43 protein-coding genes and 1 pseudogene (2 of these 44 running past the window's edge) are annotated in these 57671 nt (G+C 73.1%); 21 read left to right on the top strand and 23 right to left on the bottom strand.

Annotation, left to right across the window (positions count from 1 at the left end; all coding sequences use genetic code 11):
• The 3 genes from ACTG9Q_RS14635 to ACTG9Q_RS14625 all read right to left on the bottom strand — a co-directional run.
• On the bottom strand, positions 1 to 202 hold the beginning of the coding sequence (locus ACTG9Q_RS14635; protein WP_455573303.1) for a Fur family transcriptional regulator. The gene continues 251 nt to the left of window position 1, outside the view; only the first 202 of its 453 coding nucleotides appear in the window; it begins with the start codon at positions 200 to 202; its stop codon lies beyond the left edge, outside the window.
• Between the two features lie 94 nt (positions 203 to 296).
• Positions 297 to 2213 (bottom strand): ricin-type beta-trefoil lectin domain protein, encoded by a 1917-nt coding sequence (locus tag ACTG9Q_RS14630; protein WP_455573552.1) that lies wholly within the window; start codon positions 2211 to 2213, stop codon positions 297 to 299.
• Positions 2214 to 2410: 197 nt separating this feature from the next.
• A complete protein-coding gene (locus ACTG9Q_RS14625; protein WP_455573302.1) occupies positions 2411 to 3442 on the bottom strand; it encodes a LacI family DNA-binding transcriptional regulator in 1032 nt (343 codons plus the stop codon).
• 173 nt (positions 3443 to 3615) lie between these two features.
• Here ACTG9Q_RS14625 and ACTG9Q_RS14620 point away from each other — a divergent pair, with 173 nt between their 5' ends.
• On the top strand, positions 3616 to 4536 hold the full coding sequence (locus tag ACTG9Q_RS14620) for a universal stress protein (protein WP_455573301.1): 921 nt from the start codon (positions 3616 to 3618) through the stop codon (positions 4534 to 4536).
• Between the two features lie 3 nt (positions 4537 to 4539).
• Entirely contained in the window at positions 4540 to 4827 is a 288-nt protein-coding gene (locus ACTG9Q_RS14615; RefSeq protein ID WP_455573300.1) for a DUF3040 domain-containing protein, read from the top strand.
• A gap of 61 nt (positions 4828 to 4888) precedes the next feature.
• Here the strand turns inward: ACTG9Q_RS14615 and ACTG9Q_RS14610 are convergent, their stop codons facing one another.
• Positions 4889 to 5986: a winged helix DNA-binding domain-containing protein gene (locus ACTG9Q_RS14610; protein WP_455573299.1), complete on the bottom strand. Its 1098-nt coding sequence runs from the start codon at positions 5984 to 5986 to the stop codon at positions 4889 to 4891.
• Between the two features lie 145 nt (positions 5987 to 6131).
• Entirely contained in the window at positions 6132 to 7001 is an 870-nt protein-coding gene (locus tag ACTG9Q_RS14605; protein ID WP_455573298.1) for an AraC family transcriptional regulator, read from the bottom strand.
• A 557-nt stretch (positions 7002 to 7558) separates the two neighbouring features.
• On the opposite strand from ACTG9Q_RS14605, the gene ACTG9Q_RS14600 reads away from it, so the two are divergent.
• Complete coding sequence (locus ACTG9Q_RS14600) at positions 7559 to 8797, top strand: extracellular catalytic domain type 1 short-chain-length polyhydroxyalkanoate depolymerase (protein ID WP_455573297.1); 1239 nt, start codon at positions 7559 to 7561, stop codon at positions 8795 to 8797.
• A 157-nt stretch (positions 8798 to 8954) separates the two neighbouring features.
• On the opposite strand, the gene ACTG9Q_RS14595 is transcribed toward ACTG9Q_RS14600, so the two are convergent.
• Both ACTG9Q_RS14595 and ACTG9Q_RS14590 read right to left on the bottom strand, forming a co-directional pair.
• Positions 8955 to 10040, bottom strand: coding sequence for a glycoside hydrolase family 43 protein (locus ACTG9Q_RS14595; protein ID WP_455573296.1), 1086 nt, complete (start codon positions 10038 to 10040; stop codon positions 8955 to 8957).
• Positions 10041 to 10159: 119 nt separating this feature from the next.
• Positions 10160 to 10477, bottom strand: a complete 318-nt coding sequence (locus ACTG9Q_RS14590) for an MmcQ/YjbR family DNA-binding protein (protein ID WP_455573551.1) — start codon at positions 10475 to 10477, stop codon at positions 10160 to 10162.
• A 161-nt stretch (positions 10478 to 10638) separates the two neighbouring features.
• Here ACTG9Q_RS14590 and ACTG9Q_RS14585 point away from each other — a divergent pair, with 161 nt between their 5' ends.
• Positions 10639 to 11199: an AAA family ATPase gene (locus ACTG9Q_RS14585; protein WP_455573295.1), complete on the top strand. Its 561-nt coding sequence runs from the start codon at positions 10639 to 10641 to the stop codon at positions 11197 to 11199.
• Between the two features lie 56 nt (positions 11200 to 11255).
• On the opposite strand, the gene ACTG9Q_RS14580 is transcribed toward ACTG9Q_RS14585, so the two are convergent.
• From ACTG9Q_RS14580 to ACTG9Q_RS14570, 3 genes are all read right to left on the bottom strand, one after another.
• Entirely contained in the window at positions 11256 to 11933 is a 678-nt protein-coding gene (locus ACTG9Q_RS14580; RefSeq protein ID WP_455573294.1) for a dienelactone hydrolase family protein, read from the bottom strand.
• Positions 11934 to 12052: 119 nt separating this feature from the next.
• A complete protein-coding gene (locus tag ACTG9Q_RS14575; protein WP_455573293.1) occupies positions 12053 to 12772 on the bottom strand; it encodes an ABC transporter permease in 720 nt (239 codons plus the stop codon).
• Positions 12769 to 13689, bottom strand: coding sequence for an ABC transporter ATP-binding protein (locus ACTG9Q_RS14570; RefSeq protein WP_455573292.1), 921 nt, complete (start codon positions 13687 to 13689; stop codon positions 12769 to 12771). Before ACTG9Q_RS14570 ends, ACTG9Q_RS14575 begins: the two co-directional genes overlap by 4 nt.
• A gap of 145 nt (positions 13690 to 13834) precedes the next feature.
• Here ACTG9Q_RS14570 and ACTG9Q_RS14565 point away from each other — a divergent pair, with 145 nt between their 5' ends.
• Both ACTG9Q_RS14565 and ACTG9Q_RS14560 read left to right on the top strand, forming a co-directional pair.
• A complete protein-coding gene (locus tag ACTG9Q_RS14565) occupies positions 13835 to 14977 on the top strand; it encodes a sensor histidine kinase (protein ID WP_455573291.1) in 1143 nt (380 codons plus the stop codon).
• Positions 14974 to 15570 carry a response regulator transcription factor gene (locus tag ACTG9Q_RS14560; protein ID WP_455573290.1) on the top strand — a complete coding sequence of 199 codons (597 nt, stop codon included), beginning with the start codon at positions 14974 to 14976 and terminating at the stop codon, positions 15568 to 15570. Before ACTG9Q_RS14565 ends, ACTG9Q_RS14560 begins: the two co-directional genes overlap by 4 nt.
• Positions 15571 to 15682: 112 nt before the next feature.
• Here ACTG9Q_RS14560 and ACTG9Q_RS14555 read toward each other — a convergent pair whose 3' ends face one another.
• Together ACTG9Q_RS14555 and wsfD are read right to left on the bottom strand one after the other, a co-directional pair.
• The gene (locus ACTG9Q_RS14555) at positions 15683 to 17122 is read right to left on the bottom strand and encodes a D-glucuronyl C5-epimerase family protein (protein WP_455573289.1); all 1440 of its coding nucleotides are present in this window, start codon (positions 17120 to 17122) and stop codon (positions 15683 to 15685) included.
• Positions 17123 to 17567: 445 nt separating this feature from the next.
• Positions 17568 to 19058, bottom strand: coding sequence for a glycan biosynthesis hexose transferase WsfD (wsfD, locus tag ACTG9Q_RS14550; RefSeq protein ID WP_455573288.1), 1491 nt, complete (start codon positions 19056 to 19058; stop codon positions 17568 to 17570).
• Between the two features lie 151 nt (positions 19059 to 19209).
• Between wsfD and ACTG9Q_RS14545 the strand changes: the two are divergent.
• Both ACTG9Q_RS14545 and ACTG9Q_RS14540 read left to right on the top strand, forming a co-directional pair.
• Positions 19210 to 19415: pseudogene (locus ACTG9Q_RS14545) on the top strand (ABC transporter ATP-binding protein); the annotation flags it as partial.
• A gap of 106 nt (positions 19416 to 19521) precedes the next feature.
• Entirely contained in the window at positions 19522 to 20055 is a 534-nt protein-coding gene (locus ACTG9Q_RS14540) for an endonuclease V (protein WP_455573287.1), read from the top strand.
• 43 nt (positions 20056 to 20098) lie between these two features.
• Here the strand turns inward: ACTG9Q_RS14540 and ACTG9Q_RS14535 are convergent, their stop codons facing one another.
• A complete protein-coding gene (locus ACTG9Q_RS14535) occupies positions 20099 to 20836 on the bottom strand; it encodes a maleylpyruvate isomerase family mycothiol-dependent enzyme (protein ID WP_455573286.1) in 738 nt (245 codons plus the stop codon).
• Between the two features lie 44 nt (positions 20837 to 20880).
• On the opposite strand from ACTG9Q_RS14535, the gene ACTG9Q_RS14530 reads away from it, so the two are divergent.
• The 4 genes from ACTG9Q_RS14530 to ACTG9Q_RS14515 all read left to right on the top strand — a co-directional run bounded on the left by ACTG9Q_RS14530 (position 20881) and on the right by ACTG9Q_RS14515 (position 25007).
• Positions 20881 to 21786 carry a MerR family transcriptional regulator gene (locus tag ACTG9Q_RS14530; RefSeq protein WP_455573285.1) on the top strand — a complete coding sequence of 302 codons (906 nt, stop codon included), beginning with the start codon at positions 20881 to 20883 and terminating at the stop codon, positions 21784 to 21786.
• A gap of 128 nt (positions 21787 to 21914) precedes the next feature.
• Positions 21915 to 23198: an extracellular solute-binding protein gene (locus ACTG9Q_RS14525; protein WP_455573284.1), complete on the top strand. Its 1284-nt coding sequence runs from the start codon at positions 21915 to 21917 to the stop codon at positions 23196 to 23198.
• Positions 23199 to 23280: 82 nt separating this feature from the next.
• Positions 23281 to 24162, top strand: a complete 882-nt coding sequence (locus ACTG9Q_RS14520; RefSeq protein ID WP_455573283.1) for a carbohydrate ABC transporter permease — start codon at positions 23281 to 23283, stop codon at positions 24160 to 24162.
• An 11-nt stretch (positions 24163 to 24173) separates the two neighbouring features.
• Positions 24174 to 25007, top strand: coding sequence for a carbohydrate ABC transporter permease (locus ACTG9Q_RS14515; RefSeq protein WP_455573282.1), 834 nt, complete (start codon positions 24174 to 24176; stop codon positions 25005 to 25007).
• Between the two features lie 8 nt (positions 25008 to 25015).
• Here ACTG9Q_RS14515 and ACTG9Q_RS14510 read toward each other — a convergent pair whose 3' ends face one another.
• From ACTG9Q_RS14510 to ACTG9Q_RS14480, 7 genes are read right to left on the bottom strand one after another with little or no spacing between them, the layout of a single operon-like run.
• On the bottom strand, positions 25016 to 26410 hold the full coding sequence (locus ACTG9Q_RS14510; protein ID WP_455573281.1) for a salicylate synthase: 1395 nt from the start codon (positions 26408 to 26410) through the stop codon (positions 25016 to 25018).
• 18 nt (positions 26411 to 26428) lie between these two features.
• On the bottom strand, positions 26429 to 28036 hold the full coding sequence (locus tag ACTG9Q_RS14505) for a (2,3-dihydroxybenzoyl)adenylate synthase (protein ID WP_455573280.1): 1608 nt from the start codon (positions 28034 to 28036) through the stop codon (positions 26429 to 26431).
• On the bottom strand, positions 28033 to 29430 hold the full coding sequence (locus ACTG9Q_RS14500; protein WP_455573279.1) for a cytochrome P450: 1398 nt from the start codon (positions 29428 to 29430) through the stop codon (positions 28033 to 28035). The genes ACTG9Q_RS14505 and ACTG9Q_RS14500 overlap by 4 nt, the downstream gene beginning before the upstream one ends.
• On the bottom strand, positions 29427 to 30569 hold the full coding sequence (locus ACTG9Q_RS14495; protein WP_455573278.1) for a Gfo/Idh/MocA family oxidoreductase: 1143 nt from the start codon (positions 30567 to 30569) through the stop codon (positions 29427 to 29429). The genes ACTG9Q_RS14500 and ACTG9Q_RS14495 overlap by 4 nt, the downstream gene beginning before the upstream one ends.
• On the bottom strand, positions 30566 to 31681 hold the full coding sequence (locus ACTG9Q_RS14490; RefSeq protein ID WP_455573277.1) for a saccharopine dehydrogenase NADP-binding domain-containing protein: 1116 nt from the start codon (positions 31679 to 31681) through the stop codon (positions 30566 to 30568). The genes ACTG9Q_RS14495 and ACTG9Q_RS14490 overlap by 4 nt, the downstream gene beginning before the upstream one ends.
• On the bottom strand, positions 31678 to 37215 hold the full coding sequence (locus ACTG9Q_RS14485) for an amino acid adenylation domain-containing protein (RefSeq protein ID WP_455573276.1): 5538 nt from the start codon (positions 37213 to 37215) through the stop codon (positions 31678 to 31680). The genes ACTG9Q_RS14490 and ACTG9Q_RS14485 overlap by 4 nt, the downstream gene beginning before the upstream one ends.
• On the bottom strand, positions 37212 to 45401 hold the full coding sequence (locus ACTG9Q_RS14480; protein ID WP_455573275.1) for an amino acid adenylation domain-containing protein: 8190 nt from the start codon (positions 45399 to 45401) through the stop codon (positions 37212 to 37214). Before ACTG9Q_RS14480 ends, ACTG9Q_RS14485 begins: the two co-directional genes overlap by 4 nt.
• Positions 45402 to 45911: 510 nt before the next feature.
• On the opposite strand from ACTG9Q_RS14480, the gene ACTG9Q_RS14475 reads away from it, so the two are divergent.
• Positions 45912 to 46436, top strand: coding sequence for an EF-hand domain-containing protein (locus tag ACTG9Q_RS14475; RefSeq protein WP_455573274.1), 525 nt, complete (start codon positions 45912 to 45914; stop codon positions 46434 to 46436).
• A gap of 196 nt (positions 46437 to 46632) precedes the next feature.
• Here ACTG9Q_RS14475 and ACTG9Q_RS14470 read toward each other — a convergent pair whose 3' ends face one another.
• Entirely contained in the window at positions 46633 to 47349 is a 717-nt protein-coding gene (locus tag ACTG9Q_RS14470; RefSeq protein WP_455573273.1) for a class I SAM-dependent methyltransferase, read from the bottom strand.
• Between the two features lie 92 nt (positions 47350 to 47441).
• Positions 47442 to 48899, bottom strand: coding sequence for an NAD(P)/FAD-dependent oxidoreductase (locus tag ACTG9Q_RS14465; protein ID WP_455573272.1), 1458 nt, complete (start codon positions 48897 to 48899; stop codon positions 47442 to 47444).
• 304 nt (positions 48900 to 49203) lie between these two features.
• Here ACTG9Q_RS14465 and ACTG9Q_RS14460 point away from each other — a divergent pair, with 304 nt between their 5' ends.
• The 6 genes from ACTG9Q_RS14460 to ACTG9Q_RS14435 are packed head-to-tail and all read left to right on the top strand — an operon-like array spanning position 49204 to position 56870.
• Positions 49204 to 51054, top strand: coding sequence for an ABC transporter ATP-binding protein (locus ACTG9Q_RS14460; RefSeq protein WP_455573271.1), 1851 nt, complete (start codon positions 49204 to 49206; stop codon positions 51052 to 51054).
• The gene (locus tag ACTG9Q_RS14455) at positions 51051 to 52814 is read left to right on the top strand and encodes an ABC transporter ATP-binding protein (RefSeq protein WP_455573270.1); all 1764 of its coding nucleotides are present in this window, start codon (positions 51051 to 51053) and stop codon (positions 52812 to 52814) included. The genes ACTG9Q_RS14460 and ACTG9Q_RS14455 overlap by 4 nt, the downstream gene beginning before the upstream one ends.
• A 30-nt stretch (positions 52815 to 52844) precedes the next feature.
• Positions 52845 to 53669: a class I SAM-dependent methyltransferase gene (locus tag ACTG9Q_RS14450; RefSeq protein WP_455573269.1), complete on the top strand. Its 825-nt coding sequence runs from the start codon at positions 52845 to 52847 to the stop codon at positions 53667 to 53669.
• 47 nt (positions 53670 to 53716) lie between these two features.
• A complete protein-coding gene (locus ACTG9Q_RS14445; protein ID WP_455573268.1) occupies positions 53717 to 54769 on the top strand; it encodes a methyltransferase in 1053 nt (350 codons plus the stop codon).
• Positions 54766 to 56082: a cytochrome P450 gene (locus ACTG9Q_RS14440; RefSeq protein WP_455573267.1), complete on the top strand. Its 1317-nt coding sequence runs from the start codon at positions 54766 to 54768 to the stop codon at positions 56080 to 56082. Before ACTG9Q_RS14445 ends, ACTG9Q_RS14440 begins: the two co-directional genes overlap by 4 nt.
• The gene (locus tag ACTG9Q_RS14435; protein ID WP_455573266.1) at positions 56079 to 56870 is read left to right on the top strand and encodes an alpha/beta fold hydrolase; all 792 of its coding nucleotides are present in this window, start codon (positions 56079 to 56081) and stop codon (positions 56868 to 56870) included. The genes ACTG9Q_RS14440 and ACTG9Q_RS14435 overlap by 4 nt, the downstream gene beginning before the upstream one ends.
• On the opposite strand, the gene ACTG9Q_RS14430 is transcribed toward ACTG9Q_RS14435, so the two are convergent.
• Positions 56822 to 57160 (bottom strand): hypothetical protein, encoded by a 339-nt coding sequence (locus ACTG9Q_RS14430; protein WP_455573265.1) that lies wholly within the window; start codon positions 57158 to 57160, stop codon positions 56822 to 56824. The genes ACTG9Q_RS14435 and ACTG9Q_RS14430 overlap by 49 nt on opposite strands.
• 240 nt (positions 57161 to 57400) lie before the next feature.
• On the opposite strand from ACTG9Q_RS14430, the gene ACTG9Q_RS14425 reads away from it, so the two are divergent.
• Together ACTG9Q_RS14425 and ACTG9Q_RS14420 are read left to right on the top strand one after the other, a co-directional pair.
• The gene (locus ACTG9Q_RS14425; protein WP_455573264.1) at positions 57401 to 57592 is read left to right on the top strand and encodes a hypothetical protein; all 192 of its coding nucleotides are present in this window, start codon (positions 57401 to 57403) and stop codon (positions 57590 to 57592) included.
• Positions 57589 to 57671: the 5' portion of a hypothetical protein gene (locus tag ACTG9Q_RS14420; protein ID WP_455573263.1), read on the top strand. 664 nt of this gene lie beyond the right edge of the window; 83 of the gene's 747 nt are visible here — the first part of the coding sequence; the start codon lies at positions 57589 to 57591; its stop codon lies off the right edge, out of view. The genes ACTG9Q_RS14425 and ACTG9Q_RS14420 overlap by 4 nt, the downstream gene beginning before the upstream one ends.

The raw sequence follows: 57671 nt of genomic DNA, 5'->3' as shown, positions 1-57671 counted from the left end.
GCACCAGGCCCGCGTCGGTGAGGGCGCGCAGCACGTCGTAAACCGCCTGGTGGGACACCGTGGGGTGATCGACGCGTACCAGTTCGATCACTGTCTCGGTGTCGACGTGCGGGTGCTCGCTCAGGGCGGTCAGCACGGCCAGCCGGGGTCGGGTCACGCGCAACGAGACCGCCCGCAGCTGAGCCTCGAAGTCGGACGTCACCCCACGACCTTAGAGGGCCAGTCTGGAATGAGTCAAATTAACGTCCGGCAAACGTGAGCCCCGCCGCCCTGGGGCAGCGGGGCTCACGAACCACTCAGGACACGGTCCACTTCTGGTTGGCCGCGCCCGTGCAGGCCCAGATCTGGATTCGGGTGCCATCCGCGCTGGAGTTGCCGGTGACGTCGGCGCACTTGTTCGCTGCCGGGTTCACCAGGTCCCGGCTCGCGGTGTGGGTCCACTGCTGGTTCGGCGTGCCGCCACAGGCCCAGAGCTGCAGCTGGGAGCCGTCGGTGGTGCCGTGGTTGACGACGTCCAGGCACTTGCCCAGGGCACGGACGGTGCCGTCGCCGGGGCGGGTCCACTGCTGGGCGGCGGTCCCGTTGCAGGTGTGGAGCTGCACGGCGGCGCCATCGGCGCCGCTGCCGCCCGCGACGTCGAGGCACTTGCCCGCCAGGCCGGTGATCGGCGTCCCGCCGCCGCCGGGGTTGCCGCTGCCGGGGGTGCCGGACCAGGTGAACGTGGCGGTGGTGCGGGCGGGCAGATTGTACACAAAGGACTGGTTGCCCCAGTTGACGCGCACCGACTGGGCCGAGGCGCCGCCGTTGTGGGCGATGAGCGCCTTGGAGCCGTCCGTGTTGCGCCAGGCCACGTTCTGGACCGTGCCGTTGGCGGTGGAGTCGATGCGCACCGCGCCGGGCCGGACGAACTTGGTCAGGTGGCCGGTGGTGTAGTACTCGATGGTGTAGTCCACCTGCCCCGCGCGGGCGCCGCCCTCCTGCACGGTGACCAGGCCGGTGCAGGTGCCGCAGCCGCCGTTGTGCGGGCCCATGTTCTGGTTGAGCGCCAGGCTCCACTTCACCAGGCTGCCGCTCCAGTTGCGGGCGTAGTTGACGATGTCGGCGAGGTCCTCGTTGTGCTGGTTGGAGACCCAGGTGCCGCCGGAGTGCTCGGTGCTGAACTGGCGGACGCCCGGGTACTGGTTGCGCACCTGGGTCCCGACGGCCGGGTCGCCGAAGTAGCCGTGCCAGGCGATGCCGCCGAACAGCGGGTCGTTGCGGACGCCCGCGTCGGCCAGGATCGGCGCGCCGAAGTTGGCGTAGTCGCCGTAGTTCCAGTCGTGGATGAGGACTTTGGTGCTCAGGCCCGCCGCGCGGAACGCCGGGTACACGTGGTTCTTCGTGAACTCCACCAGGCCGCCCGGGTTCCACGCCATGCCGGGGTAGTTCATCGCGGGCGGGTTGGCCGCCTGGCAGCAGTTGGGCTCGTTCTGCACCGAGATGTAGTCCACGCGCACGCCCGCGTTCTGGTAGCTCTGGACGTACTTCACCAGGTACTGGGCGTACATGGGGTAGTACTCCCACTTGAGCCAGCCCATCTGGTCCATGCGGCCGTTGTCCTTCATCCAGCCCGGCGCGCTCCACGGCACGCCCTTGACCCGCAGGGCCGGGTTGAGGGACTTGGCCTGCTGGGTCAGCAGGCGCACGTTGGTGTCGTAGCCGTTGGCGCCGAAGTCGTTGAGGTCGCAGCAGGTGTCGTCGAGGGACACGTGGCCGGGCCGGGACAGGTCGGACGCGCCGATCGGGTTGCGCACGAACGACAGGCCGATGCCGTCGGTGGGGTGGAACAGCCTGCGCATTACCTGGTCGCGGGTCGCGGCGCTGATCGGGCCGCCGCGGAAGAGGTGGGCGGTGGTGTCGGTGATCGACGCCCCGCCGCCCTCGAAGGTCTGGTACGTCGTGCCCTCGTTGACGGTGATGGTGTGGTTCGCGCTGCCGCCCGCGCCGAAGGTGAGGGAGGGCTGCTGGGCCAGGCCGCGGGTGACGACCCGGCCGCCGGAGTCGGAGGTGGTGGTGAGCCAGACGTTCACGGTCTCGTTGGCCGCGGCGGCCGTCGGGGCGAGGACCGCCCCGGTGGTCACCGCGGTGGCGGCCAGGACCAGCGCCGCCCCGAAGCCGAACGCCCGGCGGGAAGGCATGAGCCGGTGGGAAGGCATGGGCCGGTTGGGGGACATGGGCACGTGGGACTCCTTTCACGACTGTCCAGGGCCCGGGACGCGCGCGATCGGGACACCGCGTGCTCCCGACGACGCGCCGGGAGAGCGTCCGAGCCCGCAGGGTGGGACACGACGTTGTGAAACAAGCTGTAACAATTCTGCAAATTTGCCGTGATTTGAGAGAAACACCGGAGCGCACGCGATGTCAAGAGCGCTCAGGCAGGCGCTGGTCCCGTCGAGCCGCGGACGACCAGTTCGGTGGCCAGTTCCACGTGCAGGGCCTCCAGCTCGTGCCGGTCCAGGAGCCGAACCAGGAGGTTCACCGCCATCCGGCCCATCTCGGCCAGCGGCTGGCGGACGGTGGTGAGCATCGGGTGGGTCGCCCGGGCGATGTCGATGTCGTCGAACCCCGCCACCGACAGGTCCTCCGGCACCCGCAGGCCGCGCTCGGCCGCCGCGCGCAGGGCGCCCACGGCCATCTTGTCGTTGAACGCCACCAGGGCGCTCGGCCGGTCCGGCTGGTCGAGCAGGTCCGCGGCCACCCGGTGGCCGTTGTCGGTGGTCGGCTCGTGGACGTTGCGCGCCAGCGCGGGCGAGGGCAGCACGCCCACGTCGGCCAGGCACGCGGCGTAGCCCGCGGCGCGCGCGTCGTTGGCCAGCCACTCCAGCGGCCCGCCGATCACCCCGACCCTGCGGTGCCCCAGCTCCACCAGGTGCGCCATCAGGCTCCGGGCGCCCGCGAAGTGACCGGCCGAGACGGCCACGATGTCCCGGGGCAGCGGCGTCCGCGGGTCGACCACCACGAACGGGAACTGCCGGTCGCGCAGCCGGATCAGCTCCGCCTCCGGTTCCGGCGGCAGGATCAGGACCGCCCCCGCCACCTCGGCCCGGCCCGCCAGGCCCGGCAGCACCGCCACCCGCTGCGCCGCCTCCCCCGCGTTGAGCAGCACTTGGCGCCCGTGCAGCTCCAGCGTCTCGGCCAGCGACGAGACGATCAGCCCGAAGTAGTCGGTGAGCACGTACGGGCAGCGCACGACCACCGCGCCGGGCCGTGACCGCACCGCCCCGCCCGTCCTCGCCCGCGGCGCCTTCGCCCCCAGCTCGTCGACCGCGCGCAGCACCGCCTCCCGCGTGTGCGGGGCGACGTTCGCCTGCCCGTTGAGCACCCGCGACACCGTCGCGATGGACAGCCCGGTGGTCGCCGCGACGTCCCGCACCGTCGCGCGGGGCCGCCCCGGCCTAGCCATTTGTTACATCCGTTTGTTTCACCACGGCCAGCATAAGCCACCATCCGGCGTCCCTGCCCGGTCCGCCTCGGCGCACGGCCCGCCTGGCTCTCCGATCAAGGACGGCGCTTCAAGCCCGTTGATATTGGGTACCGCGACTGTGTCGGACTTGCCTGCGCGGAGGAGCGATCGGGATGACTCGAACGGACCTTGACGTTGTGGCGGGCTTCGACGGCTCGCAGCGGTCCGGGGCGGCGGTGGAGTGGGCGGCGGTGGAAGCCGCTGCACGCGGTGTTCCGCTCGTCGTCGTGCGGATGCTCGAGCCCTGGTGGCCGGTGTCGGGCTACCCGATGACCGAGGCGCGGGAGTTCGGGTTCGACATTGCCCGGCTCCGCGCCGAGGCGCAGCGCGACCTGACCGCACAGGCGGACGCGGTACGCGCGCGGCACCCCGACCTGGCCGTGACGACCCGGCTGGACGTCGGCCCGGTGGCGCAGCGGCTGGCGCAGTTCGCCGGGGAGCACGCCGGGTTGCTGGTGATCGGCTCGTCCGGGCTCGGCGGCGCGGCCGTCACGCTGCTCGGGTCGACCGCCGTGGCACTGCTGCGCTCCCCCGTCGTGCCGACGGTCCTCGTGCGCGGCGTGGCCACCGAGGGCGGCCGGGTCGTCGTCGGCGTCGACGGCTCCCCGGCGAGCGGGCAGGCGGTGAGGTTCGCGTTCCAGCACGCCGCGCGGCACCGCGCCGAGGTGGTGGTCGTGCACGCCTGGTCCGACCGCCCGGTCGAGGGCGCGGTGTCGACGCTGTTCTCGGCCATGGGCGACTACCGCCCCGCCGAGGCGGCGGAACGGCTGGTCGAGGACCAGCTGCGCGAGGCGACCCGCAAGCACCCGGGAGTCTCCGCGCACCGCGTGCACAGGCAGGACCGGCCCGCCCGCGCCCTCGTCGAAGCCGCCGAGGGCGCGTGCCTGCTGGTGGTCGGCAGCCACGGCCGCGGGGCCCTCGGCAAGCTGGCGTTCGGCTCGGTCAGCCACGCCGTGGTCCAGCAGGCCCCCTGTCCCGTGGCGGTCGTCGGCGGGCGGGGCGAGACCGTCGACCCCCACCCCCGAAGGGAATGAGACATGGACTTCCGAGGCCTGAGCCGCGACGAGCAACGCAGGCTGGACGAGATCGAGCAGCACCTCGGCCACGAGGCGCCCGAGGTCGTCTCCGCGTTCCGATCCGCCGCTGTCGCGCCCGGCGATTCGAGCGGCAGGGCTGGGCTCGTCACGACGGCCGCGCTCCTGACGCTCTTCGGCCTGCTCGCCGACGTCCCGCTGGCGGTCATCTGCGGGATGGCGGGCGCCGTCGCCGCCCTGCTCCTTCCGTACCCCGACTGGCTCCGCGCACAACGCGGCACGCCCGGCTGACGGAGACCCACCCGGCCCGGTGCCGCTCGTCTGAACGCTTCGGCGTCGAAGGGGATGCGGTTCAGGTGGGTTTGCGGACGGTCGCGGGCCGGTCCAGGAATTCGCCGTACCGTGCGGCCGCGTCGTCCAGCGCCTGCCATTCCCCGGCTGTCAGCGGGCGGTGGGGGGTCAGCTCGAACACCACCCGAGACGCGGTCACCGTGCGTTTCATCCCGGCGACCAGCTGGGCGTCGACCAGCGCCATCCCGATCGCGCTCTCCCGCTTGCGCGGGACCACGCCAGCGGCATCGAGGACCCAGCGGGAATCCTGGTAGCCGCGGTAGGTCTCGTCGAGCAGCTGCAGCAGGTGCGCGCCGGGCTCGCCCGGCCCGTCGGGAGGCTCACCGGGCGCGTGCCAGTACGTGCGCCCGTCGTGCTCGAAGGAGTCCAGCCGATCGCGCACGGCGTCCAGCCCGCGGCGCACGTCGGTGATCGTGAGCGTGGCCCAGTAGGCCAGGTCCTTCCCCGTCGCCGGGCCGTGACCGGTGAAGTAGCGCAGGGCCAGCCGGGCCAACGCCTCGTCACGGTCGAACTCCTCCGGCCCGACCCGCGGACCGACACGGTCGGCGTAGGTCGCGTAGGTGTGCTCGCCCGCGCGCGGCCTGCCGCTGCTGACCAGGCGCCGCAGCTCCAGGTGCGCCATCAGCACCATCACCATCCGGCCGGTGACCCGCCCCGCCAAGGCGGGCACCCCCTCGCGCAAGGCGACCGCCACCTCATCACGAGTGCGATCCGGCGTCCGACCAAGGATCTCCAGGACGCCATCGGCGAGCAGCCCGACGTCAGGCACGGTCAGCCCAAACTCCCCCAACAGCTGAACGTCGACAACCTTGAGCACACGCGGCCCGGTCAAGGCGAGCAGCCAGTCAACATCGGCACGCGCGACGTAATGCCACGTAGGACGCAACACGTGCGTCCGCACCACATCCCCCGACTCCAGCAGACCGGCAAGCTCCCCCGCCTCCGGCACCACGGTCCGACTGGCCACCGCCCAAGCGGACTGACTCGGATTCTCCGCCTGCACAGCCAACAACGTCCCCAACACCACCCCAACCGCCCCACCGTACGGCGCGACAAGATGCTGATTCCGCAAGCGCCACCGAGCAATCACAACGTCCATACGCGCCAGTATGACCCGTTCCCGCCCGGAGTCGTCACCGGACGAACGCGCGCCGATGTGCGGATCACACATCTCGGCACTGGCCGCCCCGCCGGTAGCGGAGGCGGCCAGTGTCCTCAATGCTGGTTTGGTGCCTAAAGGTTTGTCAGGCTGGTTCGACTGGGAGCCATAGTTCGGTGGTGGCGGTGGTGAAGTCGGCCGTGCGGTCGAGGATGGCGACGATGGAGGGGCCGGGGCGCAGGCGCCAGGGGTTGGCGGGGAACCAGTCGGTGGCGGTGGCGGACCAGGTGTTCTGCAGGGTTTGGGGGTGGGGGCCGGTGGTGTGGAACACCGCCCACCTGCCCGCGGGGACCTCGATGGCGTCGAGGTCGTCGGGGATGGGGGTGTCGTGGTGGACGGCGACGCCGTGGAGGTAGGTCAGGTCGGTGCCTTCGGTGCTGTCGGGGTCGAGGTCGTCGCAGACCTGGAGGAGGCCCGCGGGGTCGGTGTCGCTGAGGGCCTTCAACCGGAGGTGTTCCTCGGCGGGCAGGGCGCTGATGTGGCGCTGGATGTGCGGGTTGACGCCGTGGTGGATGAGCGGGACCCGGGCCGCGTGGCCGATGAGGCGGAACGCGGGGCGCTCGACTAGGCGGGTGTCCATGGGGGTGCTCCCTTCGACGGTCAGGCGGAACCTGAGCCGCGGTTGTGTGCGCAGGGGGCCTCCGTCGCGACGGACGTCGCCGGGGCCGGTGCCGTGGACGGCCCGGAACGCGCGTCCGAACGCCTCGGTCGAGCCGTACCCGTGCCGGACGGCGATGCCCAGCAGATCGTCCTGGCCCCGGACGACGTCGGCGGCGGCGACGGTCATGCGGCGCCTGCGCACGTACTCCGACAGCGGCATGCCCGCCAGCGACGAGAACATCCGGCGCAGGTGGTACTCGGTCGTGCCGAGCGCGCCTGCCAGTCCGGCGATGTCGAGCTCCCCGCCGAGGTGCTCCTCGACGAGATCCACGAGCCGGTTGAGTGCTGAGATCACCAGGCCCCCCTTTCGACGTCAACCCTGACCGAAACCACCCCCGCCGCGCCCGACCATTGCGAACCGAACCGATCGCCCGGCCACGCACCCCGCCCGGCAAGCGCCTCGCAAGACTGGCCCAGTCCCCTCGCCAAGACGGGCCGTTGCCCGGATGGGATTGTCCCACGGCCACCACCGCGCCCGGGTGGCGCGGACCGCCCGCCCGCCCATCGACGCCGCCATTGACGCGCGCGGTGATCCCGCCAAAGGACCAGCGTCACTGCCGCGAAAAGCCCCGGCCGCCGCGACCGGACGGCGCAGGGATCGAAACCCTTTACCCGGAACGATTCTTACCGTCCACTTGCGAAATGAGGCACCTTTTCACGGACCGGGAATCCGCCCGGCACAACTGCCCGACAACCCGTCGCATGCGTTGACGCCCCCTGTCGATCTCGGTAGATTCGCCCAAGTTTCAGTCAAGTAGTCATTCCTTTGGGAAATTCTATTGCCGAGCCGTCGCCAAAGGACAGTCAGCTCGGCCACTTCTCGCTGGAGTCCTCACAGGAGGCGAAGTGCGCATGAGAGCAAGAAAGAGCATCTGGCTGGCCATTGTGGCGGCGCTCGTTGTCAGTGGGTTGACGGTGACGCCCGCCCCCCGGGCCTCGGCCGCGGCCCTCACCGAGGTCCTCGCCTTCGGCAGCAACCCGAGCGGTATGCGTATGCACCTGTACGTGCCGGATCTACGCCCGACCAACCCCGGTGTCGTCGTCGCGATGCACATGTGCGGCAGTTCCGGCCCCGACTTCCACGCGAGCAGCGAGTTCGCCTCCCTCGCCGACCGGCACGGCTTCATCGTCATCTACCCCAGCGCCCAGCAGGACGTGGGCTTCGGCAAGTGTTTCGACACCTGGTCGGCCGCCTCGAAACTGCGGGGATCGGGCAGTGACCCGGTGTCGATCCTGTCGATGGTGAACCACGTCAAGCTGAACCACGCGGCCAACCCGGCGAAGATCTACGCCACCGGCTCCTCGTCGGGCGGGGTGATGACCAACCACCTGACCGCCCTCTACCCGGACGTGTTCGCCGCGGGCTCGGCCTTCATGGGCGTCCCGGTCGGCTGCTTCCTCAACGCGGCCGACTTCCTCCCCGGCACCAGCACCTGCACCAGCGGCACCGGTGCGAACCGCACCCCCCTGCAGTGGGGTGACGCGGTCCGGCAGGCCTACCCCGGCTACGGCGGTACCCGTCCGCCTATGCAGCTGTGGCACGGAACCGCCGACACCCTTCTCCCGCCCCCGCTGCTTGAGGAAAGCATCGAGCAGTGGACGAACGTGTTCGGCCTGAGCCAGACCCCGACCTCGTCCGACACCCCCCAGACCAACTGGAACCGCCGCCGGTACGGCTCCACCACCCGCGTCGAGGCGTACTCCATCCAAGGCGCCGGGCACACCCTGCCCAGCGCGGGCATGGCCGCCCACGCGCTCAAGTTCTTCGGCCTGGCCTCCTGCCAGGTCGCCAGCACCGTGACCTCCTGGAACGGCGGCCTGACCACCAGCATCACGATCACCAACACGGGCCCCACCACCGTCAACAGCTGGGACCTGGGGTTCACCCTGCCCGCGGGCCAGAACATCACCGGCGGCTGGAACGCCACCTACACGCCGTCGTCGGGCCGGGTGATCGCCCGCAACGAGAGCCACAACGCCGCCATCGGACCGGGCAGCGCCACGTCCATCGGCTTCCAGGGCACCCACACCGGCAACGCGGGCAACCCGACTTCCTTCACCATGAACGGTGTTCCCTGCACCTCCATCTGAGGCGGCACAGGGCATCCACGGTGACGTGGCCGAGGCTGTGTCGCGCGCCCGGGCGGCGGCCATCGCGCCACCGCCCGCGAGCGGGGTGAGCGACCACCACGGCCGGTCGGGGCGGCCACCGGGTCCTCGTCGGTGACGAGGACCCGGTGGCCGATGGTCACTCGAAGAACTTCAGGCCCCACCCGGTGTCCGTGGTGGGGCCGGGGACGTTGGCACGGCGGTAGGTGGTGTTGCCCCACCAGGCGAAGCTGCCGGTGTACCAATGGCGGTTCTCCCAGGTGTACGGGGTGCCCTTGGCGACGGCGTGGAACATCAGCGGGAAGCGGGGACCGGCGGGCGGGCTGGTGGCGATGTCGCCGTTGAGCAGGACGAAGGTGTGGTGGCCCGGGCCGTCCACGTGCAGGGTCGGGTCCCAGCCCGCCATCATCGTGGCGCGGTTGGAGCCGAAGAGGCAGCCGTTGGACTTGTACCAGTCCCAGACGTAGGTGGGATCGCCGCCGGGCCGCAGGCGCAGGTCGGCCAGGCAGTACTGGTTGCTCCAACTGCCGTTGGCCGAGTAGACGATGTGGAGCTGGCCGTTGGGGTCGCGGATGGCTTCCGGGCTCTCGTTGATGTACGGGTTGCCCACGACCCGCTCCCAGGACTCGCGGGGCTGGGAGATGACGTAGCGCGCGCCGGTGGGGGTGAGCGGGTCGCGCATCCGGGCGATGTAGAGGTTCTGCTCGACGTTGGTGGTGCCCGCCCAGCCGGACCAGACGAACCAGCGCTGGCCGTTGAAGGTGAACAGGGTGCCGTCGATGGCCCACCTGTCGTCGGGCAGGGCGAGCCGGTGGGCGGCGGTGTAGCCGCTGTCCGGGCTCGCCGAGCTGATCGCGTACATCCGGTGGGCGGCGCCGCGGCCCGCGGTGAAGTAGATGTAGTAGCGGCCGGAGTCGGTGGTCAGCTCCGGCGCCCACACCTCGCCCAGGTTCGCGGTGTCGGACCAGACCTGGCGGACCGGCGCCGAGGCCAGGGCGTCGGGCGATGACGCCTGGCGGACACCGATCCCGTTGCCCCAGACCTGCGCGGAGATGTAGGTGCCGCCAACCCGGATCACAGTCGGGTCCGCGGCCCGCATACCGGTGTTGCCCGCCGCGGCGGGCACGGCGGTGACGACGGGGACGGTCAAGGCGGCGGCGAGCGAGAGGACCGCGGCGACGATCCTGCGCCGGGTCGGGTGGGAGGAAGACAGAGCGGTCAGCATCGGCTGCTCCTGTGATTGGTCGCCGTCAGGCGCCGGGAACGCCCGAACTGGCACAGGGATAAACACAATCACACACTTTTCCTACAGACTGCTCAGCGTCCCCCACGGTGTCAAGACCGCTACTCCCACGGCGGCGGCGAGGCGGCCGCCAGGCTTTCCGGGGCGGAGAGCCGCCACGCCTCGTAGACCAGCTCGTGCAGCTCGTCGGATTCCACGCGGTCCAGGTGGACGACGACCCAGCCGAAGCCGCCGGAGGTGAACTGCTCCTCAAAGGCGTCGGGCCGCTCGGAGACCAGCGCCCGCTGCTCGGACAGGGTCTGCTTCAGCCCCACGGTCTGGGTGCGCGGCCAGTAGTAGCCGAACCGCTTCCCGAGGACGCTGTAGGAGGTGTAATCCGCGCTCCGGCTGATCTTGACGTCGGCGAGCGAGTCCACCATCAGCTGGAAGTCGGTGCTGGTCGCTGGCATAGCCCCTCACATCGGTTGACCGGCCGCCAGATTAGCCGGCGGGACCGACACAATCGCCACCGTGCCGGTCCCGCCGGGTTCCGACAGTCGCCCAGCACGATCGCGCGGGTGCGGAGGCCAGACTGATGCGTATGAGTGCGACGGTGTGGGTGGTGGCGGGGGCGCCGGGGGCGGGGAAGAGCACGGTGGCCGAGGCGATGCTCGGCGTGCTCGACCCCGTGCCCGCGCTGCTGGACAAGGACACCGTCTACGGCGACTTCGTGGCCGCCACGCTCGCCGCCGCCGGGCGGCCGGACGGTGAGCGCGAGGGTCGCTGGTACGACGTCCACGTCAAGGCGCACGAGTACGCGGGTCTCACCGCGCTCGCCCGGGAGATCAGCGCGCACGGGTGCCCGGTCCTGCTGTCCGGGCCGTTCACCGGGCAGGTCCGCGACCCCGGCCGCTGGGGCGCGTGGGTGCGGGAACTGGGCGGCGAGGTCCGGCTGGTCTGGGTCCGCTCGGACGCCGAGACCCTTCGCGAGCGCCTGCGGGGGCGCGGCTCTCCGCGAGACACCGGCAAGCTCGCCGAGTTCGCCGCCTTCCTCGCCCGGATGCGGCCGGACGAGCCGCCGCCCGTGCCGCACCTGGAGATCGACAACCGCGAGGGCGCGCCACCGATCCAAGCCCAAGTGCTCAGCGTCATCCCGGTCTGAACCACCGCAGGCACGCGGTACGCCCATGAAGTTCCCGCTGTCCGCCCTCGGCGGCATCAGTTCGGCGGTGGCCAGTTCGTGAAGCCGCCGAGCGGCTGGGCGCCGAGGTGGCTGGCGAACCACTCGCCCGCGAGCCCGGCCACCTGGTCGAGGGCGCCGGGCTCCTCGAACAGGTGGGTGGCCCCGGGGACGACCTCCAGGCGCTTGGTGGCCCGCAGTTTCCGCAGCGACTGGCGGTTGAGGTCGATGACCGGCTGGTCGTGCCCGCCGACGATGAGCAGCGTGGGCGCCTGCACGTGCCCCAGCCTGACACCCACCAGGTCCGGCCTGCCTCCCCGGGAGACGACGGCGCGCACGGCGGCGGGCCGCTCGGCGGCGGCGACCAGCGCCGCCGCCGCGCCCGTGCTGGCGCCGAACAGGCCCAGCGGGCTCTGGGCGGTGCGCGGTTGGCCGCCGAGCCAGTCGATGATGCCCGCGAGGCGACCCGCGAGCAGCGCGATGTCGAAGCGCGACTCCGCCGTGCGCCCCTCGTCGGCGGTGAGCAGGTCGACCAGGAGGGTGCCGAGACCGCTCTGGTGGAGCGCGGCGGCCACCTGGTTGTTCCGCGGACTGCGCCGACCGCTGCCACTGCCGTGCGCGAACACCACGATCCCGCTGTTCAGCGCGGGGATCACGAGCCTGCCGTCGAGGCAGGCGGTGTCCACCGGGACCCGGACCTCCTCGTCGACGAACACCGCACCCTCCTCCCCCACCGGTTACCCCTGGCCGCCCGCCCCATGCGCCGATCCTGTTGATCTTTACCGTGGAGCGTCGCCGATGTCCACCGGATGACCTGCCCGCGTCCGGTGGCCCGCTACCGCTTGTCCCAGCGGAAGTGGCGCAGCCCCAGCGCCCAGGCGACGGCGGTCCAGGCGAGGATGGCCAGGACGGACCACCACAGCGGGTGGTTCCCCGGTGGGGCGGACAGGCCGGTGCGGACCAGGTCGCCGAGGAGGCCGCCGGGGGCCGCCAAGTGCAGCGGGCCGACCTCGGGCGGCGGGGTGGCGAGGACCCAGATCGCCCCGCCGAAGGTGGCGAAGAAGTACGGGGCGGTGGTGAACTGCGCGGTCTCGGGGCTCCTGGTGACGGCGGCGGTGAGCAGGCCGACGGCCAGGCCGGTCGCGGTGCCGCCGACGATGGCCAGGGCCAGGGCGGCGGGATCGGCCGGGATGGGGGCGCCCGCGATCACGGCGATCACCGTCATCAGCACGCCCTGGATGACGCCGAGGACCGCGAGCGGGCCCAGCACGCCGATGAGGATCTCGGCGTCGGCGGCCTCGCCGCCGCGCAGGCGTTTGAGGGTCAGGTCCTGGCGGCGGGCGGTCAGCGTGGTCGTCGTGCTCAGGTAGACCGACAGCCCGAGGGCGGCGATCAGCTGCAGGGTCAGCGGCACCGCCCAGTCCTCGGCGTCCGCGCGGAACACCGCGAAGAACGCGCCGAACAGCAGGGGCAGGGCCAGGGCCGTTCCCGCCGCGGTGCGGTTGCGCAGCAGCAGGACGGCCTCGGCGCGGGACACGGCCAGCACGCGGTTCACGCGGGGACCTCCTGTCGGTCGCGGATTCCGTGGAACACGTCGGCCAGGGACGCGTGGTGCGCGCGCAGCTTGGCCAGGCGGACGCCCCGGGTGGACGCCCACGTCAGCACCGCCGTCAGGTCGTCCTGCAGGGCGGGCGTGCGCACCGCGACCTCACCCGTGGCGAGGGCGGCCGGGTCGACCGTGCCGCGCAGCGCGGGCAGGTCGGCGGCGGTGGTCCCGGACGGGCAGGTGAAGCTGATCCGGGCCGACTCGCGCTCCAGGACCTCGGTCAGCGCGCCGGAGACGACGATCCGGCCCTGGTGCATGATCGCCAGCCGGTCGGCCAGGTGCTCGGCTTCCTCGAGGTAGTGGGTGGTCAGCAGGACGGTCGCGCCCTCGTCGAGCAGGGAGCGGACGATCTCCCACGTGCGCAGCCGCGACTCCGGGTCCAGACCGGTGGTCGGCTCGTCGAGGAACAGGACCTCCGGGCGGTTGAGCACGGCCAGCGCCAGGTCGAGCCGCCTGCGCTCGCCGCCGGAGAGCCCGCGGAGGCGGACGTCCGCGCGGTGGGCGAGGTCGACGCGGTCCAGGACCTCCGCGATGTCGCCCGCGCGGCTGCTCAGCGCGCGCCACAGGCCCAGCGTCTCCCGCACGGTGAGGTCGGCGGGGAAGCCCGACTCCTGCGGCATCGTGCCCATGCGCGGGCGCAGGCGGGCCCGGTCGGCGACCGGGTCGAGGCCGAGCACCCTGACCTGGCCCTCGTCGGCGGCCCGCTGGCCCGCGAGCACCTCCATGGTGGTCGTCTTGCCCGCGCCGTTGGTGCCGAGCAGGGCGAACAGCTCGCCCGCCCCGACGGTGAGATCAATCCCCCGCACCGCTTCGAAATCGCCGTAGCGACAGCGCAGCGCGGCGGCGTGGACCGCTGGATTCGTCATGCGCCAAGGGTGGCGGCGGCGCTGACCGTCGCGATAGGAGGCCGAGTCAGGAATACCCGGGCGATCGGCACGACTTCACATGACATTTGTCAGGTGGACGTTCGGCGAATGCCCTGAACTCCCGGCGCGGACTAGGGTTGGCGCGGTGGCCAGGAAGTCGCGCACCCCGCTGGAGCACGTGCGCAAATACGTGTGGTGGACGACGGTCGCGGCGGCGATCGTCGTCGCGTTCCTGGCCGCGCTCGCCTTGGTCGGAGCGGGGACGGCCGCTGAGTGGGCGGTGCTCGCCCCCGCGACCGCCGTCGTGCTCGTGCTGTACATCCGGCTCACGCTCTCGGCGATGCCGGGCCTCGGGGTGCCGCGGTCGGGCCGGTGGGCCGAGGTGCTCGTCCTCGTCGTCGGCGCGGGGGTGTGGTGGTACTCGGCGGGGACGATGCTGTGGGTGTCGCTCCCCGCGATGGCCATTGCCGGTGTCGCCGCGGTCTGGGTGGGCGCGGCGCGGTGGAGCCTCGTCTGGGGCGGCACGGTCGCGCTGGTCGGGCTGGGGATGGCCGCCCAGGACTGGTCCGGGCAGGAGGTGGCCCCGGACGGCTGGCTGTTCGGCATGGTGGTGATCACCTCGGTGTTCGCCTGCAGCAACGTCCTGCAGGTCTGGCTGTGGTCGATGGTGGTCGAGATCGACCGGGCCAGGCAGCTGGCCGGCGAGCTGGCGGTGGCCAGGGAGCGGCTGCGCTTCGCCGCCGACCTGCACGACATCCAGGGCCACCACCTGCAGGCCATCGCGCTCAAGGCGGAGCTGGCCGAGCGCCTGATCGGCCAGGACGACGACGCCGCCCGGGTCAACGCCGCCGAGGCGGGCGGGCTGGCGCGCACCGCGCTGCGCGAGACGCGGGAGGTGGTGCGCGGGTACCGCAGGGCGGACCTGTCCACCGAGATCGGCAACGCCGTCGAGGTGCTGCGCGCGGCGGGCATCGATGCCCGGGTGGACGGTGACTCGGCCGCCGTGCCGCCGCCGCTGCGGACGCTGTTCGGCGCGCTCGTGCGGGAGGGGACCACCAACGTCCTGCGGCACAGCAAGGCCGCCACCTGCACGGTGACGGTCCGGGTCGAGGGCGCGCGGGTGCGGGTGACACTGGCCAACGACGGCGTCGACGCCGACCGCGAGCCCCGGGCGGACGGCAGCGGGCTCGACGGGCTGCGGGAGCGCTTCGCCACCATCGGCGGCGCTGTCCACACCAGCCTCGACGGCGGCGGGTTCCGCCTGACCGGGGAGGCGGTGGCGCCGTGATCCGGGTCGTGCTCGCCGACGACGAGGACCTCATCCGCGGCGCGCTGGCCGCGCTGCTGGAGTTGGAGCGGGACATCACCGTGGTCGCCCAGGCCAGGGACGGGAACGCGGCCGTGGCGGCCATCGCCGAGCACCGCCCCGACATCGCCGTGCTCGACCTGGAGATGCCCGGCCTGGACGGAGTGGACGTCACCGCGGCGCTGGACCGGGCGGTGCCGGTCGTGCTCGTCACCCGGCACGCGCGGCCGGGTGTGCTCAAGCGCGCCCTGGCGGCGGGCGTGCGCGGGTTCGTGCCCAAGACCACCCCCGCGTCCCGGCTGGCCGCCATCCTGCGCGACGTGCACGCGGGTGGCCGCTACGTCGACTCCGACATCGCCGCGAGCGCGCTGAGCGAGGACGCCTGCCCCCTGACCGCCCGCGAACTGGAGGTGCTGCGCCACACCCGCCGCGGCGGCTCGGTCCAAGACGTCGCCGCCGCCGTCTGCCTGGCCCACGGGACCGTCCGCAACTACCTGTCCTCCGCGATGACCAAGCTCGACGTCTCCACCCGCCACGACGCGGCCCGCGTCGCCTGGGAAGAGGGCTGGATCTAGGCGCGACAGCACAGTCCTATGTGGACATTTCAATCACTGCGCACCCCGGACAGCTCAGATGTCAACCTCTGCGAGCAGGACCGCGGCGTTCGCCCAGCTCGTCCGTTGGTGGTCACAGCAGTGTGACGCCCTGGGCGGGGAGCCAGTAGCCCGCCAGTGACCCGGCGGTCACCAGGATGTGCCAGCGGCCGTTGATGGTGGCGCTGGTGCTGAACGGCGCGCTCGTCGTCCTGGGGGGCGTGATGGTCGTCCACGCCGTGAGCGCCCCGCTGGGGCTGTACTTGTAGGCCGACCGGCTGCCCGCCGGGATCTGCACCGTGCGGGGCAGCGGGTAGGTCAGACCCACCTTGGCGCCCGCGATCCATGCCCGTTGCCAGTTCTCCGGGACGGCGTAGCCCGCGAGGGCGCCCGCGGTGATGGTCACCATGACGCCGCGGCCCCGAATCCGCTGGCGCGTGGTGGTCGGGGCGCTTGACTGCCTGCTCAGGGTGATCGTCCTGCTCGCCGTGATGGCGCCGCTCGCGCTGAACCTGTGGCCGGTGTGCGTGCCCGCCCGGAACACGACCGTGCCGGTGACCGCGGGGGGCGGGTAGTCCGCGCGCAGAAGGTCGGCGTAGCGGCTCCACAGGGCATCACCGGTGCTGGCGTGCAGCGTCAGCATCTGGCTCCAGTGGATCTCGTGGTAACTGGCAGGCTGCACCGTGGGGTGGACCAGGCAGTACCGGCTGGCGTAGTTGGGCGCGCGGAAGCCGTTGACCAGGTAGTGCCGGGTGTGGGCCAGGCTGCCGTTCCACAGGTCGCGGGCGACCGGGTCACCGGTGAGCCGGTGGTAGTCGTACAGGCCGAACGTGGCGAAGACGTGGCCGTTGAGCGTGCGGTCCGAGCTGGTCGTCGGCCATCGCGGGTACTCCTCCAGCCACAGGTACCCGGCCGAGTCGACGTTGACGGTGGACGGCAGGCCCTGCACCGGCGCGTTGCGGAAACTGGCGAACCCGGCGTCCGCCGCGTCCCGCCACCGCTGCTCGCCGGTGAGCTGGTACAGCCTGGTGTGCAGGCTCAGGGCCTGCCCCTGCGCCATCGCGCTGAACCACGGGGCACGCAGGACGAAGCCGCCCAAGCCGTGGACCGCGAAGTCGAAGGGGTACGGGTAGTACCACGCGCCGTCGGAAAGCACCCGCTTGTCGATGAGGCGCTGCGCGTTCAGCCGGGCCCGTTGCAGGTAGCGGGCCTCACCGGTGAGCCGGTGGTCGCTGAGGGCCATCAGCCCGTCCTGCGCCTGCGCCACCGGGTGGTTGTGGAGGACGTTGCCGACGGCGAACATCCGCACACCGGTCGAGTCCCGGGGGACGCCTCGATCCCAGCCGTACAGCGTCGGCGAGTTGTACGGCAGGCCGGTCCCGGTGAGCGGGCGCGGCGTGTGGTTCGCTTTGAGGTAGGCGCCGAGCGGCGGCCGGGCGACGAGGCCCGACTTGGCCTCCATGTCCGACGTCCGCCGCGCCACGTCCTCGCTGCCCGCCGCGGGTGGCCGCGCGACGCCGTCGGCCGGACCCATCACCCGATCGTCCAAGAGCACCTGACCGGCGGGAATGGGCGTCCTCGCCGGTTCCCCCGCCGCGGGAACCGACATGGCGGTGACCAGAACCGACACGGCCACGGTGAGGACGAGCGGTGTTCTCCGGTATCCCCGCTTTGGCCGGGACTTCGCGGCTATCACGTCAACCTCCCACATCAGGAATTGCGAATTCCCTGGACTCGCCGAGCAGGGGGGTGAGTCGCGCAGAGCGGGGTCGCGCGCGCCGAGGACTCACTGCTCCATCAGGCGCGGCCGACGGGGCAGGGTCGGGCCGACGCCTTGAGTTCGTCGATAGATCGATTGTGAACCGCGCAGGCGGTGACCGGTATGCGCAAGAGGCCCTACCCGGCGGGTCCTAAGCCCCGAAGCGGTCATGATCGGGACCGGTGTCGACTCGCGGTCTGTGCCGAGCGGTGGGGGTGATTCAGCCGTTCGCGTCGGAGTGCGCGGGGAGTGGTTCGCGGTCGGATTCCTGTGGGGTGTGGTCCGCGGGCTGCCTGCCGGGGGTGAGGCGGGCCGCCAGCAGCCAGACCGGGGCCAGGCTCGCGGCGAGGAGGCCGACCACGAGGTGTTTGGTGACCTCGGCGCCGTCGCCGAGCACGGCGGTGACGTACTGGACCACGGTGCAGCCGATCAGCATGACGGTGACCAGGGCGAACCCGCGGCGGGCCGTGCCGGGGTCGGAGCGGCGGGCCAGCAGGGCGGCGGCGGCCAGGCAGGCCAGCCAGTACGCCACCACGCCGGGGAAACCGCTCCACGCGAAGGCGCGGGAGACCGTGGGCAGCAGGCACAGCCTGCACTCCTGCGCGCGGGGTGGCTCACCGGCGCCCACCCCGTAGCTGCCCAGGTTGTGCGGCCGGAAGTGGAGGTAGGAGTCGGCGCCGCCCGCGAGGACCCGCGCCGTGACGCCCGGGTGGTCGAGCAGGTAGCGGGCCAGGTGGTCGCGGGTCATCAGCTTGCTGACCGAGGGCCACTCCGGGGCGGAGTGGATGGGCTGCTTGCTCCACCACCCCTGCCCGCTGAACCGGGCGAACGAGGCGGGCAGGCCGAGGTCGACGGCGACCTCGACCGGGTCCTCGCTCGCGGGCATGATCGCCTGGGTGATCTCGTTGGCCACGTTGATCCGCTCGAAGCCACCCGGCTCCGCGCCGGAAACCCACGCCACCGCCCCGCCCACGGCCGCCACTCCCACCGCGGCCAGCACGAAGGACGCCACACCGGAGCGCCAGCGCCCCAGCGGGAGCCGCCGGGAGCCGAGGAAGAGCGCGAACGGGACGGCGAGGGTGATCATGCCGACCTTGGCGCCGACCGCGAGCGCCGCACCCGCGGTCGCGATCAGGAACGCCGTGCGGCGGTGCCTGCCCGAGACCACCGCCACCCCGGCGAGCGCGACGGTGACCAGGCCGATGAACGCCGCGGGCTCACCGAACGGCGAGGCGGCGTAGCCCGCGAAGGTCGCGTCGGCGAGCACGAGGAACAGCGCGGCGGGCACCACGGCCCGCGCCCACCACCGCGCACCGCGCAGCAGCCACACCGCCGTGCCGATGGCCAGCCCGACGAGCAGGCAGTCCTGCAGGATCACCAGGCGCATGTCGATGACCCCAGGGCGGCCGAGCAGGTCGTGCACCCAGGCGGTCAACCGCAACTGGAGGAGTTGGCTGCTGGGGTAGCCGGCACACGCCGCCTCCGGCGACAGCGCGGGGAAGATGAAGTGGACGAAGTCGAAGCGCTCCGAACCCGGGGGCGGGCCGTCGGCGGTGGCGCCCAGCTGGCAGAGCAGGCGGATGCCGTCGCCGTTGTCGGCCATCCCGACGGGGGTGCCCGCGAGCAGCCGCACAGCCATCAGGACCGCGCCCAGCACCCCGGCCAACACCGCGGGCGCGATGTCCGGCCTTTGCCGAATACGCCTCAGCACTTCATCCGCGAAACCCGACCCCAGGTCGTCTTGTCAGTCACCGACATCGCGTGGGCCATTATTGCAGGCGGCGACAGTACCGGAAATCGCGCCCACCACCACTCGAAGCGACCTGAAGCCGACAATGGGGTGAAATTCGGGAGAACGGCCGCGGCAAAGACCACCCCTGCTGCGGGTGCTCGCGGGCGAGCTGCCCGTCGACCGCGGCGAGGTGCTGCTGGACGAGCCGACCAACCACCTGTCGGCCACGCTCGTCGACGAGCTGACCGCCGCGCTAGGGTCCCCGCCGTCGTGATCGCCACCCGCGACCGGCAACCGCTGTGGGACACCCGGTCCTGGCCGCGGCCCGCCCTCTGACCCTGGCCCCCGCAATGGAAACCCCACCGTGCGGAACCCGCGGCGCAACCTCCACAGTGCAAACCCCCATAGTGCGAAACCACAGTGCGAAGAAGTGGAGCCCTTCATGACCCGCCACCCGGGCAGGTACGCGGCGGTGGACGTCCACTACCCGGCGAGTGGGGGTGCCACGGCGGCGCTGGTGATCGCCGCCGATCCGGGTTTCGCGGTGGTCACCGGCGAGCGCACGGCCCGGCTGGAGTCGGTGGCCGAGTACCGGCCGGGCGCCTTCGCCACCCGCGAACTGCCCGCCCTGCGCGCCGTCCTGGCAGGCGAGCGGGTGGACCTGCTGGTGGTCGACGGGTACGTCCACCTCGACCCGGACGGCAGGCCGGGTCTGGGGGCGCACGCGCACCAGGAGTTCGGGGTGCCGGTGGTCGGTGTCGCCAAGAGCGCCTTCCGGGCGGCCACCCACGCCGTCGAGGTGCTGCGGGGAACGGCCGCCCGGCCGCTGTACGTCACCGCCGCCGGTCTGCCCGCCGAGCAGGCCGCCGACCTCGTGCGGGGGATGGCGGGCCCGTTCCGGCTGCCCGACGCCTTGCGCAGGGTCGACGCCCTCTCCCGCGCGGAGATCCGACCGGCGCTGCCACACCACACTTGAGCTGCGCCAGCCGCGGTCAGCCGGAAAGCCGCGCGGGATCAGCTCAGGCCGCCGTGTGCGCCAGCCAGTGGTCGGCCAGGGCGCGGTCACCGGTGATCGTGACCTGGCCGGGCGGCAGCCGTCGGGTGAGCACCAGCAGCAGGTCCGCCACGGGACCGGCCAGGGTCACGTCCGCGGAGCCCGTGGCCCGTGCCCACCGCACGCCGTCGGGGGTGCGGGTGATCAGCCAGCCGACGCCCGCGTCAGGGCGCAGCTGGAGGGTCTGGCCGGTCCCGCGCAGGTCGGCGAAGGCCGGTTTGACGCTCGGCGTGACCGGGTCGGACAGCACTTCGAGCCATTCGCTGACCGCGTCGGCCGCGAGGTCGGGGGCGACCTCGAACGCGGTGCCCGTGGCGAGGGCGGCGTCGGCGTGGTGCACGGTGGTGTCGTGAAGCATCCGGCGCAGCCAGAACGTCGCCCGCCGCGGGCCGAAGAACGTCCACACCGGACTCTCGCCCGCCGCCCGCACCGCGTCGGCGAGGTCGGCGGCGCCCTCGCGCAGCCAGTCGGACCACTCCCCCGGCGGGCCGGGGTCGGCGTCGAACGGGTCCGGCACCGGGGACGGCCCGGACCGGACGATGCCCGCCGCCCAGCGGTGCGCCTGGCCGACGTGCCCGACCAGCACCCGCAGCGGCCACCGCGGACACGTGGGCACCGGGATGGTGGGTTCCGCGCCTTCCACCGCCTTGGCGAACCCGGCCGTGCGCTCGTGCAGTCCCTCGGCAAGTCGTGCCATGTCCATGGACGTACCGTAGGAACTCCACCCGGCTGGAGGTTCAACCGAAAGTGACCGCGGACACACTCGGGATCGGCGACCTGGCGCGGCGGACCGGTGTGCCGGTCCGCACGATCCGCTTCTACTGCGACGAGGGGCTTCTGGAGCCCGTGCGCAGCGCGGGCGGGCACCGCCGGTTCGACGCGGCCACGGTCGACCGGCTGACCATGGTCCGACGGCTGCGCGGGCTCGGGCTGGGCCTGCGGTCGATCACCGACGTCCTCGCGGGCAGGCGTTCCCTCGCCGACGCCGTGGCCGCCGAGCGGGCCGCGCTCGACCGCGAGGTGGCGACGCTGGCCTGGCGACGCGCGCTGCTCGGCGCGGTCGAGGAGGCGGCGCCCGCCGACCGCGCGGTCCGCCTCGACCTGCTGTCCGCGGTGCAGGACGGGTTCTCCGCGCACGAAACCCTCGTCCGCCTCTGGCGCCCGATGACCGCCGGACCGATCCCGCCGGACACGGCCGCGATGTTCCTCGACGTCAGCGCGCCACCGCCGCCGGAGCTGCCGACCCCGGCGCAGGTCGTCGCGTACGCCGAGCTGGTGCTGCTCGCCTCCGACCGGGCACTGCCCGCCCACCTGCGGGCCAGCACCCTGGTCGACCACGAGCGGGTCGCCGACCTCGGCGCGCTCCACGCCGCCGTCGGGGCGGCCTGCGAGCTGGCGTTCCCCGAGGTGGCGGCCGGGGCTCCGCCTGCACGGGGGCCCGCGCTCGACCGGTTCGTCGCGGCCCACGCCGCCGCGCTCGGCGCGGGCGACACCGTGCAGTTCCGGCGCGCGCTGAACCGGCGCACCGCCGCCGACCGGCACCCGCGGCTGCGCCGCTACTGGCGCCTGGCGGGCGAGATCACCGGCGAGCCCGCACCAGTGGGCGTCACGCACACCTGGCTGCTCGACGCGCTGGACCGCTCGGTCTGCTGAGCCTGGGCGCTGTCGCCAGAATGGTTTAGACCCTTGTCGTGTGACGGCGGTACTCCTAACATCAAACCTCGTAGGTTGCTTTGGTGACAACGCTTGTTGCGCATAACGCAACACGATGGGGGTCCGTGATGCGCCTCATGCCCGTGATCGCGATGGTGGCGGCGGTCGCCGTGGCCGCGTGCGCTCCAGTGCAGTCGAACCCGCGGGACGCCGGTGGCGACGAGCGGACGGGGCAGCTCAGGGTGTGGCTGTTCGACGAGGTCAACCGGGAGGCGAAGGACGCCGTGGTGCGCGCGGCGGTGGGCGAGTTCCAGGCCGCGCACCCCGATGTCACCGTGGACGTGCAGTACATCCAGGTGCAGACCAGGGCCGAGCGGTTCAAGGCCGCGTTCAGCGACCCCAAGAGCGCCCCCGACGTGGCCGAGTTCGGCAACACCGACCTGGCCGGGTTCGTCGCGGCGGGCGGGTTCGCCGACGTGAGCGCCGAGGTCGACGCCTGGCCCGACGGGGCCGACCTGCTGCCCTCGGTGCTGGACACCGCCAAGGTCGACGGGAAGGTGTACGGGGTGCCGTGGTTCGTCGGCGTGCGGGCGCTGTACTACCGCACCGACGTCTTCGACGAGCTCAACCTCAAGCCGCCCACGACACTGGCCGGGATCGCCCCGCTGGCCCGAAAGGTCCGCGCGGCCAAACCGGACATGCTCGGCATCTCCGCGGGCGGCAAGTACGTCTACGGCGCGCTGCCGTTCGTCTGGGCCCACGGCGGCGACATCGCCGAGCGGACCGGGGACGCTTTCACCTCCACTGTGGACAGTCCGGCGGCGAAGGCGGGGTGGGCGCAGTACACCGAGTTGCTCAGCGACGACATCTGCCCGCCGGAGGTGTGCGCGGGCAACGGCGGCGACGCCAGCGTCGAGGCGTTCCGCGCGGGCAAGGCCGCCATGACGATCGGCGGCGACTTCAACCGCAAGTCCGTCGACGCGAGCGCCGCGGCGGGCAAGTACGCGGTGGTCCCGCTGCCCGGCACCACGGCGGGCTCCATCGCCCCGGCGTTCGCGGGCGGCAACCTGCTCGGCGTGCTGCGCGGCACCGAGCGGCGCACGCTGGCCGCGGAGTTCACGCAGCTGTTGGCGGGCAAGAAGTACCAGCGCGAGATGTACGGGGCCATGGGCACCCTGCCGACCTTCGCCGACGTGCAGCGCGAAGTCGCCGAGTCCGACGAGTTCCTCGCTCCCTTCATCGCCACCCTGGAGAACGGCACCCGGTTCGTGCCGGTCACCCCCGCGTGGGCGAAGATCGACGCCCAGGCCGTCCTGCCGACGCTGCTGCAGCAGGTGGCGACCGGCGCGCAGGACCTCGACACCGCGGCGGCGACCGCGGCCGAGGCGATGAACGCCGCCTTCGCGCCGTGAGGACCGGCCAGTGAGGACCGGGTCAGTGAGGATCAGGCCGTGAGGGCCGGGCAGTGAGGACTGGGCAGTGAGGACCGGGGCAGTGAAGACCGGTCAGGGCCGCACCGCTTATGCCTACCTCGCCCCAGCCCTGCTGGTGTTGATCGGCCTGCTCGGCTATCCGATCTACCAGCTGGTGCTGATCTCGTTCCACGACTACGGCCAGGAACAGGTCAGCGGCGGCGCGCCGGTCGGCTTCCTCGGCCTGGAGAACTACCGCAGGCTCCTGAACAGCGAGCAGTTCTGGACCGTGCTGACCCAGACCGTCGGTTTCGCCGCCGTGTGCGTCGTCGGCACGCTGCTGGTCGGCGCCGCGCTCGCGGTGCTGGCCACCAGGGTCCGGCCGTGGGCGCGGACGGTGCTGTTCCTGGCCGCGCTCGGCGCGTGGGCGACGCCCGCCGTGGCCGGGTCGACGATCTGGCTGTTCCTGTTCGACGCCAACTTCGGCTTCGTCAACGAATTGCTCGGCACGACCGGGTTCTCCTGGACCTACGGCCGGTGGACGGCGTTCGGCCTGGTCGCCGCGCAGGTCATCTGGTGCTCGTTCCCGTTCGTCATGATCACCCTGTACGCGGGCATCAGGGCGATCCCGGTGGAGGTGCTGGAGGCCGCCGCCCTCGACGGCGCCTCGACCCGGCGGGTCGCGCTCAGCGTGATGCTGCCGCTGCTGCGGCCGATCCTGCTGGTGGTGACCATCCAGTCGATCATCTGGGACTTCAAGGTGTTCACCCAGATCTACATCATGACCGGCGGGGGCGGGATCGCGGGCCGCAACCTCGTGCTCAACGTCTACGCCTACCAGCAGGCGTTCGCCGCCAGCGAGTACGGCCTCGGCGCCGCGATCGGAGTGGTGATGACCGCGCTGCTGCTGCTCTTCACCGTCGGCTACCTGCGGGCGCTGCGCCGGTCGGGGGAGGCGCTGTGAGAGGAGGCGCTGTGAGGCGCGGCGCCGCCGACGCGGTGGCGGTGGCCATCGCGGCCGTCGTGGCGTTCCCGCTGTACTGGATGGTGCTCAGCGCCCTGAAACCCGCCGACGAGGTGATCTCCGCCGACCCCCGGCCGTGGACGCTGCGCCCGACCCTCGACAGCTTCCTGCGCGCCCTCACCGTGCAGGACTTCGGGCGCTACCTGGCCAACAGCGTGGTCGTCGCCCTGGCGGTGGTGGCATTGAGCATGGTCATGGCGTTCCTCGCGGCGACGGCGCTGACCCGCCTGCGCTTCCGCAGCCGCACGACGCTGCTGATCATGCTCCTGGTGGTGCAGATGGTCCCGGTGGAGGCGCTCACGGTGCCGCTGTTCTTCCTGATGCGCTCGGTCGGCGACTCGGTGCCCGCGCTGGGGCTGAACCACCTGGGCTCGCTGGTGCTGGTGCACCTGGCGTTCAGCCTGCCGTTCGCGATCTGGATGCTGCGCGGCTTCGTCGCCGCCGTCCCCGACGAGCTGGAGGAGGCGGCGACCCTGGACGGCGCCAGCCGCTTCCGGTTCCTCTGGCAGGTGCTGTTCCCCTTGGTGGCGCCGGGGTTGGTCGCGACCAGCGTGCTGTCGTTCATCCACGCGTGGAACGACTTCCTGTTCGCCAAGACGTTCATCATCTCCGACGCCGACAACCAGACCCTGCCGCTGGCGCTGCAGGTGTTCCTCAAACCGGACCAGAACGACTGGGGCGCCATCATGGCGGGGTCCACCCTCATGACGGTCCCGGTCCTGGTGTTCTTCATCCTCGTCCAGCGCCGCCTGGCCGAAGGTCTCGGCGGCGCGGTGAAAGCCTGACCGAGTGATCAGAGCCGGTCATCCCCCGCTTTCCTCGCGGGCACGAGGAAGCGGGCGACGCTGTCGAGTTTGGCGCAGGTCTCCTCGAACTCCTGGTCCGGTGTGGACTGTTCCACGATCCCCGCGCCCGCCCGCAGCCAGGTGCGGGAGCCGTCGCGGTGCACGGACCGCAGGACCAGCGCGGCGTCGAGCTCACCGGAGTCGTCCACCGTCATCACCGCCCCGCCGTAGAGGCCCCGCGGCTCGGACTCGTGGCGGCGGATCGTGCAGTAGGCGGCCTCCTTCGGCACGCCGGACGCCGTCACCGCGGGGAAGACCGCGGCGAAGGCGTCCCAGCTGTCGAGGCCGCGGGCGAGCAGGCCGCCGACCTGCGAGGCGAGGTGCTGCACGCTCCCCCGCCGCTTCACGGTCATCAGCTCCCGCACGTGCACGGACCCGGGTTCGCAGACGGCCAGCAGCTCGTCGTTGCACACCTTCACGGAGATGGCGTGCTCGTACACCTCCTTGGCGTCGGAGAGCAGTTCGGCGCGGTAGTGCTCGTTGAGGGCCTCGTCGTCGGACAGCGCCCGGGTGCCCGCGAGCGGCTGGCTGATCACCTCGCCGCCCGCGCTGACCGACACCACGACCTCGGGGCTGAACCCGGCCACCTCGACGCCGCCCATGCGCAGCAGGAAGGACCGCGCGGGCGTGTTGCCCCGGCGGCCGAGCACGTAGGTGGCCGCGAGGTCGATGTCGTCGGCCAGCTCGACCACTCGCGACAGGATGGCCTTGCGCACCCGGTTGGCGTGGATGTCCCCGAGCACCCGCGCCACGGCCGCGCGGTAGCCGCGGCCGCCCCCAGCCCAAACGCCCCCAGCACGGACGTCCCTAGGCTGAGCCTCCCCAGGCCGGACATCCCCAGCCCGGACGTCAACTGGGCGCGGGCGGGACGGGCCGAGCGGGCGGGACGCGGCGATCAGCTCGGCCAGCACGTCGGCCTCGGCCGGGTCGACGGCTCGGATGCGGGCCGTGCCGCCCGCGATGCGGACCTCGCTGCGGGGCAGGATCAGGTGCGCCAGGCGCTGGCCGCCGATGCGGTCCCGGTCGCCGTCCTTGGCGTAGGCCAGTTCGAAGGCCGCCCAGCCGTAGGCCCGCCAGCCGCGCAGGGGCATCCGGGCGAGCAGCGTCCTGACCAGGTCCAGCGGCCTGCCGTCCCAGGGCAGCGCCAAGTCCGTGGACCTGGCGCCGTCGCGGTCGAGGACCACCTCGTCCAGCACCCCGCCCGCGTAGGCGAACTGCCCGCCCTTCTCGTAGACGACGTGCTCGGCGTGCGGTCCGGCCTCGGCGAGGCGCGCCACCACGTCGAGCGGATCGCCGGTCACCTCGACCGTGGTTTCGTGGTAGCAGGGAGAAGTGGTGGTCATGTCCAGCCTTTCTGATCATCAGTCCGCGGCATCGAGCAAGCGGGCCAACGCCTTCTTGTCCAGCTTCCCGACCGGCGTGCGGGGCATCTCGCCGATCAGCCGCACCTCGTCGACCGTCTTGTAGGCGGCCAGCCCGCGGTCGGACAGGTAGGCCACGAGGTCCCTGCGGGAGGGGGCCGCCGACCCGGTCGGCACGATGAAGGCGATCGAGCGCTCGCCGAGGACCGGGTCCGGCGCGGGCACCAGCGCGGCGGCCCGGATCGCGGGGTGGGCCTGCAGGTGGCCCTCCACCTCGGGTGCGGCGATCTTCTCCCCCGCCCGCTGGATCTGGTCCTTGCGGCGGCCGACCACGGCGAGGTGCCCGGACGGCAGCCGCCGCACGAGGTCGCCGGTGCGGTAGAACCCGTCGGTGAAGGCGGTCTTGTTGTGCTCGGCGGCCCGGTAGTAGCCGCGCACCGTGTACGGCCCCCTGGTGAGCAGTTCGCCGACCTCGCCGTCGGGCACGTCGACGTCGTGCTCGTCGACGACGCGCACCTCGTCGGCCGCCGAGACCGGGGTGCCCTGCGTGGTGGCGACGACCTCGGGCGGATCGTCGAGCCGGGTCAGGCACAGCAGGCCCTCCGCCATGCCGAACACCTGCTGGACAGCGCAGTCGAACGCGTCGACCACCTCCCTGGCCAGCTCCTCGGTCAGCCGCGCGCCGCCGATCTGCAGGACGCGCAGGCTCGACAGGTCCGCGCCCGTGAACCGCGCCTCGTCCGCCCACACCGGGGCGAGCAGCGGGCTGATCGCGGTGATCGTCACGCGCTCCCGCTCGACCAGGTCGAAGCAGGTGTCCGGGTCCCGGCTGTCGGTGAGCACGACGGTGCCGCCGACGCCCAGCGCGCCCAGCACACCCGGGCAGTTCCAGGTGAAGTTGAAGGCCACCGGCAGGGTCGCCAGGTACACCGTGCGCTCGTCCAGGCCGCACACCTCCGCGGCGGCCCTGCCGTTGTAGAGGAAGTCGTCGTGCGTGCGGGGGATCAGCTTCGGCTGCCCGGTCGTGCCGCCGGAGAGCAGCAGCAGCGCCATCTCCTCCGGCCGCGTGGACGCGGTCACCGGTTCCGGGTCCGCGGGCATCAGGTCGGAGTAGGCGGTGACGTCACCGGGGTCGCCGACGACGATGACGTGCCGCAGTGACGGGCTGGCGGCTCGCGCGAGCGCGGCCAGTTCCCGGTGGTCGAACCTCGCGTGGACGTCGGGGATGACGTACGCGACGGCCTGGCACAGGCGGGCGAGGTGGACGATCTCGGCCTGCCGGTGGCCGGGTTGGGCGTGCACCGGCACGGCGCCGATCTCCTGCAGCGCGAACCACAGCACCACGAACTCCACCCGGTTGGGCAGCTGCACCAGCACCCTGTCGCCCGCCGCGACACCGAGGCCGCGCAGGCCACCGGCCAGCCGCCGCACCTGCTCGCCGAGGTCGGCGTAGGTCAGCCTGCGGTGGGCGTCGACCAGCGCGGTGCGGTCGCCGAACGCCGTGGTGACCCGCGCCAGGAACCGCGGGTAGGTCTCCCCTGTCCAGTACCCCGCGGCGCGGTACCGGGCGGCGTCCGCCGCGGGCCACGCGGTGGTGTCGGCGTTCATCGCGCGATTTCCCCCGTCCTGGTCAGGTCCCGCACGAGCAGGGTCAGCCCGTGCTTGGGGCGCATGCCGACGAGGCCCGCGGGCTCGGCGCTCCTCGACACCAGCCAGGGATCGGCCCGCCTGGTCACCTGGGCGAGTGCCGCCTTCACCATCGCGGTCGCGAACGCGGCGCCGACGCAGCGGTGCGGACCGCCGCCGAAGGGCAGGAACTCGTGGCGCGACGGCTTGCGGCGCCCGGGTTCCCAGCGCCCGGGGTCGAACCGCAAAGCGTTCTCCCACAACGCTTCCAGGCGGTGGGTGTGGTACGGGCTGAACAGGACCATGGACCCGACCGGGAACCGGTGACCGGCGAAGGTGAACGCGGTCGCGGCGACGCGCGGCGCCACCACGGTCGCCGGGTACAACCGCAACGTCTCCCGCACCACCCGGTCCAGGTAGGGCATGGCGCCCAGCGCCCCGGCGGTGAGCGGACCGTCGCCGAGGCCCGCCGCGGCCACCTCCGCCACGATCGCGTCCCACACCGCGCGGTCGGACAGGGCGCAGTGCAGGGCCCAGGCGAAGGTCGCCGATGTCGTCTCCGCGGCGGCCGCCCACAGGCTGACCAACTGGTCGCGGATCTCGTCCTCGGTCAGCGGGGCGACATCCGCGACCCGGCACGCCAGCATCGCCGTCAGCACGTCGTGTCCATCGTGGACGGTGCCGGACCGGCGGCGCGCGCTCTCCTCGGTCACCCACTGCCCGACGGCCTCGCGGGCGAGCAGGGCGCGCCGCCACGAGGGCAGCCCGAGGCGCTGGGCCTTGCGGACCAGCGGCCCGGCGTCGATCGCCTCGTGGATGGTCTGCAAGTGGGCGTGCAGCCCGACCGCGCGGTCCACGGCGGCGGCTCCGAAAAGGCTCTCCACCGTGGCGACCCGCAGAGCCGACCGGAACTGGCCGTACACCTCCACCACCTCGCCTGCCCGCCACGTGTCGATCACGCGGTCGACGTGGCGCTGCACGGTGCCCGCGTGGTCGGCGACCTGGTGGGCGGCGAGCGCGGGCTGCACGAGCCTGCGCAGGCGCCGGTGGCGCTGCCCGTCGTTGACCACCATGGCCCCAGGGCCTGCCAGCGGTTCCAGTTCGGCGAAGGCGCGCTGCCAGCTGAACATCTCGGAGTTGGCGAGGACGAACTCGGTGGCCTCGGGCCCGAGCAGCAGGGCGAACCGGACGGGCCCGATCCCCACCCAGGAGACCGCGCCGTGCCGTTCGTACAGCCGCTCCATCGTGCGGTACGGATCGGTGGAGAAGTCCTTCAGCGCCCGCAGCGCGTCGACGGTCCGGTGCGCAGGCGCCATGATCGACGTGCTCGCGAGCCGTCGGATGGTGGCGCCGTGGCTGTTCAGCAGCGGCGTCACGCGTGGGGCCCCGGCCCGCCGGATTCGGCGGCGACCAGTTCCGGCAGGTCCACCCGTTCGGGAGTCGGGGGGTGGATGAGCCGCGGTGGGCCGAGCCGTTCGGTGAGGTCGTGCCAGATGCCGGTGACCGTGAGGGCCCACTGGCCCGCCACCGTCGAGCGGTGCTCGTCGGCGATGTCGGCGCGCAGCTCGCCGAGCGCGACCCGCACGGCGTCCGGCCACACCCGGTCGAAGACCTCCCGGAAGGTGGGGCCGCTGGCCCGCCCCAGGGGTTCGGTGCCCGGGACTTCGAGCCGCGCGGTGCCGGGGCCGTCCATGATGAGGCGGCCGGTCTCGTCGCGCTCGCTGTGCATCCGCGGGCTCCACAGGACCGGCCCGTGCGTGTCGGCGAGGGTGAGCACCCCGGACTCGAAGGCCAGCGAGAGCCGGTGCAGGAGCAGGGCGTGGTTGTCGGGGTCGGCCGGGTGGATCTGGTTCTGCACGCGCAGGGACACCGGGGTCGCGCCGATGACGCCGTGCAGGTGAGTGTACGGCGGGGGGACGTGCGCCAGCCCGTGCAGGTCGGGGGGCGGCGGAGCCGGGTCGGCGAAGCGCCAGGGCCGGGCCCCGCCGACCGCGCGGGCGATCACGTCCACCAGCGGGTACAGCACCTGCGCGCCCGCCACCGCGTCCACGCACAGTGGCCGGTGCCTGCCCCGCAGGATCTCGGCGGCGCGCAGGAACCGCTGGATGGCGTCCACGTGCGGGTAGAAGGCGTTCACCCGGTACCGGACGCCGTGGCGGCGGGCGGCGCGCAGGCACTCCCCCAGTTCCCCGGGGTGCAGCAGGTGTTCCTGCAGCACGTGGATGCCCCTGGCCATGAGCCGCTGGGCCAGTTCGGCGCCTGCTCCGCCCGCCACGCCCGCCCGCACGACGACGCAGGCGATGTCGATGTCGTCGGGCAGGTCGTCGGGGTCCTGGTGGCACGGCACCCCGTAGGCGTCGGCGTAGCGGTGTGACGCCGCGCTGCCCCTGGACAGCACTCCCGCGAGTTCGACGGTCGGGTCGTCGCGCACGGCTCGCAGGTAGACGCGCCCGAACGAGGTGCCGCAGACGAGGACGCGCGGCCGGTGCGGAGTGGACTGTGGGGTGGTGGTCACAGGATGCCCTCTTCGATCGGTGGTGACTGCCGGTCGTGCTCCTGGACGTCGAACACCGGCAGCGCGCCGAGTTCCCGCACGCCGCGCAGCGTCGCCTCGGGGGGCAGCACGTCGTCGGCGTGGTGCAGGCCCCGGGGCACCGAGCCCGCCAGCACCGCGCGGACCGTCAGCGCGGCGGTGGCGGCGGTCAGCTCGAAGCTGCTCGACGTCCTCAGCACCGCCGTGCGCCCCGCCGATCCGGTGAACAGCGTGAAGGCCATGAGGTAGTAGGGCGCCTGCCCCGCGCGGTCCACCTCACCGGCCGCCACCAGTTCGTCCACGGCCGCGGTGAGCGCGGCGGCCTCGCGGGGCACGCGCCCCCGCAGCCGGGTCAGGACCGGCCGCAGCCGGGTGCCGGTGAACACGTTGAACCAGTCCAGCGAGGCCAGGCCCGTCGCCTTGGCCATGCGGGCGCTGTCCGCGGTGAGGAACGGCATCAGGGAGACCCGGCCGGGGAAGTAGGGCAGCTCGACGTCCTCGACCGGGGCCAGCGCGCCGGACACCGCGCGGCCGTCGCGCCACGCGGCGAGCGCCTCGCCGTACCAGTGCGCGTCGTGCTCGGAGCTATCGACCGAGAGCACGAGGTCGCCCGCCGAGGCGCGGCTGAACCGTTCGATGCCGCCCGCGTGCACGACCAGGTCGGCGCCCGCGAGCCTGCCGTCCTCGGCCAGGACGCGCGGCACCAGGTTGGCCAGCCCCGGCAGCATCCCCGCCGAGAGGACCACGCTGGACCCCGAGCAGGCGCCCGCCAGCAGGTGGTGGGCCGGTTGGTCCCCGGAGACGTCGACGTAGTGGGCGCCCGCGGCGAGCGCCGCCCTGGCGACCCGGTCCAGCAGCAGGTAGGAGGGACCGGCGCAGTTGAGCACCAGCTCGGCGCCCGCGCAGAACCGCGCCAGCGACGCGGCGTCGTCGGCGTCGACGTGGACCGGCTCGTCGCCGTCGGGGGGCCCGGCGGACGGGCGCGTATCGTGGAACCCGACCCGCAGCCCGCCGATCCCCAGCTCCCGCAGCATGCCCACGGCCGCCCGCCCCACCAGCCCGGTGGCCCCGAGCACCGCGACGGTCGCGTTCACCCACCACCCCCGGTCAGCAGCGCGCCCAGCCCGGCGGCGTGCGCGGGCGACACGCAGCCGAAGTGGTCGCCAGGGATGTCGCGCACGGTCAGCTCGCCCACGCAGATCCGCTGCCAGAACTCGCCCACGTCGGCGCGGGTGCCGGGCAGCAGCGTGGACGAGTCGCTGTTGCGCAGCAGCGTGACCGGGCCGAGGTAGGGCTCCGGGTCGTGGTGGGACACCGCGAGCATGCTGTGCCGGAACACCGCGAGGAGCCGGGTGAACTCGGCCAGGGAGAAGTCGCCGGAGTTGTAGGCCCCGTCCCCGCCGGACGCGGCGTGCAGCGCGGCGATCCGGTCCTCTGAGGAGCGCTGGGCGAGCGCGCGGAAGCACGCCCCGATGCCGTCGAAGCGGCCCGTGAGCCCGGCGAGCGCGCCGTCGGGGACGCGCTCGGGTGTCCCGTCCAGGATCGAGCGGACCGCGGCGCCGAAGGCGTCGTCGTCGGCGGGCAGTCCGGCCGCGGCCCGGTCGGCGCCCATGGCGAGGGCGAACACGTACTCCACCATCAGCTCGTCGTGGATCGCGGGCGGGCGGTAGGAGCTGATGACGGTCAGCTCGTCCACCCTGGCCCCGGCCTCGGTCAGCGTGCGGGCGATCTCGGTGGCGAGCAGGCCGCCGACGCAGTAGCCGATGATCCGGAACCGCCGCCCCACGCCCAGCAGCTCCCCCGCGTAGTCGGCGGCGAGCCGGTCGATGACCGCGGCGGGCGGCAGCGCCAGGTACCGGTCGTAGTCGGTGACCTGCACGCCCACCAGGCGGCCGGTCTCGGCGGCCCGCAGGTGCGACAGCAGCGGCCGGTAGGGCTGGAGGCTGCCGGAACCGGCGTGCACGAGCACCCGGGTGGCGGCGTCCTCGCAGTCGTCCTCGCGAGCCGAGTCGTCCTCGCGAGCCGAGTCGTCCTCGCGGGCGGAGTCGTCCAGCCAGGTCAGCCCGGACCGCTCGACCCGCGCTTCCGGCGCCGAGTCGCGGACCGACCGCAGGTACGCGGCCAGGCCGCGGACGGTGGCGTCGCGCAGCAGCTGCCGCAGCAGTTCCGGCCATTCCAGCCCGGCGGCCTCCGGTTCGCGCTCGCGGAGCAGGCTGACCATGCGCGAGAGCAGCAGCGAGTCCCCGCCGAGGGCGTAGAAGTCCTGGCCGCGGTCGACCCGGTCGATGCCCAGCATCTCGGCCCACAGCGCGGCGATCCGCCGTTCCAGGTCGTCCACGGGCTCGTCGGCCACGACGGCGTGGTCGCCGCGGTCGGGGGCCTGCGACCACGACGCCAGCCTGGCGCGGTCGGTCTTGCCGTTGGCGGTCCTCGGGATGGCGTCCAGCAGCTCCAGGCGCGGGGGCACCATGTGGGCGGGCACCCGCTCGGCCAGGTGCTCGCGGAGTTCGTCGCCGGTCAGCCGGGCGCGGTCGGTCTTGAACTGCGCCAGGAACAGCCCCTGTCCCGAGGCGGCCAGCGCGTGCTCGGCGGGGGGCAGGCACAGCGGCTGCCGGGCGCCCGCTTCCTCCAGCAGCGAGATCCACTGGCTCCTGGTGAAGAACGCCTGGTCGGTGTCCTTGCGCAGGTCGGTGAACCGGGCCAGCTCGCTGAAGAACTCGAATTCCATCGACACCAGCAGCGGGTAGTTGTGCCGCTTGGTCGGTTCGAGGAACACCAGCCAGCCGCCCGGGGCCAGCAGCTCGCGCAGCCGGGCGAGCACCTCGCCCGCGTCGCGGGAGTTGTGCAGCACGTTGGCGCAGACGATGACGTCCGCGGAGTTGGGCGGCAGGCCCTGCTCCCGGGCGTCGGCGTTGATGTCGAACCTGCCGTGGCGCACCCAGCGGTGCTCGGCGAACTTCTCCCTCGCCGCGCTGAGGAAGAACTCGGAGATGTCGGTGAACAGGTAGTCCGGCTCGAACTCGGCCAGCGCGGGGATCAGGTCGGTGCTGGTGCCCGCGATCCCGCCGCCGACCTCCAGCACGCGCAGCCCGCCGCGCGGGTGGCCCGCCGCGATCGCGCGCACGGCGGCGATCACCACGCGGTGCACGCTGTGCCCCACCAGGTTCTCCCGGTACACCGCGTGCGCGGCGCCGAACTCGCCGCCGGGGAACAGCAGCTCGCGCACGTCGAGCCGCCCGTCGAGCAGTTCGTCCAGCCTGCCGCTGCACGTGCGGATGTACTCCAGCGTCGCCGCGCCGTAGCCGACCCGCTCGTTCATCTCGCCGATGCGCTGCCAGGCCGCGTCGAGGTCCGCCCCCGACGCGGCGACCAGGTCGCGGTAGACCCCCGTGTCGAGGTGGACTCCGGTGTCGAGGTGGACCGCGCCCGCCTCGACCAGGGCGGCCATCCACCGGCGCAGAAGGGCGCTCTGGGTGGCGGAGACGCCGGTGGCCTCGGCGATGTCGGCGAGGTCGTGCCGGTCCGCTGGTCGGGCGAACAGCCCGTCGCCGCGCAGCCGCGCCGCGATCGAGAGGATGGCGACCTCGTCCACGGCGCGCATCAGGGCCGCGAACTCCCCGCCGCCGATCTCGGCTTCGACCGCGGCCGCCGTCGCGGTCGCGGCGTCGATCACCTGGGCGCCGGTCACCTGGGCGGCGTTCGAGGCACGCGCGAGGCCGGTGGCGAGTTCGGCGAAACCGGCCAGCGTGCGGGCGTCGCGCTCCCCGATCGCGAGCACCGCCGCGTCGGCGACCGCCGGGTGCGACCGCAGCGCCGCCTCGATCTCGCCGAGTTCGACCCGGTGGCCGCGCACCTTGACCTGGGTGTCCTCGCGGCCCAGGAACTCGATGGTCCCGTCGGGCAGGTACCGGCCCAGGTCGCCGGTCCGGTAGAGGCGTTCCCCGGTGTGGGGGTGCGTGAGGAACCGCTCGGCGGTGCGGTGCTCGTCGCCGAGGTAGCCCTCGGCCAGGCCCATGCCGCCGATGTGCAGGTTGCCCGCCACCAGGTCGGGGCAGTCCCGCATCGCGTCGTCCAGGACGTGGAAGGTCTGGTTCTCCAGCGGCGTGCCGTACGGGATGCTCCGCCAGGTCGGCGGGACCTCGCCGATGGGGTGCCAGATGGACCAGATCGCGGCCTCGGTCGCGCCGCCGAGGCTCACCACCCGCAGGCCGGGGTGGCGCGCGCGCAGCCTGCCGGGCAGGTCGACGGGAATCCAGTCCCCGGACAGCATGGCCAGCCGCAGGGCGCTGACGTCCGCCGAGGGCTCGGTTTCCACGTAGTCCCACAGCATCTGCACCTGGGCGGGCACGGTGTTCCACAGCGTGACGCCGTGGCGGCCGATCAGCTCGGCCCAGTGCGAGGGGTCCGCGGCCCGCTCGGCGTCGGGCAGCACGAGCCCGCCCCCGGCGCCGAGCACCCCGAACACGTCCCACACGGACAGGTCGAACCCGAGGTGGGCGACCCCGCAGACCCGGTCGCCGGGGCCCACGCCGAACCGCCGGTTGAGGTCGTCGATGGTGTTGGCCGCGGCCCGGTGGCTGATCACCACGCCCTTCGGGTCCCCGGTCGACCCGGAGGTGTAGATGACGTAGGCCGGGTCCGCGGGCTCGGCGGGCTCGGCAAGCTCGGACAGGGGCGGGGCGGCGGTGCCGGGTTCGTCGGCGAGGTCCACGACCACCGCGTGCGCGGGCAGATCACGTGCCGTCTCGTCGCCGGGGCGCACCACCGCGAGGCGGACACCGGCGTCGCGCAGGACGCGGTCGCGCCGGGCGACCGGCTGGCCCGCGTCGATGGGCAGGTACACCGCGCCCGCGGCCAGGATGCCGAGGACGGCCACGACCTGCTCGGGGCCCTTGTCCATGACGACCGCGACCCGCTCGCCGCGCGCGCAGCCTTCCGAGCGCAGGCGCCCGGCCAGCGCGGCGGCCCGACCGGCGAGTTCACCGAAGGTCAGCACCGCTGAGCCCGAGACGACCGCGGTCTCGTCGGGGTGCTCGGCCGCGCGGGCGAACACCGGTTCGTGCAGCAGCCGCGCGGGGCGCTGCACCGCGGTGTCGTTGACCTGGCGGCGCCGGAGCAGTTGGTCGGCGGGCAGCTCCACCGGGTGCCGGGCGTCCCAGGCGCCGTCCTCGGTCGCCAGGGCGCTGACCAGGCCGGTGAACGCGGCGAACGCGGCGGCGGCCACGGTCTCCGGCAGGACGCCGCGCCGCACGTCCCAGGCGAGCATGAGGCCGCCCGCGTGCTCGGCGGCCTGGCAGTCCAGCCACACCTGGGGCGTCTCGGTCAGGCCCCGGCGGACCCGGGAGCGCTGGTCCGCCGCGTGGGTGTCCTGCCCGACCGTGCTGGTGAACACCACCGGCATCAGCGCGGGCTGCCCGGCCGCGCGGGTCAGTTCGCCCAGCACGTCCACCCCGGTGAACAGGCGGTGGTCGAGGTCGTCGAACAGCCGGGCCGAGAGCACCCGGACCCGCTCGGCGAAGCTCCCGGCCTCGTCCAGGTCGACGGCGAGCAGGGTGAGCGAGGTGAAGTCGCCGATCAGGGCGTCGACCTGCTCGTGCAGCGGCCACCTGGTGAACACGGGCAGGTTGAGGGTGAACCGGCGGTGGCGGCTCCACCGGCCGATGACCTCGGCGTAGGCGGCGAGGACGACCGCGGAGACGGTGACGCCGCGCTCCGCGGCCTTGTCCCGCAGCCCGGTCAGCTCGGCGCCGGTGAGCCACCGGTGCAGCCGGTCGAACCGCACCGGGCCCGCCGGTTCGCGCTGCTCCGCCAGCGGCAGCCGCGGAGCGGGCGGGAGGTCGTCGATCCGGTCGAGCCAGTACTTCCGGTCGCGTTGGTAGCGCGGTGTGTCGCGCAATCCGTGCTCGGCGAGCACGTAGTCCCGGAAGGTGATCTCCGGCGCCCGCGCCACCGGGCGGTCGTGGACCAGGCTGTCCAGTTCGGACAGCAGGGTGCGCAGGCTCGCCGCGTCCACGACGAGCAGTTCGACCGCGAGGTGGACGATCGTCACGTCGTCGGTCAGGGTGACGCGCAGGGTGAACAGCGGCCACCGCGTGGTGTCGTCGACGCGGCTGGTCAGCTCGTCGCGGCAGGTGTCGAGGTGGGCGCGCACCCGCCGCGGGTCCGCGCCGCGCAGGTCCGCGACCGGGACCCGGTGGTGCTCGACGGCCGGGAGCACGCGCTGGTAGCCGTCCGGGTGGACGACGGCGCGGAGCATGTCGTGCCGGGCGACGAGGGTGTTCCACGCCCGCTCGACGCGTTCCGGCGCGACACCGGGGAACTCGACCTCCAGGTAGCTCCGGCAGGCGACGCCGCCGTAGTCGTAGGCGCGGGTGCGCCCGAGCAGGTAGGCCGACTGGACGGGGGTGAGCGGGAACGGCTCGTGCCGCCCGCCGGGGTCGGGGCGCAGGCGGGGCAGCGCCGACCGGCCGTCGAGCAGGTGCAGCACCTCGGCCTTGTACTCGGCGAGGAGCTTGCGCCGCTCGTCGGTGAGCACCCCGCGCGGCGCCCGGAACCGCAGGGCGTCGCCGTCGGCCCACAGCCGGACGCCGAGGTCTTCCAGTTCCGCGAGCAGATCGGCGACGTTCACAGGCTGCCCTCTTCCGACTCGGCGCCCGCGCCCTGGTCGCCGATCGCTCGGTCGACGGCGGTCACGAGGTGCGCGATGGTGGGTGTGGCGAAGAATTCGTGCAGTGACAGGGAGATGTCGAAGGTGCGGTGGACCCGCTGCATCAAGCGGGTGGCGCTCAGCGAGTCGCCGCCCAGGGCGAAGAAGTTGTCGTCCGCGCTCCGCGGCGCCCGCCCGAGCAGGTCGTCCCAGAGGGCGGCGAGGGCGCGTCCGCGCTCGGAGGCGACCTCCCGCTCGACCGGCACGGCCTCGTCCACGACCGGCAGGCGGGCGAGCGCCGCTCGGTCGACCTTCCCGTTGGCGGTCAGCGGGAAGTCATCCACCAGGACCACTTCCGGGACGGCGTGGGCGGGCAGGCGCTCGGCGAGGAACCGCGGCAGGTCGGTGAGCCGGTCGCCGCCCTCCGGGCGGGTGAACGCGACGAGCCGCCTGCCGCCCCGGCCCGCGACGGCGGCGGCCACGGCCCGGCCGACGCCGGGGTGCGCCGACACCGCGGCCTCCACCTCGCCGAGTTCGATCCGGTGGCCGCGGATCTTGACCTGGCCGTCCTGCCTGCCCAGGAACTCCAGCGTGCCGTCCGGCCAGTAGCGGCCCAGGTCGCCGGTGCGGTACCAGGTCGTGCCGTCGTGCTCGACGAACCGGGCCGCGGTGAGGTCGGCGGCGCCGCGGTAGCCGCGGGCGACCCCGGTCCCGCCGATCCACAGCTCCCCCGCCACCCAGTCCGGCCGGTCGAGGCCGGTCTCGTCGACCACCCGGAACCGCTGGTTGCGCAGGGGGAAGCCGTACGGGACCGACACCCAGTCCGGGGCGACGGCGTGGACGTCGCAGGCGTTGGACCAGATCGAGACCTCCGTGGCCCCGCCGAGGGCGACCAGGGCGCAGCCGCCGGTCAGCCGCCGGAGCCTGCCCGGCAGGTCCAGGCCGACCCAGTCCCCGGACAGCAGCACCAGGCGCAGGGAGTCGGGCAGCCCCTCGCCCGCCTCGGCCACGGTCAGCAGCATGTCGAACACGGCGGGGACGCTGTTCCACACCGTCACCCGGTGCTCGTGCGCGAGCCGCAGCCAGCGCTGCGGGTCACGGCGCTCGGCCTCCTCGACGCCCACCACCGTGCCCCCCGCGCCGAGCAGCCCGAACACGTCGAACACGGACAGGTCGAAGTCGACGGCGGACACCGCGAGGACCCGGTCCCCCGGGCCGACGCCGTAGCGGCTGACCACGTCGTCGACGGTGTTCACCGCGCCGCGGTGGCGGATCTCGACGCCCTTCGGCTCCCCGGTCGAGCCGGAGGTGAAGATGACGTAGGCCAGCGCGTCCGGGTCGTGGTGGACCTCCGCGACCGGCTCGTGCCCGAGGGCGTCGCCGATCCGCAGCAGCCGCACCCCCTCCGGCGGGGTCGTGGCGTCCTCGCCCAGCAGCGACGTGACCCCCGCCCTGTCGAGGATGCGCTTGCCGCGCAGCGGCGGGTGGTCGACGGAGACCGGCACGTAGGCCGCCCCCGCCGCCAGGATGCCGAGCAGCGCCATGACCAGCGCGGGGCCCTTCGGAAGGCACACCGCGACCGGGTCACCCGGGCTGACGCCGTGCTCCAGCAGCATCCCGGCCACGCGGCGCGCGCGGTCGGCCAGGTCGCCATAGGTCAGGCTGCCGTCGCCGTGGACGAGCGCGGCGCGGTCTGGGTGGGCCTCGGCCTGCCGGAAGAACGCGCCGTGCAGCACCCCGCCGCCGAAGGTGCTCTCCGGCTCAGGCCCCGCCGTGTCGTTGACCCGCTCCCGCACCGACCGCTGCTCCGCCGGGAGCAGGTCGGGCGGCGCGCCGGTCCAGTCACCGTCGGCCAGCCAGCGCAGCAGCCCGTGGTAGGCGTCGAACATGGCGTCGACCAGTCCCCCGGGGAACAGCTCGTCCACCGCGTCCCAGCTCAGCAGCAGACCGTCCGGCAGGTCGATCACCTGGTGGTCGAGCCACACCTGCGGGGTCTGGGACCGGGTGTGGTCCGGCCAGCGCACCGAGCGGGCCAGCGCGTCGTCCACGCCCAGCATGCTGGTGAACACGACCGGGACCGGGTCGGCCACGCGGGAGTTCTCCTTGGCCAGCTCGCGCAGCACCCGGACCGCGGACACCTGCCCGCCGAGGTCGCGCCACACCTGCTCCTGGAGGCGCCGTGCCCGGTCGAGCCAGCTCTCCCCGGCCGCGGGCCGGTCCGAGACGAGCAGCAGGGACGTGAAGTCGCCGACGACGCGGTTGATGTCCGGGTGCACCGCGCGCCGGTCGAACAGCGTCATGTTCACGGTCAGGTCCCGGCGGGCGCTCCAGGCGCCCAGGACGAGCGTGTAGCAGGAGAGCAGGACGACGCTGGGGGTCAGGTTGTGCGCCCGCGCCCGCTCGGTGATGGCGCGCCAGGTCGCGGTGTCCAGGCGGCGCTCGCGGCGGGTGAACCGGGGGCGGGCGACCTCGGCGGGCTGGACCCGCAGCGGCAGCCGGGGTCCCGGCGGCAGGTCGGCCAGCCGCGCGCGCCAGCTGTCGAGCGCCTCGGCGACGGTGTCCGGGTCCGACGCGCCGCCGAGCACGTAGTCGCGGAAGGACACGCCGATGGGCGGCAGTCGCACCCCCGGGTCGCGGTAGAGGCGGTCCCACTCGGACAGCAGCGTGAGGATGCTCAGCCCGTCGGCGACGAGGTTGTCGAACACCGCGCAGAGCCGCGCGCCGCCGGTGTCCCGGGTGATCACCCGCACGTCGAACAGCGGCCACGCGCCCGCGTCGAGGGCGCCGTGGCACATCCGCTCCCGGACGCTCTCCAGCGCGTCATCCGGGCTGTCCCCGCCGTCCACCACGGCGATCCGGTAGGCGGGCGCCTCGGGCAGGACGCGCTGGGTGCCGTCCGGCTCCACCACCGCGCGCAGCATCTCGTGGCGGGCGATCAGCCGGTTCCACGCCTGCTCGAGCCGGGGCACGTCCAGGTCCTCGTGCTCGTACTCCACGTAGAGCTGCGCGCCGATGCCGCCGAGCGCGAAGTCGGGCAGCCGCCCGAGCCAGTACGCGGCCTGCACGTCGGTCAGCGGGAACGGGGCGTGGCGGCGCTCCTCGTCGGCGTCGAGGGTGGGGTCGGTCCGCGCCGCGCCCCGGGTGACGGTGGCCGCGAACTCGCGCAGCACCGGGTGGGTGAACAGGCGGGCCAGTTCCGCGCCGACAAGCCCCTCCGCCCGCAGCCTGATCATCAGCCGGGTGGCGACGATGCTGTCGCCGCCCAGCTCGAAGAAGCTGTCGGTGCGGCGGACCTCCGGCACGCCGAGGACTTCGGCCCACAGCCGGGCCACCGACTCCTCCACGGCCCCGCTGGGGGCGCCGCCTTCCGGTGGCGCGGCGGGCAGGGGCAGCTCGTCTTCGGTCCGCTCCCGCGCCGCGTCCCGCAGCGCGCGGTCGTGGGCGGTCAGCGGTGGCGGCAATGGCGTCGACCAGTCGGCGGCCGCGAGTCCTTCGACCAGCCGCACGTAGCCGTCGAACATCGCGTCGGTGAGTCCTTCGGCGAACAGCTCGTCCACCACGTCCCAGTCGATGGCGACCCCCCCGCGCGACGGGGACACCTTGGCGTCCAGCCACACCTGGGGGGTCTGCGTGATGCCGTAGACCGGTTCCGGGAAGGAGCCGAGCAGGTCGGGGGGGACGTCGTCGGCGACGCCGAGCACGCTGGTGAACACGACGGGGAACGACGCGGACGCCGCCCCGCCGCGCCGGGCCACCTCGCGCAGCGCCCAGACGCCGGAGGCCGCCCGGTGGGACAGGTCGCGCCCCATCCGCTCCTGGAGGCCGCGGGCGGTGGCGGCGAACGCCTCGCCCTCGCCGCGGCGGTGGCCGACGAGCAGCAGCGAGGCGAAGTCGCCCACGACGTGGTGGATGTCCGGGTGCGCGTCGTCGCGGTCGAACAGGGTCAGGGTCAGCGTCAGGTCGCGCTGGTCGCTCCAGGCGCCGAGGACCTCGGCGTAGCAGGCGAGCAGGACCACGCTGGGGGTCAGGCCGTGCCTGCCCGCGAGGCCGGTCAGCTCCCGCCACTTCGTGGCGTCGATGTGGTGGTGCAGCCGGTGGAAGACCGGCCTGCCGACCGCGGCCGGGGCCTTCGCCAGGGGCAGCCGCGGCGCCGGGGGCAGCGCGTCGACCCGCTCGCGCCAGTGGTCCCGCGCCTCGGCCAGCTCACGCGGGTCGGGTTGGACCTGCAGCAGGTAGTCGCGATAGGACACCCCGAGGGCGGGCAGCTCGGTGTCGAGGTCCGCGCACAGCCTGGCCCATTCCGTGTAGAGGACCATGATGCTGCGCCCGTCCATCACGATGCTGTCCAGGCCGACGTAGAGGCGGACGCGCCGCTGCCCGTAGCGCGCGGCGCGGATCTCGAACAGCGGCCAGGTGCCGACGTCGACGAGCTTGTGGGACAGGGTCGTGCGCAGCCGGTGCAGGGCCGCCTCGGGGCGCTCACCCGCGTCGACCGCGTGGATGCGGTATCGCGGCACCTCGGGCAGGATGCGCTGGGTGCCGTCGGCGGTGATGACCGCGCGCAGCATCTCGTGCCGGGCGATCAGCCGGTTCCACGCCTCCTCGACGCGGTCCAGGTCGACGTCGGTCCCGTCGAATTCCAGGTAGTAGTGCGAACCCACGCCGCCGAGCGGCATGTGAGGGTCGCGCCCGATCCAGAACGCCCGCTGCACGTCGGTGAGCGGGAACGGGTCGTGCCGGTGCTCCGGGTCGGGCCGCACCACGACCGGCGCCGCCGCGTCGCCGGGGACCAGCCGGGCGGCGAAGTCGCGCAGCACCGGCCGGGTGAACAGGTCCGCGAGGTCGGCGCCGCGCAGGCCGGTCTCGCCGAGCCTGCGCACCAGCCGGGTCGCCAGGAGGCTGTCACCGCCGAGAGCGAAGAAGTCGTCGCCCCGGCCCACCCGGTCGACGTCGAGCAGGTCGCGCCACAGGTCGGCGAGTGCGCGCTCCACAGGGCCGCGCGGCTCCTGGTGCGCGTGGTCGACGCGCTCCCGGCTGCCCTGCAACGCCCGGTGGATGGCGTCGCGGTCGACCTTGCCGTTGCGGGTGACCGGGAAGGTGTCCACGACGCTGATGTGCTCCGGCACGAGGTGGCTCGGGACCCGCTCGGCCAGCCAGGCCCGCAGCTCGGCGGGTTCCGTCGGCGCGGCGGTGACCACCGCGGCGGCGAGCTGCCGGGACGCGTTCTGCACGACGGTCGCCACGGCCCTGTCCACGCGCGGGTGGGTGGTGAGCACCGACTCGACCTCGCCGAGTTCGATCCGGTGGCCGCGGATCTTGACCTGGTGGTCGGTCCGGCCGAGGAACTCCACGCCGCCGTCGGGCCGGTAGCGGGTGAGGTCGCCGGTGCGGTACCAGCGGCGACCGTCGCGCTCGACGAACTTGTCCGCCGTGCGCCGCGGGTCGCCGCGGTAGCCGTGGGCCAGTCCGGCGCCGCCGACCCACAGCTCGCCGGGCACCCAGTCCGGGCAGTCCCGTCCCCGGCTGTCCACGATCCGGCAGGCGACGCCGCGCAGGGGCACGCCGTAGGGGACCGCGCGCCACGTCGGGTCGACGGCGTCGACCTCGCACACGGTGGCGTGGATGGCCGCCTCGGTCATGCCGCCGAGGCCCGCGAACCGGCAGCCGGGCACGAGTTCGCGCAGTCGGGGCGGCAGGTCCACGGTGACCCGGTCGCCGCCGAGCATCACCACCCGCAGGGCGTTCCCCAGCCCTTCCTCAGCGGCGGCGACGAGCAGCATGTCGAGCAGCGCCGGGACGGCGCTGACGACGGTGACCCGCCACCGGCGGATCAGCTCGGCCCACGCCGCGGCGTCGCGCCGCTGCCCCTCGTCGACGACCACCACGCTGCCGCCGAACCCGAGGAAGGCGAACAGGTCGTAGGCGGAGAGGTCGAAGTCCAGGGCCGACAGCGTGATGGTGCGGTCCGCCGCGCCGATGCCGAAACGGTCGTTGACCGCGTCGACGGTGTTGGCCACCGCCCGGTGCGGCACCTCCACGCCCTTGGGCTCGCCGGTCGACCCCGACGTGAAGATCACGTACATGACCGACTCGGGGTCGACCGGGACCGGCCCGGCCACCGGGTCAGCGGGGGCGTCGGCGAGCAGGAGCGGCTCCAGGTCGGGCGGCCAGTCGGACCCGGCCGCCGTCGCGCGGTCGGTGAGCACGTACTTCGCCCGCGCCGCGCGGAAGACCTGGGACCGGCGGACCTGCGGGATGTCCACGCCCGAGGGCACGTACGTGGCCCCGGCGGCCAGCACGCCAAGGACCGCCGTCACCTGCTCGGGCCCCTTCGGCAGGGTCACGCCCACGCTGTCGCCCACGCCGACCCCGCGTTCGCGCAGCAGCCGCGCCACGCGCAGCGCGCAGGCGGCCAGGTCGCCGTAGGACAGCGACCCGTCCTGCCCCCACACCAAGGCGGTGCGCCCGGGGTCGGCCAGCGCGTGGGCGAAGAACCGCTCGTGGAGCGGGCGGCCCGCGGCGGGTCCGGCGGTGTCGTTGACGCGCTCGCGGACCGCCTCCTGCTCGGCGGGCAGCATCGGCGGAACCGGCTCGTCCCACCGCGCGGGGGCGTCGAGCAGGCCGCGGACCAAGCCGACGTAGGCGTCGAACATCGCGTCGAGGACCCCGGCGGGGAAGACCGACGCGCGCGCGTCCCAGTTGAGGAGGATGCCGCCGTCGAACTCGGTGACCTGGGCGTCGAGCCAGACCTGCGGCGCCTGCGAGGTGAACCAGCGCGGCTCGCCGAAGCAGCGCCGCACCCGCGGGCTGAACAGCTCGCCGAGGTCCAGCGCGCTGGTGTAGACGACCGGGGCGATGACGCGATCGGCGCCGGTGAGCCGGTTCAGGTCGCGCAGCACCTCGATGCCGGTGTACTCGGCGTGCCCCGCCGCCTCCCGCAGCCGCGCCCGCGTCTCGCGCGCCCGTTCGGTGAAGGTCATCTCCTGGGAGAGGTCGACGTCGAGCAGGGTGGAGCTGGAGAAGTCGCCCACGAGCCGGTCGACGTCCTCGTGCAGGGGCTCCCGGTCGAACACCGGCAGGTTCAGCAGGAAGCGGTCCACCACGCTCCACGCCGCGACGGTCTCGGCGAACGCGGTCGCGAGGACGGCGGCCTGGGTGAGCCCGCGCGCGCCCGCCATGGCCCGCAGCCGGTGACTGTCCTCAGCGGACAGCCAGTGCTCGCGGCGCAGGCCGGCGGGACCGGTCTCCTCCTCGGCGGTCACCGGCAGGGCCGGTGGGCCGGGCAGCCCGACCAGCCGGTCCGCCCACCAGTCGCGCGCCCGCGCCCAGGACTGCCCGCGCGCCGCGGCGCGCTCGGCGAGGTAGCGGGGGTAGCTGTAGCGCAGCGGCGGGAGGTGCGCGTCGGGCTCCAGGTACAGGTGCGCGAGGTCGGCGAGCAGGTTGCGCAGGCTCAGGGCGTCGGCGGCGACCATGTCCAGGCTGACGTGCGCCCGGGTGGCCCCGGAGGCGAGCACCGACAGCCCGACGTCGAACACCTCGCCCGCGGCGATGTCCATGGCCCGGTGCGCCAGCCGCGTCCGGGTCGCCGCCAGTTCGGCCCGCGCCTCGTCGGCGGGGAGGTCGGCCAGGTCGTGGACGGTGAGGCCGGGCCAGGCGCCGCGCTCCTCGATGCGCTGGGTCCCGTCCGCGCCGATCCTGACCCGCAGCATCCCGTGGCGCTGGATCAGGGACCGCACCGCGCGGTCGAGACGGGCCGGGTCGAGTCCCTCGCCCGCGCGGGTCTGGAACTCGGCGTAGAAGTGGGCCGCGACGCCACCGAAGGGCTGGTTGGGCGCCCGTCCGATCCAGAGCGCGTGCTGCATCGACGCGAGCGGGAACGGCGCGGACTCGTCGACGAGCGCTTGCGGCGTGCGCCGGGGCACGTGGTCGCCCTGCCGGTGCTCCTGGATGAGGTCCCACCAGGCCCGCGCGGTCGGCCGCGTCGCCAGGTCGCGGTAGCCCGCCCGCACGCCGTGCCTGCGGAGCACGGCCGCCATCCGGAGCAGGAAGATCGACTCCACCCCGAGGGCGGTGAGGTCGGTGTCCTCGGCGACCTCGTCGTAGCGCAGCCCGGTCAGGTCGCAGATGTGCTGTCGTACCTCGGAAACGTTGCCGGGCAACGTCGTCACGTTTCGGTGGATGTCGGTCAAGCGTGGAAGAGGGATACTGTCGGTCATCGCCTCACCTGGTGGGAGCTGTCCGGTGTCGATCCCGCGTCGACTGGGGCGGGAGCCGTGCGCATCACCGGCCGACGACAGCTCGCGCGGCGTCCATCGCGTTCGCTGCCACCACCGGGCGGACCTGGTCACCGCGGCTCATCCCCGGTTCCGGTCGGCCGGTCGTCTTCCGTCGGACCCGAGGTGACCGCACGCGGCATTCAGCCGTCTATTGCCCGTCCGCCCCAACAGAATGTCAGTCGGCGCGCCGATTCCGCTCCGGAACGCCGCACAACAACCCGATCGAGCGAGTGGCGGCACCGAACGAGCCCGACGTTCAACTGATCGGGCACTCTTCTTTCCCGATCGAAGGACTCGCCGTTGTGGCCGGAGTGGCCAGGGGCTATACCTGGCTAAGAGCTACCCCAGCTCGATCGAATCTATTCGCTCCAACGCACCGGTTCACCGACATGGAGGATATCAGTGGTTACGGACGTGGAAGCCCGCAAGCGCCAGGAGATGTTCTCGAAGCTGGACACGAACAAAGACGGGAATATCGACGAGAGCGACATCCGCGAGCACATCACGAGCTTCTTGACCAAGTACAACGTCCCGTCGGACTCGGCCAAGGCGAAGAAGCTGTTCAAGTCGGGTGAGCAGATCTGGCAGGAACTGGGCCACAAGACCGGGGGCGGCAAGCAGGTCATCTCCCAGGACGACTACGTCCAGTCGCTGGACGCGGGCCTGGTGGAGCGCACCTACATCTCGATGAACGGCGTGTTCTTCGACATCCTCGACGCCGACCAGGACGGCCGGGTCACCGAGGACGAGTTGGTCAACGCCATGAAGCAGGACGGCTTGGCCCCCGACAACGTGCGCAAGGCGTTCCAGAAGCTCGACCGGGACAACGACGGGGGAATCACCAGGGAGGAATGGGACCAGGCGACCAGGGAGATGCTGCTGAGTTCCGACCCCAATTCGGCGGGCAGCATCCTGGCCGGGATCTGACCGTTTCACCTCGCCGTCACGGAGCCGCGACGACACCGGATGGAATTCCGGCGAACGCGACCAGGCCACCGCGGCGTTTCCGGGGGCCGGTCGGGGCGTAAAAGCCGCCGATCGGCCCACCGGGCAAGCAAGCCGGAAAACCCAATCCTGAACCCGCCGCGATTCGACGCGGTGGGAATTCGCGCGCGGCAGGCCCTCAGCGCAGAGCCGGAGCGCGCAGCACCCCGACCTGCGCGGTGAGTTGCTCGCCGACCAGTCCGGTCTCCTTCGCCACGGTGTCGATACCGAAGGTGTGCCATTCGCTGGAATTGCACACGATCCGGGGCTCCACGAAATCGCCGCTCACCTTCCACGTGGAGGTCAGGCGCATGAGGTCACCGCCCGCGGGCTCTCCCGACAGCCACGCCTCGTAGAGCTGGCCGCCGATCCGCTCGCGGGCCAGGCTCATGCCCACCAGCGCCACCGGTCGGGCGATCGGCAGCAGTTCGACCACCACCGGCGCGCCGGGCGCCAGCCGCGGCAGCGCGCGGGCCCACAGCGCGCGGCGCTCGTCAGGGCTCAGGTACCCGAGGACGCCGAAGAGCACCAGCGCCGAGATCGTCTCGGGCAGCGCGACCAAGTGGGCGGGCTCGGCCATGATGGTGACCCTGCGGCGCAGGTCGTCGTCGCCGATCACCTCGTGGGTGAGAACGGCCCGCATCGCGGGCGCGGGCTCGCACGCCAGGATCGGCGTGTGCGGCATGGTCTCGGCGATGATCCGGACGGTGCGGCCCGTCCCGGCCCCGATGTCCACCGCGGTCCCGGGCCCGGGGTCCACTCCGGAGAGGACCGAGCGCAGGGCACTCGCCCCCTCGGGATGGGCACGGGGCACGAGGTCGTAGAACTCGGCCACCGATGAACAGAAGTCCCGCATCGCGTTCCTCCGAAACGAATAGTGTCCACAATGGAGCCCGTGACCGGCCGGACTCGCCGACAGGTCACGGGCCGTGGTCGATGCGCTGGGGTCTACGTTCCCTGGTACGCCAGACCGAGCCGCGGTTTCGTCACCACGTGGAGCCCGACGACGCCCGCGGCCGAACCCGCCTGCGAGTAGCCCATCTTCCCCGAGTTGAACAGCTGCGCCCGAGCCTGGGCGAGTTCGCGCTGCTCGGACGAGCCGGGGTCACCGACCTCCTCGGGCTCCTTGCGCACGGCGATCATCTGCGCCAGCGACTTGCTGGTGACCTCCACCGCGAGGTCGAGGGCGGCCTGGGAGTCGCGCAGGTCCTCGATGCCCGTGATGACGTTGGTGAACGCCTGCTCGATGCCCTCGACACCGCAGTCGCGCAGCGTGAGGCGCTGCGCCTCCCAGAAGTAGGACTTCTTGCCCCGGTACTGGTCGTACAGGCTGGAGACGACCACCATGTACCGGAGGTAGGCGTTGCGGTAGGTCCGGTCGTAGTGGGCCCCGGCCTCCTCCTCGGTGACCTCGCCGTTGACGATGCTGACCAGGCAGGCCGAGGCGAGCATCGCGCTGTACATGGCCAGGTGGACCCCGGTCGAGAGCAGGGGGTCCAGAAAGCACGCCGCGTCACCGGAGAGGAAGTAGCCCGGGCCGGTGAACCGCTCCGCCGCGTAGGAGTAGTCCTGTTCGACGTTCAGGGGGGTGACCAGCTCCGCGGGCGCCAGCAGGTCGGCGACGACGGGTGAGCCCGCGATCGCGTCGTGGTAGATCCGGTCGATGCCGTGGCCTTGGGCCCGTTTCGCGGCGAAGTGGTCCTTGTGGATCACCAGCCCGACGCTGAGCCTGTTGTCCCGCAGGGGAATGCCCCAGAACCACCCGTCCCGCACCGAGCAGATCTCGATGGCGCCCTCCGGCCCCGCGATCTCCTTGGCGCCCTCCCAGTACCCCCAGACGGCGACGTTCTTGAAGACCTCGTGGTGGCGTCGCGTGCGCAGGTGCCGGGTCATGAGACCCGCCCGGCCCGAGGCGTCGACCAGGTAGTCGAACTCGATCTCCCGCTCCCCCGCGTCACCACCCTGCCCGGTGGGAGCCCACAGCGCGGAGCGGGGACGGGGGCCGTCGAAGACCAGTTGCCTGACCTCGGCCCCTTCCAGGACCGTCACGCCCTGGCTCTTGGCGTGGTCCAGGAGGAGCTGGTCGAAGTCGGCGCGCTCGACGTGGTAGGTGTAGCTGTCCTCCCAGCCGGGCCGGTCGCCGAAGGTGATGTCCCAGACCTCGGCGCCCCAGTCGAAGTGGGCTCCCCCTTTGCGCCGGAAGCCGTACTCCTCCACCTTCTCCTTCACCCCGAGCAGGTCCAGGATCGGCAGGCAGGCGGGCAGCAGCGACTCCCCGATGTGGTACCGGGGGAAGACCGCCTTCTCCATGAGGGTGACGTCGATGCCTTCGCGGGCCAGCAGGGTGGCCGCGGTGGACCCGGCGGGCCCACCGCCGATGACCAGGACTCGGGCGCGTTCGTCCACATTGTCTCCTTCGCGGAGCAGAGGTTCAGTGCGGGGGTTGCGCCGCAGGGGTTTCGGCGCGGAGATGTTCGGCAGGGGTGTCGATCGGTGATTGCTTCCAGACCGGAGAGTGCCCGAGGAAGTTGTGGATCGCAAGATGTCCACCACCATCGCACCCGCTGCGACCGGTGTTGCACCCGAAGGTGTCTGGCGCGTGCCCGATCGGCGATGCGCCGCACGCACCGCTCAGCGAATCGGGTCGCGGGTTGACACCTTGGTGTTGGAGGAGTTGACAGCGCGGTTCCGAGGGACCGTTATTGATCAGGTGTCCACCGCGCTGTCCACATCGGAAGCACCGATCCCCGAACCCGCCGATCCCCCCGCCCTGCCGCGCCGCCCCGCCGTCCTGGGCCGGGTGCTGGCCCGGGTCCGCGCCCACCTCGCCGTCGCCGTGGCGCTGCACGTCATCAGCTCGGTGGCGGGCCTGGTCCCCCTGCTCGCGATCGCCGAACTCGCCCGGGTCCTGCTGCCCGCCGCCGACGGGGCCGCGGTCGACACCGAACGGGCGTGGGCGGTGGTGATGGTGGCGTGCGGCGCCCTGCTGGTGCGGCTGGTCCTCCTGCTGGCCGCGGCGGTGGTGACCCACGACGCCGACCTGCGCATGGCGCTGGGCCTGCGGCTGGACCTGGTGCGCCACCTGGGGCGGGTGCCGCTGGCCTGGTTCGGCCGCCGCAACTCCGGCCGGGTCAGGAAGCTGGTGGTCGATGACGTGGAGTGCCTGCACGTGCTGGTCGCGCACGCGGCGCTGGAGATCACCGCGGCCGTCGTCGTCCCGGTCGTGGCGGTGGGCTACCTGCTCACCGTCGACTGGCGGCTGACGCTGGTGACGCTCGCGCCGCTGGTGGTGGCGGTGGTCGTGGCCCGTCGCGCGATGCGCGGCGCGATGGCGCGGTACGGGCGCTACGAGCAGTCGCTGTCGGAGCTGTCGGCGCGGGCGGTGGAGTTCGTGCACGGCATCGCGGTCGTCAAGGCTTTCGGGGTCACCGGCCAGGTCCGGGGCCGGTTCCGGACCGCGGCGCAGGAGTTCGCGGCCTTCTTCGGGGACTGGGTGCGGGCGAGCGGCAGGGCGAGCCTGGTCGTGGAGTTCGCCACCGCGCCGGTCACCACCCTGCTGGTCGTGCTCACCGGCGGCGTGGCCCTGGTCGGGGCGGGCACGATGGCGCCGGTCGACGTGCTTCCCTTCCTGCTGCTGGGTTTGGGGATCGGCCCGCCGGTGCTCGCGCTGACCTTCGGCATGGGCAAGCTCGGCGAGGCCCGGCAGGCGGCGGCGCGGGTGGCCGAGGTGCTCGACACCGAGCCGCTGCCGGTGGTGCCAGCGCACCGGGCGCGCCTGCCCGAGGGGGCCGGGGTGCGGGTGCGGGAGGCCGACTTCAGCTACGACGGGCGCGGGAAGGCGCTGGAGGGTGTCAGCCTCGACCTCGTCCCCGGCACGATCACCGCGCTGGTGGGCCTTTCGGGAGCGGGCAAGTCCACGCTGGCCCGTCTGGTGCCGCGGTTCGCCGACGTCACCTCCGGCGCGGTGCGGATCGGCGGCGCCGACGTCCGCGACATCCGCCCCGCGGAGTTGTACGAGCACGTCGGGTTCGTGTTCCAGGAGGTCGAGCTGCTGCGCGCCAGCGTCCGCGACAACATCGCGCTGGCCCGGCCCGACGCCGACCTCGCCGCGATCCGGGGCGCGGCCTCGGCGGCGCAGGTCCACGAGCGCATCTGCGCGCTGCCGCGCGGCTACGACTCCGTGATCGGCGAGGACGCGGTGCTCTCCGGCGGTGAGGCGCAGCGGGTGTGCATCGCGCGCGCCCTGCTCGCCGACGCCCCGGTGCTGGTGCTCGACGAGGCCACCGCCTTCGCCGACCCCGACGCCGAGGCCGCGATCCAGGACGCGCTGAGCGAGCTCGTCGCCGACCGCACCGTCCTGATCGTGGCGCACCGGCTGCACACCCTGACGCGGGTCGACCGGATCGTGGTGCTCGACGAAGGGCGGGTCGTGGAAACAGGCACGCACGAGGAGTTGGTGGCTGCCGAGGGCCACTACGCGCGGATGTGGCGGTGCGCCCAGCGGGCCCGCGGCGGGCCGCTCACCGTCCACGCCGCCGCCGGGTCCGAGGCGGGCCGATGATCCGGCTGCTCGACCAGTTCGCCGAGGGACCGGCCCGGGCCCGGTTCCGCGCGCTGATCGCCGGGTCGGTGCTCAGCGCGGTCGCGGGGGGCCTGGCGTTCGTGGTGCTGGTGCCGCTGCTGGACGCGCTGTTCGCCGGGGACACCGCGCGGGCCTGGGGGTGGGTGGGTGCGCTGGGCGCGGCCTGCGCCGCGTACTCGGTGCTCAACCTGTGGACCGCGGGCGTCGGGGTCGACCTGGGGGTCGACCTGCTGCGATCCGTGCACCGCCGCGTCGGCGACCACGTGGCGGCCCTCCCGCTGGCCTGGTTCGGTCCCGAGCGGACCGGGGCGCTGGGGCGCATGGCGGGCCGGGGGTCGATCGACGTGGCGATGATCCCGGCGCGGCTGGTCCGACCGCTGGTGACCGCGGTGGTGACCCCGCTGACCCTGGTCGCGGCGATGCTCGTGCTCGACTGGCGGATGGGGGTGGCGCTGCTGGTCTGCGTCCCCGTCGTCGCCGGGGGCGCGCGGGCGCTGGCGTACCTGGTGGGCCGCCACGAGGCCGCCGAGCACGCGGCCACGGCCGCCGCCTGCGACCGCGTCGTGGAGTACGCCCGGCACCAGGCCGTGCTGCGCGCCGCGGGCCGCACCGCCGACGGGCACGCCGCCACCGAACGCACGCTGCGCGAGCAGCACGCGGCCCGGCGCCGGTCCCTCGTCGGCGGCAGCGCGGGCGCCGCGGTGTTCCTGCTGGTGCTGCAACTGGTGCTGACCGCCGTGCTGACGTGGGGCACCTACCTCGCGCTCGGCGGCGGGCTGCGGGTGGTCGAGCTGATCGTGCTGCTCGTCCTCGCGGCCCGCTCGGTCGACCCACTCGTGCAGGCCGCCGAGCTGAGCGCGGTCCTGCGGCTGGCCACCGAGGCGCTGCGCCGGGTCCTGGCGCTGCTGGGCACGCCGCCCCTGCCCGAGCCGCCCCTGCCCGAGCCAGCCCAAACCAAGCCAGCCCTGCCAGCCTCAGCCGCGGGCGCGTCCATCGAGTTCGACCGCGTCACCTTCGGCTACGACGGCACGCCCGTGCTCAAGGACGTCTCCTTCACCGTGCCCGCGGGCACCATGACGGCGATCGTGGGGCCGTCGGGCGCGGGCAAGACCACGATCACCCAGCTGGTCGCCCGGTTCGCCGACCCGGACGCGGGCGCGGTGCGCCTCGGCGGCCGCGACGTCCGCGACCTCGGCACCAGCGGCGCCCTCGGCCACATCTCGATGGTGTTCCAGCAGGTGTACCTGTTCGACGACACGCTCTGGGAGAACATCCGCGTCGGGCGCCAGGGCGCCGACGACGGGGAGGTCATGCGCGCGGCCCGGCTGGCCCGGGTCGACGACATCGTGCGGCGGCTTCCCCAGGGGTGGGACACGCCGGTCGGCGAGGGCGGCGCCGCACTCTCGGGCGGCGAGCGCCAGCGCGTGTCGATCGCCCGCGCGCTGCTCAAGGACGCGCCGGTGGTCCTGCTCGACGAGGCCACCGCCGCGCTCGACCCGGAGAACGACGAGGCGGTTCGGGACGCGCTCACCGCCCTGGGCGCCGACCGCACGGTGCTGGTCGTCGCCCACCGGCTGGAGACCATCAGCGCCGCCGACCAGATCCTGGTGCTCGACTCCGGAACCATCCTCGAGCGGGGCGCGCACGATGACCTCCTGGCCGCCGACGGCGCCTACGCGCGGCTGTGGACCCGGCGCGAGCGCGCCGAAGGCTGGCGCCTGACGAGGACCGTCCAGTAACCGCAGGCAGCCCAGCCGGGGGAGCACCGCATGTCCGACAAGCACACCGTCACGTTGGCGCCCACCCAGGAGACGCTGCTCATCCCGCTGTACGCGCGGGCGCTGGAGACCGGCAAGAAGCGCCCGCTGCTCTCGGACCCCCAGTCGGTCAGGATGGTCGAGCGCATCGACTACGACTTCGCCCGGCTCGGCCGCGGGCGCAGCATGACCGGGTCGGTGCTGCGCGGCATGATCGTCGACGCGTGGGTGCGCCGGTTCCTCGCCGCCCACCCGGCGGGCACCGTCGTGGAGATCGGCGCGGGGCTCAACACCCGGTACGAGCGCCTCGACAACGGCCGGGCCCAGTGGGTCGAGTACGACCTTCCGGAGGTCACCGACCTCCGGAGGCGGTTCTTCGCCGACACCGAGCGCCGCACGGTGCTGGCCGCCTCGGCCACCACCGAGGAGTGGGTGCCCGCCGTGCGGAGCCGTCCGGGGCCGTACCTGTTCGTGTCCGAGGCCGTGCTGATGTACGCGTCCCGCGCGGGCACCGCCCACGCCGTCGGCCACATCCGGCGGCACTTCCCCGGCGCGGAGCTGATCATGGACACCGTCACGTCGGCCGCACTGGCCACAATGGACTCCCACCAGACGCTCAGGCACATGCGCGCGCGTCCCGACTGGGCGGTCGACGACCCGCGGGCCGAGTTCGCCGCGATGGGGCTGGCCGTGCGCGAGACCTGCACCCTCACCGGCGCGCTGCCCGAGGTCCGCCGCGAGCTGCCCCTTCGCCTGCGCCTCACCATCGCCCTGGTCGACCGCACTCCCCCGGCCAGGCGCTACCAGCTCCACCGCCTGCACGTGGCCGCCCCATGACCGGACCGCGGGCAGCCCCTTCCCACCACGGTGATCAGGAGACAGCCATGTCCACAGCAGAGGACACGACACCCACGCAGGCGGCGGCCGACCACCCGCGGCTGATGAACTTGATGTACGGCACCATCGGCGCGCAGGTCGTCGGCATCGCCGCGCGCCTGGGCCTGGCCGACCGGCTCGGCGACGCCGAGCTCACCGGCGCCGAGCTGGCCGAGTCGATCGAGGCCCACCCCGACGCCATGGCCAGGCTCCTGCGCGCCATGGCCGCCCTGGAGCTGGTCGCCGAGACCCGGCCGGGCCGCTTCCGGCTCACCGGGGCGGGCGCGCTGCTGCGCACCGACCGGCCGGACTCGCTGAACACCGCGGTCCTGCTGCTCACCGACCCGTCCATGCTCAAGGCGTGGGCCCAGCCCGAGACCGCGGTCCGCACCGGCCGCCCCGCGTTCGAGCAGCTGTACGGCACCGCCTTCTTCGACCACCTCGCCGCCCACCCGCACCTGTCCGAGCGGTTCAACGCGATGATGCGGCAGATCACCCTCCCCATCGCCCAGGCGCTGCCCGACTGCTACGACTTCTCCCGGTTCCACACCCTCGCCGACGTCGGCGGCGGTGACGGCACCGTGCTCGCCGAGATCCTGCGCGCCCACCCCCGGCTGCGCGGCGTGCTCTTCGACACCGCCGACGGCCTCGCCCAGGCTGCGGCGACGCTGGGCCGGGCCGGGGTCGCCGAGCGCTGCCTGAGCCTGGCGGGCGACTTCTTCGCCTCGGTGCCCGCAGGGGCGGACGGCTACCTGCTCAAGAGCGTCCTCCACGACTGGGACGACCAGCGCTGCGCCACCCTGCTCCGGCGCTGCCGCGAGGTGGTGCCGGACGACGGCAGGCTGCTCATCGTCGAGACTGTCCTGCCCGACACGATCGACCCGGCGAACCCGACCCCGTACCTCAACGACGTCAACATGCTGGTCAACACCGGCGGCCGGGAGCGCGGCCTCGGCGAGTTCACGGCCCTGTGCGCCCGCGGCGGGTTCGAAGTCGTGGCAGTGCACCAGCTTCCGCCACTGGTGCCGTACTCCGTCATCGAAGCGGTCCCGGCACGGTGACGGCCGTTGAGCGGACGGCCGTTGGGCGGGCGGCCAGGCCCGCGGCCACGACGGTGGACCTGCTGGCCGAGGACTTCCACGCGAACGCCCACGTTATCTACGACGAGCTGCGGTCTCGGAGCCCGGTCAGCTTCGTCCGCCTGCCGCACCAGGCGGAGGGCGATGGCTTCTGGATGGTCACCGGCTACGCCGCGGCCGAGGCGGCCCTGCGCGAGCGCCGACTCGCCAACGACCCCCGCTCGGCGCTCTCGCCCGAGGAGATCGCGCGCAGGCCGGAAACCCAGCACACGGGCGACCAGGCCACCATGCTGTTCGCCGACCCGCCCGAGCACACGCGGCTGCGGCGGGTGGTCACCACGGCGTTCACCCCCCGGCTCGTCGCCCGGCTCCGCCCGACCGTGGCCTGGCACGCCGACCGGCTCCTGACCGAGGCCACCCTGGCCGCCCAGGCGGGTGACGGGACCGTCGACCTGGTCAACGCCTACGCCTACCCGCTGCCGCTCGCGGTGATCGGCGACCTGCTCGGCTACCCCGAGTCCTGGCACGCGCGCCTGCGGGACTTCGCCGAGCGCGCGGCCACCCGGTCCACCCCGCTCGACGCCCCCCAGGGGGATGTGCGCGCCGAGCTGGAGGGCTTCGCCGGCGGTCTTGTCGACCTCAAGCGCCGCACGCCCGGCGACGACCTCGTCAGCAGGCTGCTGAACCCCGAGTCGCCCGAGGACCGGCTCACCGGCACCGAGCTGCGGGCCATGATCGGCCTGCTCACCGCGGCGGGTTTCGAGACCACCGCGGGCGTGATCGGCTGCGCCACCCTGGCCCTCGCGGGCCACCGGGACCAGTGGGAGGCATTGCGGCGCGATCCCGAGCTGGCCGGTCCGGCGGTGGAGGAGACGCTGCGGTACTGGTGTCCCATCGAGACCGCGATGATGCGCTTCGCCACCGAGCCCGTCGACCTCGCGGGCAGTCGCGTCGACGCGGGCGACACCGTGCTGGTCTTCCCCGGCGCGGCCAACCGCGACCCCGAGCACGTCACCGACCCCCACCGCTTCGACATCCACCGGCGCTCGCGCGGCCACCTCGGCTTCGGCGGCGGCATCCACACCTGCCTCGGCGCCGCCCTGGCCCGGACCGAGGCCCGGGTCGCGCTCACCGCGCTCGTCCACCGCTGGCCGGGCCTGCGCCTGGCCGCGCCGGGGGACGAGCCCGCGTGGCGGCCGGGCATGGGCCTTCGCGGCCTGCGCCACCTCCGCGTGCGGCCCGGTCCAGCGGCGCGGGAGTCCGCGGCCACGGGGAACCCTTGGCACAGCGGATGAGCGCACCGACGGTCGTCCTGGTTCCCGGTGGCTTCACCGGGGCCTGGATGTGGGCCGATGTCGTCGGCCTCCTCCGGGACCGGCGCGTCGCGGCCGTGGCGCTCGACTTGCCGACGATGGGACCACGCGCCGCGCACGCCGACTTCAGCGCCGACGTGCGGGCGGTCCGCGGCGCGCTCGACCGGCTGGAGCCGCCGGTGCTCCTGTGCGGCCATTCCTACGGCGGTGGCGTGATCACCGAGGCCGCCGCCGGGCCGCACCGGGCGGTGCGCCACCTCGTGTACCTCAACGCCGTCGTTCCCGACGCCGGTGAAAGCCTCGTCAGCCTCATGACCGCGGCGGTCGCGTCCGAGACCGGTGAGCGCCCGGACACCGGCCTGGACGTCGGCGGGGACGGCCTTGCCCGGCTCCACCGCGAGTACGCCCGGCGGGTGCTCTTCAACGACTGCGGTTCCGCGCGAACCGAGGAGGCCCTCGCCCGCCTCGGGCCGACGAACACGGCCGGGTGCGACAGTCCCCTCACCGGCGCCGCGTGGCGCGACCTCCCCGCCACGTACCTCCGCGGCACCGAGGACCGCTTGGTGGCGGCCGTCTCGCCTGCTTTCCTCGCCCACGGGCCCGAGCTGGTCGAGCTCCCCGTCGGGCACTGTCCACACTGGAGCCATCCCGCACTGGTCGCCGACCTGCTCGCCGACTTGCTCGCCGACTGGGCACTGCCGGCTTCTCGCCGAGCCTGCCCTCAGAACTCCCGCCCCCTCGACGGCGCGCGCCACGAGGTGGAGAAGTAGGCCGACGGCGTCTCATCGAGCCGGCCGATGCGCTGGCCCCGCGGCATCCTGAGCGCGGGGGCGAAGAAGTCGTTGAAGTTCTTGAACCCACCCTCCGGGGCGACGAATTCGGCCATCCCCTCCCCGAGTTCCGCCTCCCATTTCCGGGCAAGTCCCGCGAGCGTCGAAAGAGGTTTAAATCCGTTGCAGTCCGTTTTGCACCACTTCTTGATCCTGTCGACGAGCTGATCAATTATGGCGCTGGGCTTATATGCCGCCCCCGCCATCGCCCCGCCTCCGGTTTCAGACATTCCGGAATATCCCACCGCGAGCCAAGATCTCCCACATCTGCACCGCCAAGAGCGGCGCTCTGATTGCCGGACAGCGGTAACCGTGTGTCATAGCAGCATTTCCGATCATCCTTTTATCACTCACACGAGTGGATTAGCCGGGTGATGTGCCGCCAGGCGGTCTCTGGTCCGCTTTTCTGTGTTCCACTCGAACAGTCCGATCCCCTTCACCTCACGGTGATAGTGATTCAGGAGGCACAGATGTACATGAAGACCACGATCTGTCCGGTCGCCACTCCCAGGGAGCGAGCGGCGCTTGGCTCGCTGCTGGCCGAGCCTGAGGTCCCCGTCAGCGACGCGCCGCTGTACTCGCCGCAGGCGGCCGGCCTGCTTCTGCTCGCGGGCCTGCTTCTGCTGTCACCCCAGCTCCCCAAGGAGCCGAAGGGGCGGTGACAGCTGTGGTTGCGGACGGCCAGGTGGCGCAGGCGTCTCTCCGGGACGCCTGCGCCGTCCTGGCCGGCCGCGTTCTCGA

The sequence above is a fragment of the Actinokineospora lacus genome, assembly GCF_053813445.1.
This window is presented reverse-complemented; position numbering and strand designations above follow the sequence as displayed.

Excerpts from the sequence above, each read along its gene's own strand:
- ACTG9Q_RS14630 (WP_455573552.1), bottom strand. The coding sequence starts at position 2,213 with ATGTCCCCCAACCGGCCCATGCCTTCCCACCGGCTCATGCCTTCCCGC.
- ACTG9Q_RS14625 (WP_455573302.1), bottom strand. The coding sequence starts at position 3,442 with ATGGCTAGGCCGGGGCGGCCCCGCGCGACGGTGCGGGACGTCGCGGCG.
- ACTG9Q_RS14620 (WP_455573301.1), top strand. The coding sequence starts at position 3,616 with ATGACTCGAACGGACCTTGACGTTGTGGCGGGCTTCGACGGCTCGCAG.
- ACTG9Q_RS14615 (WP_455573300.1), top strand. The coding sequence starts at position 4,540 with ATGGACTTCCGAGGCCTGAGCCGCGACGAGCAACGCAGGCTGGACGAG.
- ACTG9Q_RS14610 (WP_455573299.1), bottom strand. The coding sequence starts at position 5,986 with ATGGACGTTGTGATTGCTCGGTGGCGCTTGCGGAATCAGCATCTTGTC.
- ACTG9Q_RS14600 (WP_455573297.1), top strand. The coding sequence starts at position 7,559 with ATGAGAGCAAGAAAGAGCATCTGGCTGGCCATTGTGGCGGCGCTCGTT.
- ACTG9Q_RS14595 (WP_455573296.1), bottom strand. The coding sequence starts at position 10,040 with ATGCTGACCGCTCTGTCTTCCTCCCACCCGACCCGGCGCAGGATCGTC.
- ACTG9Q_RS14590 (WP_455573551.1), bottom strand. The coding sequence starts at position 10,477 with ATGGTGGACTCGCTCGCCGACGTCAAGATCAGCCGGAGCGCGGATTAC.
- ACTG9Q_RS14585 (WP_455573295.1), top strand. The coding sequence starts at position 10,639 with ATGAGTGCGACGGTGTGGGTGGTGGCGGGGGCGCCGGGGGCGGGGAAG.
- ACTG9Q_RS14570 (WP_455573292.1), bottom strand. The coding sequence starts at position 13,689 with ATGACGAATCCAGCGGTCCACGCCGCCGCGCTGCGCTGTCGCTACGGC.
- ACTG9Q_RS14555 (WP_455573289.1), bottom strand. The coding sequence starts at position 17,122 with ATGGGTCCGGCCGACGGCGTCGCGCGGCCACCCGCGGCGGGCAGCGAG.
- ACTG9Q_RS14540 (WP_455573287.1), top strand. The coding sequence starts at position 19,522 with ATGACCCGCCACCCGGGCAGGTACGCGGCGGTGGACGTCCACTACCCG.
- ACTG9Q_RS14535 (WP_455573286.1), bottom strand. The coding sequence starts at position 20,836 with ATGGACATGGCACGACTTGCCGAGGGACTGCACGAGCGCACGGCCGGG.
- ACTG9Q_RS14525 (WP_455573284.1), top strand. The coding sequence starts at position 21,915 with ATGCGCCTCATGCCCGTGATCGCGATGGTGGCGGCGGTCGCCGTGGCC.
- ACTG9Q_RS14510 (WP_455573281.1), bottom strand. The coding sequence starts at position 26,410 with ATGACCACCACTTCTCCCTGCTACCACGAAACCACGGTCGAGGTGACC.
- ACTG9Q_RS14505 (WP_455573280.1), bottom strand. The coding sequence starts at position 28,036 with ATGAACGCCGACACCACCGCGTGGCCCGCGGCGGACGCCGCCCGGTAC.
- ACTG9Q_RS14470 (WP_455573273.1), bottom strand. The coding sequence starts at position 47,349 with ATGCGGGACTTCTGTTCATCGGTGGCCGAGTTCTACGACCTCGTGCCC.
- ACTG9Q_RS14455 (WP_455573270.1), top strand. The coding sequence starts at position 51,051 with ATGATCCGGCTGCTCGACCAGTTCGCCGAGGGACCGGCCCGGGCCCGG.
- ACTG9Q_RS14450 (WP_455573269.1), top strand. The coding sequence starts at position 52,845 with ATGTCCGACAAGCACACCGTCACGTTGGCGCCCACCCAGGAGACGCTG.
- ACTG9Q_RS14445 (WP_455573268.1), top strand. The coding sequence starts at position 53,717 with ATGTCCACAGCAGAGGACACGACACCCACGCAGGCGGCGGCCGACCAC.
- ACTG9Q_RS14435 (WP_455573266.1), top strand. The coding sequence starts at position 56,079 with ATGAGCGCACCGACGGTCGTCCTGGTTCCCGGTGGCTTCACCGGGGCC.
- ACTG9Q_RS14430 (WP_455573265.1), bottom strand. The coding sequence starts at position 57,160 with ATGTCTGAAACCGGAGGCGGGGCGATGGCGGGGGCGGCATATAAGCCC.
- ACTG9Q_RS14425 (WP_455573264.1), top strand. The coding sequence starts at position 57,401 with ATGTACATGAAGACCACGATCTGTCCGGTCGCCACTCCCAGGGAGCGA.